Source organism: Comamonas sp. 4034 (genome assembly GCF_050434545.1).
Classification (GTDB): domain Bacteria; phylum Pseudomonadota; class Gammaproteobacteria; order Burkholderiales; family Burkholderiaceae_C; genus Comamonas; species Comamonas odontotermitis.
On record NZ_JBNDIT010000017.1, the window covers coordinates 1 to 56,191 of the forward strand.

Annotated in this window: 51 protein-coding genes (1 of these 51 cut by a window edge); 28 read left to right on the forward strand and 23 right to left on the reverse strand. The window is 62.3% G+C overall.

What is annotated here, in order from left to right:
• Window positions 1–592: 592 nt before the first annotated feature.
• The gene (locus tag ABIE32_RS16790; RefSeq protein WP_429017819.1) at window positions 593–1,114 is read right to left on the reverse strand and encodes a hypothetical protein; all 522 of its coding nucleotides are present in this window, start codon (window positions 1,112–1,114) and stop codon (window positions 593–595) included.
• Window positions 1,115–1,954: 840 nt separating this feature from the next.
• The gene (locus ABIE32_RS16795; RefSeq protein WP_224149061.1) at window positions 1,955–2,116 is read right to left on the reverse strand and encodes a hypothetical protein; all 162 of its coding nucleotides are present in this window, start codon (window positions 2,114–2,116) and stop codon (window positions 1,955–1,957) included.
• 388 nt (window positions 2,117–2,504) lie between these two features.
• Between ABIE32_RS16795 and ABIE32_RS16800 the strand changes: the two genes are divergently transcribed.
• The 5 genes from ABIE32_RS16800 (at window position 2,505) to ABIE32_RS16820 (ending at window position 7,390) form a co-directional block, all read left to right on the forward strand.
• Window positions 2,505–3,629 carry a branched-chain amino acid ABC transporter substrate-binding protein gene (locus ABIE32_RS16800; RefSeq protein ID WP_429017821.1) on the forward strand — a complete coding sequence of 375 codons (1,125 nt, stop codon included), beginning with the start codon at window positions 2,505–2,507 and terminating at the stop codon, window positions 3,627–3,629.
• A 96-nt stretch (window positions 3,630–3,725) separates the two neighbouring features.
• Entirely contained in the window at window positions 3,726–4,652 is a 927-nt protein-coding gene (livH, locus tag ABIE32_RS16805; RefSeq protein WP_429017823.1) for a high-affinity branched-chain amino acid ABC transporter permease LivH, read from the forward strand.
• Window positions 4,652–5,875, forward strand: a complete 1,224-nt coding sequence (locus ABIE32_RS16810; RefSeq protein ID WP_429017825.1) for a high-affinity branched-chain amino acid ABC transporter permease LivM — start codon at window positions 4,652–4,654, stop codon at window positions 5,873–5,875. The genes livH and ABIE32_RS16810 overlap by 1 nt, the downstream gene beginning before the upstream one ends.
• 37 nt (window positions 5,876–5,912) lie before the next feature.
• Window positions 5,913–6,680 carry a high-affinity branched-chain amino acid ABC transporter ATP-binding protein LivG gene (livG, locus tag ABIE32_RS16815; protein WP_224149058.1) on the forward strand — a complete coding sequence of 256 codons (768 nt, stop codon included), beginning with the start codon at window positions 5,913–5,915 and terminating at the stop codon, window positions 6,678–6,680.
• A gap of 8 nt (window positions 6,681–6,688) precedes the next feature.
• Complete coding sequence (locus ABIE32_RS16820) at window positions 6,689–7,390, forward strand: ABC transporter ATP-binding protein (protein ID WP_224152656.1); 702 nt, start codon at window positions 6,689–6,691, stop codon at window positions 7,388–7,390.
• 57 nt (window positions 7,391–7,447) lie between these two features.
• On the opposite strand, the gene ABIE32_RS16825 is transcribed toward ABIE32_RS16820, so the two are convergent.
• The gene (locus ABIE32_RS16825) at window positions 7,448–8,062 is read right to left on the reverse strand and encodes a 2'-5' RNA ligase family protein (RefSeq protein ID WP_429017826.1); all 615 of its coding nucleotides are present in this window, start codon (window positions 8,060–8,062) and stop codon (window positions 7,448–7,450) included.
• 507 nt (window positions 8,063–8,569) lie between these two features.
• Between ABIE32_RS16825 and dusA the strand changes: the two genes are divergently transcribed.
• The 3 genes from dusA to ABIE32_RS16840 all read left to right on the forward strand — a co-directional run bounded on the left by dusA (window position 8,570) and on the right by ABIE32_RS16840 (window position 12,077).
• A complete protein-coding gene (gene dusA, locus ABIE32_RS16830; RefSeq protein WP_429017827.1) occupies window positions 8,570–9,586 on the forward strand; it encodes a tRNA dihydrouridine(20/20a) synthase DusA in 1,017 nt (338 codons plus the stop codon).
• 506 nt (window positions 9,587–10,092) lie between these two features.
• The gene (locus tag ABIE32_RS16835) at window positions 10,093–11,646 is read left to right on the forward strand and encodes an NINE protein (RefSeq protein ID WP_429017828.1); all 1,554 of its coding nucleotides are present in this window, start codon (window positions 10,093–10,095) and stop codon (window positions 11,644–11,646) included.
• Entirely contained in the window at window positions 11,643–12,077 is a 435-nt protein-coding gene (locus ABIE32_RS16840; protein ID WP_224149054.1) for a hypothetical protein, read from the forward strand. Before ABIE32_RS16835 ends, ABIE32_RS16840 begins: the two co-directional genes overlap by 4 nt.
• Here ABIE32_RS16840 and ABIE32_RS16845 read toward each other — a convergent pair.
• The 4 genes from ABIE32_RS16845 to ABIE32_RS16860 all read right to left on the reverse strand — a co-directional run bounded on the left by ABIE32_RS16845 (window position 12,065) and on the right by ABIE32_RS16860 (window position 15,334).
• Complete coding sequence (locus ABIE32_RS16845) at window positions 12,065–12,982, reverse strand: thiamine phosphate synthase (protein ID WP_429017830.1); 918 nt, start codon at window positions 12,980–12,982, stop codon at window positions 12,065–12,067. The two genes, ABIE32_RS16840 and ABIE32_RS16845, sit on opposite strands and share 13 nt — an antisense overlap.
• 50 nt (window positions 12,983–13,032) lie before the next feature.
• Window positions 13,033–13,839, reverse strand: a complete 807-nt coding sequence (locus ABIE32_RS16850; RefSeq protein ID WP_429017831.1) for a thiazole synthase — start codon at window positions 13,837–13,839, stop codon at window positions 13,033–13,035.
• A gap of 147 nt (window positions 13,840–13,986) precedes the next feature.
• Window positions 13,987–14,184 carry a sulfur carrier protein ThiS gene (gene thiS, locus ABIE32_RS16855; protein WP_224149052.1) on the reverse strand — a complete coding sequence of 66 codons (198 nt, stop codon included), beginning with the start codon at window positions 14,182–14,184 and terminating at the stop codon, window positions 13,987–13,989.
• A 46-nt stretch (window positions 14,185–14,230) separates the two neighbouring features.
• Window positions 14,231–15,334: an FAD-dependent oxidoreductase gene (locus ABIE32_RS16860; RefSeq protein ID WP_429017833.1), complete on the reverse strand. Its 1,104-nt coding sequence runs from the start codon at window positions 15,332–15,334 to the stop codon at window positions 14,231–14,233.
• A 300-nt stretch (window positions 15,335–15,634) separates the two neighbouring features.
• Between ABIE32_RS16860 and thiD the strand changes: the two genes are divergently transcribed.
• Window positions 15,635–16,501: a bifunctional hydroxymethylpyrimidine kinase/phosphomethylpyrimidine kinase gene (thiD, locus tag ABIE32_RS16865; protein ID WP_429017835.1), complete on the forward strand. Its 867-nt coding sequence runs from the start codon at window positions 15,635–15,637 to the stop codon at window positions 16,499–16,501.
• A 662-nt stretch (window positions 16,502–17,163) separates the two neighbouring features.
• Here the strand turns inward: thiD and ABIE32_RS16870 are convergent.
• Window positions 17,164–17,730: a gamma-glutamylcyclotransferase gene (locus tag ABIE32_RS16870; RefSeq protein WP_429017836.1), complete on the reverse strand. Its 567-nt coding sequence runs from the start codon at window positions 17,728–17,730 to the stop codon at window positions 17,164–17,166.
• Between the two features lie 489 nt (window positions 17,731–18,219).
• Between ABIE32_RS16870 and ABIE32_RS16875 the strand changes: the two genes are divergently transcribed.
• Window positions 18,220–19,227, forward strand: a complete 1,008-nt coding sequence (locus ABIE32_RS16875; protein ID WP_184710877.1) for a D-2-hydroxyacid dehydrogenase family protein — start codon at window positions 18,220–18,222, stop codon at window positions 19,225–19,227.
• Window positions 19,228–19,353: 126 nt separating this feature from the next.
• On the opposite strand, the gene ABIE32_RS16880 is transcribed toward ABIE32_RS16875, so the two are convergent.
• Complete coding sequence (locus tag ABIE32_RS16880) at window positions 19,354–20,346, reverse strand: Bug family tripartite tricarboxylate transporter substrate binding protein (protein ID WP_429017838.1); 993 nt, start codon at window positions 20,344–20,346, stop codon at window positions 19,354–19,356.
• A 342-nt stretch (window positions 20,347–20,688) separates the two neighbouring features.
• On the opposite strand from ABIE32_RS16880, the gene ABIE32_RS16885 reads away from it, so the two are divergent.
• Window positions 20,689–21,408: a retropepsin-like aspartic protease family protein gene (locus ABIE32_RS16885; protein ID WP_429017839.1), complete on the forward strand. Its 720-nt coding sequence runs from the start codon at window positions 20,689–20,691 to the stop codon at window positions 21,406–21,408.
• A gap of 198 nt (window positions 21,409–21,606) precedes the next feature.
• On the opposite strand, the gene upp is transcribed toward ABIE32_RS16885, so the two are convergent.
• Window positions 21,607–22,251, reverse strand: a complete 645-nt coding sequence (gene upp, locus ABIE32_RS16890; RefSeq protein ID WP_377779892.1) for a uracil phosphoribosyltransferase — start codon at window positions 22,249–22,251, stop codon at window positions 21,607–21,609.
• A gap of 209 nt (window positions 22,252–22,460) precedes the next feature.
• Here upp and ABIE32_RS16895 point away from each other — a divergent pair, with 209 nt between their 5' ends.
• From ABIE32_RS16895 to ABIE32_RS16905, 3 genes are all read left to right on the forward strand, one after another.
• Window positions 22,461–23,321, forward strand: coding sequence for a MurR/RpiR family transcriptional regulator (locus ABIE32_RS16895; RefSeq protein WP_224149047.1), 861 nt, complete (start codon window positions 22,461–22,463; stop codon window positions 23,319–23,321).
• 165 nt (window positions 23,322–23,486) lie between these two features.
• Window positions 23,487–24,947 (forward strand): MFS transporter, encoded by a 1,461-nt coding sequence (locus ABIE32_RS16900; protein WP_429017841.1) that lies wholly within the window; start codon window positions 23,487–23,489, stop codon window positions 24,945–24,947.
• A gap of 31 nt (window positions 24,948–24,978) precedes the next feature.
• On the forward strand, window positions 24,979–25,659 hold the full coding sequence (locus ABIE32_RS16905) for an aspartate/glutamate racemase family protein (protein WP_429017842.1): 681 nt from the start codon (window positions 24,979–24,981) through the stop codon (window positions 25,657–25,659).
• 16 nt (window positions 25,660–25,675) lie between these two features.
• Here the strand turns inward: ABIE32_RS16905 and ABIE32_RS16910 are convergent, their stop codons facing one another.
• Complete coding sequence (locus ABIE32_RS16910) at window positions 25,676–26,656, reverse strand: threo-3-hydroxy-L-aspartate ammonia-lyase (RefSeq protein WP_429017844.1); 981 nt, start codon at window positions 26,654–26,656, stop codon at window positions 25,676–25,678.
• A 206-nt stretch (window positions 26,657–26,862) separates the two neighbouring features.
• Here ABIE32_RS16910 and ABIE32_RS16915 point away from each other — a divergent pair, with 206 nt between their 5' ends.
• Complete coding sequence (locus ABIE32_RS16915) at window positions 26,863–27,627, forward strand: basic amino acid ABC transporter substrate-binding protein (protein ID WP_224149043.1); 765 nt, start codon at window positions 26,863–26,865, stop codon at window positions 27,625–27,627.
• A 137-nt stretch (window positions 27,628–27,764) separates the two neighbouring features.
• The gene (locus tag ABIE32_RS16920; RefSeq protein WP_224149042.1) at window positions 27,765–28,541 is read left to right on the forward strand and encodes an amino acid ABC transporter permease; all 777 of its coding nucleotides are present in this window, start codon (window positions 27,765–27,767) and stop codon (window positions 28,539–28,541) included.
• Window positions 28,542–28,648: 107 nt separating this feature from the next.
• On the opposite strand, the gene ABIE32_RS16925 is transcribed toward ABIE32_RS16920, so the two are convergent.
• On the reverse strand, window positions 28,649–30,172 hold the full coding sequence (locus ABIE32_RS16925; protein WP_429017845.1) for a helicase HerA-like domain-containing protein: 1,524 nt from the start codon (window positions 30,170–30,172) through the stop codon (window positions 28,649–28,651).
• A 76-nt stretch (window positions 30,173–30,248) separates the two neighbouring features.
• Here ABIE32_RS16925 and ABIE32_RS16930 point away from each other — a divergent pair, with 76 nt between their 5' ends.
• From ABIE32_RS16930 to ABIE32_RS16965, 8 genes are all read left to right on the forward strand, one after another.
• A complete protein-coding gene (locus tag ABIE32_RS16930; RefSeq protein ID WP_377779890.1) occupies window positions 30,249–30,968 on the forward strand; it encodes a YebC/PmpR family DNA-binding transcriptional regulator in 720 nt (239 codons plus the stop codon).
• Complete coding sequence (gene purD / locus ABIE32_RS16935) at window positions 30,965–32,242, forward strand: phosphoribosylamine--glycine ligase (protein WP_224149038.1); 1,278 nt, start codon at window positions 30,965–30,967, stop codon at window positions 32,240–32,242. The genes ABIE32_RS16930 and purD overlap by 4 nt, the downstream gene beginning before the upstream one ends.
• 137 nt (window positions 32,243–32,379) lie before the next feature.
• The gene (gene hemF, locus ABIE32_RS16940; protein WP_429017846.1) at window positions 32,380–33,327 is read left to right on the forward strand and encodes an oxygen-dependent coproporphyrinogen oxidase; all 948 of its coding nucleotides are present in this window, start codon (window positions 32,380–32,382) and stop codon (window positions 33,325–33,327) included.
• 249 nt (window positions 33,328–33,576) lie between these two features.
• Window positions 33,577–34,305 (forward strand): ribosome silencing factor, encoded by a 729-nt coding sequence (rsfS, locus tag ABIE32_RS16945; protein ID WP_224149036.1) that lies wholly within the window; start codon window positions 33,577–33,579, stop codon window positions 34,303–34,305.
• A gap of 153 nt (window positions 34,306–34,458) precedes the next feature.
• Entirely contained in the window at window positions 34,459–34,926 is a 468-nt protein-coding gene (gene rlmH, locus ABIE32_RS16950) for a 23S rRNA (pseudouridine(1915)-N(3))-methyltransferase RlmH (RefSeq protein ID WP_224149035.1), read from the forward strand.
• A gap of 171 nt (window positions 34,927–35,097) precedes the next feature.
• Window positions 35,098–35,709 carry a Maf family protein gene (locus ABIE32_RS16955; RefSeq protein ID WP_224149034.1) on the forward strand — a complete coding sequence of 204 codons (612 nt, stop codon included), beginning with the start codon at window positions 35,098–35,100 and terminating at the stop codon, window positions 35,707–35,709.
• Between the two features lie 9 nt (window positions 35,710–35,718).
• Entirely contained in the window at window positions 35,719–37,206 is a 1,488-nt protein-coding gene (rng, locus tag ABIE32_RS16960; RefSeq protein WP_429017848.1) for a ribonuclease G, read from the forward strand.
• Between the two features lie 164 nt (window positions 37,207–37,370).
• On the forward strand, window positions 37,371–38,480 hold the full coding sequence (locus ABIE32_RS16965; RefSeq protein WP_429017849.1) for a porin: 1,110 nt from the start codon (window positions 37,371–37,373) through the stop codon (window positions 38,478–38,480).
• Between the two features lie 451 nt (window positions 38,481–38,931).
• On the opposite strand, the gene ABIE32_RS16970 is transcribed toward ABIE32_RS16965, so the two are convergent.
• From ABIE32_RS16970 to ABIE32_RS16980, 3 genes are all read right to left on the reverse strand, one after another.
• Entirely contained in the window at window positions 38,932–40,095 is a 1,164-nt protein-coding gene (locus ABIE32_RS16970; protein ID WP_429017851.1) for a pyridoxal phosphate-dependent aminotransferase, read from the reverse strand.
• Between the two features lie 82 nt (window positions 40,096–40,177).
• Entirely contained in the window at window positions 40,178–41,119 is a 942-nt protein-coding gene (locus ABIE32_RS16975) for a CysB family HTH-type transcriptional regulator (RefSeq protein ID WP_429017853.1), read from the reverse strand.
• A 238-nt stretch (window positions 41,120–41,357) separates the two neighbouring features.
• On the reverse strand, window positions 41,358–41,750 hold the full coding sequence (locus ABIE32_RS16980; protein WP_429017854.1) for a sirohydrochlorin chelatase: 393 nt from the start codon (window positions 41,748–41,750) through the stop codon (window positions 41,358–41,360).
• 310 nt (window positions 41,751–42,060) lie between these two features.
• Here ABIE32_RS16980 and ABIE32_RS16985 point away from each other — a divergent pair, with 310 nt between their 5' ends.
• From ABIE32_RS16985 to ABIE32_RS17000, 4 genes are all read left to right on the forward strand, one after another.
• A complete protein-coding gene (locus ABIE32_RS16985; RefSeq protein WP_429017855.1) occupies window positions 42,061–43,362 on the forward strand; it encodes an efflux RND transporter periplasmic adaptor subunit in 1,302 nt (433 codons plus the stop codon).
• A gap of 26 nt (window positions 43,363–43,388) precedes the next feature.
• Entirely contained in the window at window positions 43,389–46,574 is a 3,186-nt protein-coding gene (locus tag ABIE32_RS16990; RefSeq protein ID WP_429017857.1) for an efflux RND transporter permease subunit, read from the forward strand.
• Between the two features lie 8 nt (window positions 46,575–46,582).
• On the forward strand, window positions 46,583–48,115 hold the full coding sequence (locus tag ABIE32_RS16995; protein WP_429017858.1) for an efflux transporter outer membrane subunit: 1,533 nt from the start codon (window positions 46,583–46,585) through the stop codon (window positions 48,113–48,115).
• Between the two features lie 181 nt (window positions 48,116–48,296).
• Entirely contained in the window at window positions 48,297–49,502 is a 1,206-nt protein-coding gene (locus ABIE32_RS17000) for an NAD(P)/FAD-dependent oxidoreductase (RefSeq protein WP_429017860.1), read from the forward strand.
• An 80-nt stretch (window positions 49,503–49,582) separates the two neighbouring features.
• On the opposite strand, the gene ABIE32_RS17005 is transcribed toward ABIE32_RS17000, so the two are convergent.
• The 8 genes from ABIE32_RS17005 to mnmC form a co-directional block, all read right to left on the reverse strand.
• Window positions 49,583–49,969, reverse strand: a complete 387-nt coding sequence (locus tag ABIE32_RS17005; protein ID WP_429017862.1) for an antibiotic biosynthesis monooxygenase family protein — start codon at window positions 49,967–49,969, stop codon at window positions 49,583–49,585.
• Window positions 49,970–50,056: 87 nt separating this feature from the next.
• Window positions 50,057–50,386 (reverse strand): ferredoxin FdxA, encoded by a 330-nt coding sequence (fdxA, locus tag ABIE32_RS17010; RefSeq protein ID WP_184710995.1) that lies wholly within the window; start codon window positions 50,384–50,386, stop codon window positions 50,057–50,059.
• A 116-nt stretch (window positions 50,387–50,502) separates the two neighbouring features.
• Window positions 50,503–51,885, reverse strand: coding sequence for a sulfate adenylyltransferase subunit 1 (locus ABIE32_RS17015; RefSeq protein ID WP_429017864.1), 1,383 nt, complete (start codon window positions 51,883–51,885; stop codon window positions 50,503–50,505).
• Window positions 51,886–51,981: 96 nt separating this feature from the next.
• Window positions 51,982–52,914, reverse strand: coding sequence for a sulfate adenylyltransferase subunit CysD (gene cysD / locus ABIE32_RS17020; protein ID WP_429017865.1), 933 nt, complete (start codon window positions 52,912–52,914; stop codon window positions 51,982–51,984).
• 139 nt (window positions 52,915–53,053) lie between these two features.
• Window positions 53,054–53,680, reverse strand: coding sequence for a phosphoadenosine phosphosulfate reductase family protein (locus ABIE32_RS17025; protein ID WP_429017867.1), 627 nt, complete (start codon window positions 53,678–53,680; stop codon window positions 53,054–53,056).
• Complete coding sequence (locus ABIE32_RS17030) at window positions 53,677–54,114, reverse strand: DUF934 domain-containing protein (RefSeq protein WP_429017869.1); 438 nt, start codon at window positions 54,112–54,114, stop codon at window positions 53,677–53,679. The genes ABIE32_RS17025 and ABIE32_RS17030 overlap by 4 nt, the downstream gene beginning before the upstream one ends.
• 21 nt (window positions 54,115–54,135) lie before the next feature.
• Window positions 54,136–55,923 (reverse strand): nitrite/sulfite reductase, encoded by a 1,788-nt coding sequence (locus ABIE32_RS17035; RefSeq protein ID WP_429017870.1) that lies wholly within the window; start codon window positions 55,921–55,923, stop codon window positions 54,136–54,138.
• 205 nt (window positions 55,924–56,128) lie between these two features.
• Window positions 56,129–56,191, reverse strand: partial view of an FAD-dependent 5-carboxymethylaminomethyl-2-thiouridine(34) oxidoreductase MnmC gene (mnmC, locus tag ABIE32_RS17040; RefSeq protein ID WP_429017872.1) — the 3' end only. Its footprint extends 2,022 nt past the window's final position; the window shows 63 of its 2,085 coding nt (coding positions 2,023–2,085); its start codon lies off the right edge, out of view; its stop codon occupies window positions 56,129–56,131.

The window sequence follows — 56,191 nt, forward strand, 5'->3', positions numbered from 1 at the left end:
CGAGCTGGGCACGCCCCAAACGGTGGCCGTGGCATAACTACGTCTGGGGTTTGGGGAGACTCAGTCCCAAACCGATTTATGCAACAAGGCCCCTGCTTGGCGAGCGCCGTGGTGAGGTGTCGACGATGGAAGGTATCTTGTTCGCCTTGGTAGGTTGATGTTTGCTGGTACCAAGCTGTTGCTGTGGCTGCCTCTACCCCTGCCGAAGAGCTTTTTTTGACCGAGGGTTTGAGTACCTCTGCATGACATGCCAAGCACTGTTGATCGCTGGCTTTGTCAATGGCAGGCTTGAAGTGAATAGGGTCGTACTTTGCGGCATGGTAGCTCGCGGCAACTCCCGATGAAGACGCAACTGATGACTCTGTTTCGCTGCCTTTGGTGACTGAGGGCGCAGTGGAAGAGTTCTCCTTGCAACCAGCGATTGCGAGGACTATTGTGAAGCTGGCTAAAACAATTTGCCACCGCCTTGGCCACAAGGCACTCATAGGTGTACTCCTGGGAAACAAAATTGCGATTTCCGCCCATATTGATCGGGGCTGGTTTGTGAGATTGACCGCTCTTCAAGCGATCAATCTCAATGCTTGGCAGGGCGCTATTTGTTATTGCCGGACATGCCGCTCATACCTTGCTGTCCTTGGGGCTTTTGTTTTTTGGCCTTTGGGGCTTTTGCCTTGTTGCCCGACATGCCACTCATTCCTTGTTGACCGGACATCCCAGACATGCCGCTCATGCCTTGTTGACCGGACATGCCGCTCATACCAGACATCCCCGACATGCCACTCATGCCTTGCTGGCCGGACATGCCGCTCATGCCGGACATCCCCGACATGCCACTCATGCCTTGTTGGCCGGACATGCCGCTCATACCAGACATCCCCGACATGCCACTCATGCCTTGTTGGCCGGACTTGCCGCTCATGCCGGACATCCCCGACATGCCACTCATGCCTTGCTGGCCGGACATGCCGCTCATGCCGGACATCCCCGACATGCCACTCATGCCTTGTTGGCCGGACATACCGCTCATGCCGGACTGTTGAGCCGTCACCGGCAAGGCTGTCACTAATGCAGCGACCGTAACCGAAAGACCGAGGACTTTGCGAACAACTTTCATAGCTTTTTTCCTTACGTACTTAGAGAGGAACTCACAATTTTTGGGGCGCACCGCCCCCTGCCTGTCGGCAGGACCGCAGCCACCCTAAAAGGGTGTCGACGATTCCGATATAACGCCTCCATTTCCTGTTTCTGGAGGGCGGTAAAAACGTGGTATTGAATTCGAGAGAGCGCTCAGCGCGCAGATGCTGAGCCAGGAACGCCTGCGGCTGTGATGCTGTGCCACCCGCGTAGGTCATACGGTCCCGTCATGCCAGGGCCCCGAAGTGGAACCCACCAACTGCCTGTGGTGGCAATGGATTCCACATTTCCGGGTATTGGACGTTCTATGCCTCGCAGAACTTGATCTCGTTTCTCTGGAGTCAAGGTGGCTTGTGCCAATTGGGGTGCGCCGTCCGGCCTGCGATCTGGCTGCAGCCCGGCCACAGGGCCTGTCGCTTGCGCCCATGCGCCACTGGACAATGCCAGGATGCATAGCGCGAAAGACTGTCGATTCATCATGGTGTTCATTCATGTCATTGCTTGTGCTCGCAAGGCTTAAAGCAAAATGCTTGCCATGCACTCATGAATTACTAACTTATTGAATCAGAATATATTTTTTTGTACCTGTGAACGACGTATGTCGAATTGACAAATTATGAAAAGTTAATTTGACAGGTTGTCATGTCACCTTGGCAGGCGGTTCAAGGATGCTGGGGGCAGGTCATTTCGCAAAAGGCGGTGCGTGCCTGATCGCGCTGTCTACCGTGGTTTTCCTGGTGGCCGGATGTGATGCCTTGTCTTGAAAACGAGAAAACCGCCCTGGGAGGCGGTTTTGGGTCAGAGGTATCGGCTGAAAGCCTCATTTCTTTTCCTGCTGCGCCATCAAGCGCCTGTATTTGTCGAAGGTCTTGCGGATGTCAGTCGCCACAGCGGGGACATATCGACTTTGTTTCTCTCCTCGTTGGGCGACGAGAGGGCGCGATGGCATGGTGAGCATGGGGAAGGTCGGTGCTTGCTGCATATCGGACTCCTTTCATGGTGTCCTCTATGCTCTCCGAAAGCACGGCTGTCTTCTGTAGGGCGCGTCTGAGTAATGTTAAAAAGCATTAGCTGTGCTGCATAATTCCTATGGAAATACGCATCCAGATGCGGTTCACGGCATTGGATCATTGGGCGGCGCTGAAGGCCACCAGCGCGGAAGAAATGGCGTAGAAAAAGTGGCGCCGACCCTGAAAAAACCGTCAAATCGAATATTCTAATTACGCTAGCACAAAAGTGACAGTTTTGCCAATCCTTGGCATCCCTGTTGCAGGATTTGCCTGTAACGATATGCTCCCCGGATCGCCCGTGATCGTTGTTGCCGAAACAATGTGAGGCGACCAATATTTTGACTACAAAGGATCTGAGATATGAAGGTACCGTTTCGCCTGAACACCTTGGCGGTTGCGTTTGGTCTGGCTGGTTCCCTGTTGGCTGGCGCTGCTCAGGCAGAGAACATCAAGATTGGTGTGGTGATTCCTGCCACCGGTCCTCTGACCCAGTACGGCGACATGGTCAAGGAAGGGGTGGACACCGCTCTTGAGCAGATCAATGCCGCTGGCGGCATCAATGGCAACAAGCTCGAAGCCGTGGTGGTGGACGATGCCTGCGAGCCCAAGCAAGGCCCCGTGGCTGCCAACCGCGTAGTCAACGCCAAGATTCATTATGTGGTGGGCCCTGTGTGCTCGGGTGCAGCCATTGCAGCTGCACCGATCTACAACAACGAAGGCGTGGTGGTGGTGACCCCATCTGCCACGTCGCCAGCGCTGACCGAAGGCAAGAACTTCACCTCGGTCTTCCGCACCATTGGACGCGATGACCAGCAAGGTCCTTTCGCTGCCAAGTTCATTGCGCAAACCATCAAGCCCAAGAAGGTCGCTGTGCTGCACGACAAGCAGTCGTACGGCCAGGGCATTGCAACCGCTGTGCGTGACACCCTCAAGGCCGATGGCGTGAATGTCGCGCTGTTCGAAGGCATCAACGCCGGCGACAGCGACTACTCTGCCGTCATCACCAAGCTCAAGAGTGCCGGTGTGGATTTCGTCTACTACGGTGGCTACCACCCAGAAATGGGCCTGCTGCTGCGCCAGGCCGCCGAGCAAGGCCTGAAGGTCCGCATCATGGGGCCAGAAGGCGTGGGCAACCCTGAGATCAACGCCATTGCAGGCCCCGCCGTCGAAGGCATGCTGGTGACGCTGCCTGCAGACTTTGCTTCCAACCCAAAGAATGCGGCCTTGGTCAAGGCATTCAAGGACAAGAAGCGCGATCCTTCCGGCTCGTTCCAGATGGGCTCGTACACCGCAGTCAAGGTGATCGCCGATTCGATCAAGGCCGTGGGCAACGACGCTGGCAAGGTGGCCAAGCACTTGCACACTGCAACCTTTGAAACCCCGCTGGGCAACCTGGCATGGGATGCCAAGGGCGACCTGAAGGCATATGACTTCCAGGTGTTCAACTGGCATAAGGATGGCAGCAAGACCCCTGCTACGAAGTAATCCGGGTTGGTGAGATGAAGGGCATGGTTCTAAAACATAGAACCATGCCTTCTTGTTTTGGCCGTCACAGCGGCCAGGGAATTGAGGCGGTAAGGTATGAGTGATTTTTTGCCCCAATTCATACAGCAGTTGTTCAATGGCCTGTCACTGGGTGCGATCTACGCGCTGGTGGCCATTGGATACACGATGGTGTATGGAATTATCGGAATGATCAATTTCGCCCACGGCGAAATCTACATGATTGGCGCCTACATAGGTATGGTGACCTTGTCGGCAATTGGTACGCAAAGCGGCATTCCGGTGTTTGTCGTGATCGGGGCCATGCTCCTGGTATCGGTGGTATTGACGGGTGTGTACGGCTATGTGGTCGAGCAGGTGGCGTACAAGCCGCTGCGCAGCAGCCCGCGTCTGGTGGCGCTGATCTCGGCCATCGGTATGTCGATCTTTTTGCAGAACTGGGTGGCCCTGGGTCAGGGCGCGCGCGACATGGCCGTGCCTTCGCTGCTGCCCGGCGCATTCAACTTCCATATGGGTGATGGTTTCGAGGTGTTTGTTCCGTATACGCGCATCTTGATCATCGTCGTGGCCGTGGTGCTGATGATTGCGCTCACGCTCTATATCCGGCATTCGCGCATGGGCCGTGCATCACGCGCCTGCGCGCAGGACATGCAGATGGCCAATCTGCTGGGCATCGACACCAACAAGGTGGTGTCCTTCACCTTCATCCTGGGCGCCGTGCTGGCGGCAGTGGGCGGTGTGCTGATTGCCTTGGCCATCGGCAAGCTCAACCCCTACATTGGCTTCGTGGCAGGCATCAAGGCCTTCACGGCTGCTGTGCTGGGCGGCATCGGCAGCATTCCCGGCGCGATGCTGGGTGGCGTGCTGCTGGGCGTGGCAGAGACTTTTGCCGCAGCCTACATTTCGTCGGAATACAAGGACATCGTGGCCTTTGGCCTTCTGGTGCTGATCCTGTTGTTCCGTCCCACAGGTCTTCTCGGCAAGCCCGAAGTGGAGAAGGTCTGATGAAAGCGAATTTCAAGAATGCACTGATTTCCGCCGTACTGGCGGCGCTGGTGGTGCTGCCCATCTTCGGCCTGCACCTGGAGCGCAAAGGCACGCGCAATTACATCGAGCCGCACTGGAACCTGGTGATCTGGGGCTTTGTGATCGTGCTGGTGCTGCAGCTCATCAAGCCGTTTCTGGCCAAGCAGATGGCGCATATCAAGGCGCCAAGCCTACCTGCGATGAAGCACGGCACCCGCACCACCTTGTTGTGGCTGGTGATTGTGGCAGCCATCGTCTGGCCCTTCTTCAGTGGCCGCAATGCGGTCGATATTGCTACCCTGGCGCTCATCTACGTGATGCTGGGCCTGGGCCTGAACATCGTGGTGGGCTTTGCGGGCCTGCTGGATCTGGGCTTTGTCGGCTTCTACGCCGTGGGCGCCTATACCTATGCCTTGCTGTTCCACTGGGCGGGGTGGTCGTTCTGGGAAGCGCTGCCGTTCTCGGGCGCCGCTGCCGCGCTGTTCGGCTTTGTACTCGGCTTTCCCGTATTGCGGCTGCGTGGCGATTACCTCGCCATTGTGACCTTGGGCTTTGGCGAGATCATCCGGCTGCTGCTGGTCAATCTGGTGGGTTTTACCGGCGGGCCCGATGGCATCTCCAACATCCCCAAGCCAACGCTGCTGGGCTTTGAGCTGACGCGCACGGCCTCAAAGGAAGGTGCGCAGACCTTGCAGCAGTTCCTGGGCTTCGAGTTCAACACCATGCACATGGTGATCTTCCTGTATCTGCTGGCGCTGATTCTGGCCTTGGTCACTTTGTGGATCAGCAACCGCCTCATCCGCATGCCGATAGGCCGTGCCTGGGAGGCATTGCGGGAGGACGAGGTGGCTTGCAAATCGCTGGGCATGAACCCCACGAAGATCAAGCTGTCGGCCTTTACCTTGGGCGCCATGTTTGCGGGCTTTGGAGGTGCGTTTTTTGCCGCACGCCAGGGCATCGTCAGCCCCGAATCGTTCAGCTTCATCGAGTCTGCGCTGATCCTGGCGATTGTGGTGCTGGGTGGCATGGGTTCGCAGCTGGGCGTGATTGTTGCGGCGATTCTGATCACGGTATTGCCCGAGTTTGCGCGCGAGTTCTCCGAGTACCGCATGCTGATCTTCGGCCTGGTGATGATTCTGATGATGGTGTGGCGTCCGCAGGGCCTGTTCCCGATGAAGCGCCACCACGAAGAGTTGAAGTGACCGTAAACACGGATAACGCAAACAGGGAGAAGTGTTTATGAGTCAAACCATGTTGAAAGTGGACGGTCTGTGCATGCGCTTCGGCGGCCTGCTGGCTGTCGACCATGTGGCGCTGGACGTCAAGCAGCAAGAGATATTCGCCATCATCGGCCCCAACGGCGCGGGCAAGACCACGGTGTTCAACTGCATCAGCGGTTTCTACAAACCGACCGAAGGGGCCATCACGCTCAACGGGCAGTCCATCGCGGGCCTGCCCAGCCACGCTGTGGCCAACCATGGCGTGGTGCGCACCTTTCAGAACGTGCGCCTGTTCAAGGGCATGACGGTGATGGAGAACCTGCTGGTGGCACAACACCAGCAGGTCAAGCGCAATCTGCTCTCGGGGCTGTTCAAGACCAAGGCCTACCGCGCGGCGGAAGAGGGAGCCAAGGCCAATGCCGCGCACTGGCTGGACGTGATGGGCCTGCGGGCCTTTGCCAACCGGGAGGCGGGCAATCTGGCCTATGGCCACCAGCGCCGGCTGGAGATTGCGCGCTGCATGATTACCAACCCCAAGCTCTTGATGCTGGACGAGCCTGCCGCGGGCCTGAACCCGCAGGAGAAGGTGGAATTGCAGCACCTGATCGACCAGCTGCGCAAGGAGTATGGTGTCACTGTGCTGCTGATTGAGCATGACATGAGTCTGGTGATGGGGGTGTCCGAGCGCATCCTGGTGATGGAATATGGCAAGCCGATTGCACTGGGTGTGCCGGAGGCGATCCGCAATGACGAACGCGTGATCAAGGCGTACCTGGGAGAGTCGTGATGCAGCCGATGTTGGAAATCAAGAATATCAGCACGCATTACGGTGCGATCTGTGCAGTCAACGATGTGAGTCTGCATGTCAACCAGGGCGAGATCGTTTCGCTGATCGGCAGCAACGGCGCGGGCAAGACCACCTTGCTGATGACCGTGTGCGGCAATCCACGCGCGACGAGCGGTTCCATCAAGTTCGAGGGCGAGGAGTTGGTAGGCCAGTCGTCGCACCTGATCATGCGCAAGGGCATTGCCGTCTCGCCGGAAGGCCGCCGGGTCTTCAAGGACCTGACGGTGGTGGAGAACCTGCAGATGGGCGCTTTCTTTCTGAGCAAGGACGAGATTGCACAGGGAATCGACTATGTGTATGGCCTGTTCCCGCGCCTCAAGGAGCGGGCCGAGCAGCGCGCCGGCACCATGTCGGGCGGGGAGCAGCAGATGCTGGCCATTGGCCGTGCGCTGATGAGCAAGCCGCGCCTGCTGCTGCTGGATGAGCCCACGCTCGGGCTGGCACCGCTCATCATTGCGCAGATTTTCGAGATTATCAAGGCCGTGCGCGAGCAAGGGGTGACAGTGTTTCTGGTGGAGCAGAACGCCAACCAGGCATTGCAGATCGCCGACCGGGGCTATGTATTGGAGACCGGCAGGGTCACGCTGGAGGACAGCGGCGTCAATCTGCTGCGCAACCAGGATATCCGCAAGGCCTACCTGGGCGGTTGATCTCAGAAGGGTGTTACGCCAAAAGCCGCTGTAGTGCCAGGCACTGCGGCGGCTTTTTCATGGGCTGGGTGGGTCCACTGCCGTGCGCACCGGTGCAAACAGCTCGAGCTGGCGCTCGTTGGCAGGCATGACGGGCAATTCCCAGCTTTGCAGCACCTCGTAGCGCCAGCCATTGCCTGTGCCTTGCCGTACCACCAGCAAAATCTGCTGGATCAGCCAATCAATGGGCTGAATGCGTAGCGTATCCAAGGGGGCAGGCGCCCGGTAGCTGATGGTGACATGGGGCGTATGCCCTGCGTCCGGAGGCAGGTCTGGTTGTACCTCGGTCTGCAAGCATCGGAGCAAATCATCAAACTCGCTGGGCCGCCCCTGACACAGGAAGGACCAGTGCGTGCGCTCTCCAGCAGGCCTGTGCTCGCCGCGAATGCGGTTCAGCCGCAACCGAAAAGCCCGCATCGGCATGGCCAGCGCCGCATCGCATGCGCGCGCCAGTGTCCGCTCTGTGGCAAGGCAGGCGGGGTAGGGGCCGCACAGCGTCTGGTGCCAATTGCACTCGGGGAACATGCGCGCTCCCAGAAACTCGCGCAAACCTCGCTGGTCGATGGCGTTGCTCATACGGCTGAGCACCGGGTCAGACGGTTGGCACATGACCATCATGCGTGAGGTGTCCATGGTTTTCCTCCTATAGCGCTCGCTGCAGTGTATGCCGGGGCAGGTGGTGCCGTGTAAGAACGTGTTTACGATCTCCTCGCGCCGCGACAGCGGCTTTGCGGGGCGCCCGGCTAGGGATGGGATGCGAGGGGCGCGCCTAGCGGCGCAGTGCGCAGCCAATAGCCTGCTATTGGCAAGCGCTGCAACGACGCAAACCGCCCGCAAGGCCACTGTCCCTACGGGTTGGAGTGAAATCGGGCGATTTCTTCGCGCTCGCCCTTGCTTGCACCCCGGTGCAAGCTGCGTCCCATCGCTTCGAACTCATCCCGATTGCACTCCAACGCGGCTGCGTAGAGATCGTAAACACGTTCTAAGCGGTCATTACGGCGCTGTTGTGGCTTCAGAGCCCGTCTAAATTAAAATGGCGCATTACCAATCATTCGCCAATGCATGCTGCCGAGACCGGCTTTCAGGCATGCAAAGGCTTTGCGCCCGGGTAGAAGATCTGCGCCCGGGCTGCCTGACACCATGACCGAATCCCCAAAACACAGCCCCTGGCGCATGAGTGTGGCGCCGATGATGGACTGGACTGACCGCCATTGCCGCTACCTGCACCGCCTGCTCACGCGCCACACCTTGCTCTATACCGAGATGGTGACGACCGGCGCCCTGATCCATGGCGATGTGGCCCGGCACCTGCGCTTCAATGATGAAGAGCACCCTGTTGCTTTGCAGTTGGGGGGGAGCGAACCTGCCGATCTGGCCCAGTGCGCCAGGCTGGCGCAGGAATGGGGCTACGACGAGGTCAACCTCAACTGCGGCTGCCCCAGCGAGCGGGTGCAGCGCGGTGCGTTCGGCGCCTGCCTGATGAACGAGAAGGACCTGGTCGCCGATTGCGTGAAGGCGATGCGCGATGCGGTGGATATGCCGGTTACCGTCAAGCACCGCATTGGTATTGACAAGGTGGAGAGTTACGATTTTGTGCGCGACTTTGTCGGAACCGTGGCCGACGCGGGCTGTGAGGTGTTCATCGTTCACGCACGCAACGCCTGGCTCAAGGGGTTGTCTCCCAAGGAAAACCGCGAGATACCTCCGCTGCGCTATGACGTGGTGGCGCAGCTCAAGCGTGACTTCCCCGAGCTCACGATTGCCATCAACGGCGGCATTGCCGATGACGAAACCGCTGTCGCGCAGCTGGCGCAGGTAGATGGCGTGATGGTGGGCCGTGAGGCTTACCACAACCCCTGGTGGCTTGCCTGCTGGGACGCGCTGTACTACGGCGACCCAGCCAGCGACGCCACGCGCGAATCGGTGGAAGAAGAAATGGTGCGCTACATGGAGCGTGAAGCCGTTGCCCATGGCACGCACTGGTACAGCATCGCCCGCCACATGCTGGGCCTGCGCCAGGGCATGCCGGGCGCACGCCGCTGGCGCCAGGTGTGGAGCGACCATCGCCTCAAAACCTTGCCTCCGCACGAAGTGATGCAACTGGCGCGCACCAAGCCTGGCCGCTCGGTGGAAGCAATCGAATTGGCCGGTGCGTAACTGATTGCTATATATTTTATAGCTTTCAGCGTCCGCCAGTGGTGTGCTGGAGTTGTTTTTTCTCAAAAATAGAACTGCGAGCGGGCCGCAGCCGGGCTGTACCCGGCCGCCGTCCCGGAAGACGGGATGGCTCCATGGAGCGCACCCGTGAAGGCTCGTGCGGATGAGGGCGGTTGAGCGCAGATGGGCACGCATCAGCGCACGCATTCGGGGCCGCTGCATGTTCCTTGGAGCCTTTGCAACCGAAAATCGCCTGTTTGCGCAGAATCGCGCATGGCTGTTGTGTGCCAAACACGATCAAAATTGCTACGAACTTGATAGCTGTCGCTGCGCGTGCACAGTTGCGCGATCGGATGCGGTCCATGGATGGGCAATTGCTATACTTCCTATAGTGGCAATCGCCTGTCGGCGCGCAGCACCAGTGCGCCTCACCCAGGAATGCTGCCGATAAGAATCCAGAAATCCGCCCATTGGCTCCGGCCGGGGTGAAGAGAGGGGATGCAGGGATGGGGGAAAAACAAGCGCGTCTGGCCTATGGCTTGCTGATCGGGGCAGGCTGGGCGGGCGCGCACCGCTTTTATCTGCAGCGCTATGCAAGCGCCACGGTGCAGCTCCTGCTGACGGTGCTGATGGTGGGGCTGTGGATCTGGGGCGGCAGTTGGGCGTCCTACGCCCCCTATCTGCTGGGCCCCATTCTCCTGTGGCTGGGCCATGATGGCTTCTGGCTGCATGACTACTTCAGGGTAGAAGAGGAGATGGATACCCAGCTGGCCGGGTTTGTGGATTCCGGCGGCGAGCCACTTGTGCGAGCCGCACCGCTGGCAGCCGCCGTGAAGGAGGCTGCACCTTCCCGTGATGAAGCCGATGCACACAAGAAAACCCGTGCCATCCAACTGACCAAGAAGCAGATTGCCCAGACGCTGCAGGACAACCATCCCAAAGGGGCGCATACAGCGGCAGAGCGCCTCGTCCAGTACCTGCAGCAGCGCAGCCGCCGTCCGCAGCACGATCCGCACCTCGCCGAAGCCTATCTGCTGCATGGCATGGTGCTCTACCAGACCCAGTACCTGGAGGGAGCACGCAAGAAACTGCAGATGGGCGTGCACCTGGCAGCTCCGTTTGCGCACCTGTCGGTGCAAGCCCAGCAGGCCCAGGGCTGGCTCGACCGCTTGCGCAACCCGCCGCTGCAAAGCCAGCCGGGCGCTCCAGCCATGCAGGTGCAGCCCGGTCAGTATGAAGCGCTGATGCGCTCAGGCGACTGGCAGCAGGCCGCCACGCTGTGCGCGCAGATCATTGCGCTGCGCCAGTCCGCCAAGGCAGTGGATGCGCCCGATCTGGCTGCACACCTGCTCAATGCCATGGAAATTGCGCACAACCTGGGCCAGACCGCGCAGGTGCAGGCCCACGGCCAGCTGCTGCTGCAACTGGCCGGTCAGGTCGATGGCAAGTCCTCTGGCCATGGCCCTGTGCCGGAGCCGCTGCAACGCCAGGCGATGGAAAAGCTGGGCGATCTGGCCTTTGCCCAGGGCGATACGGCTGAGGCCACGCGCTACTACCGCCAGGCGCTGGCGCTGGTCACGCGGAGCGCAGGCAGCGGCCCCCAGGTCTGTGGTTTGCTGCAGCGGCTGGCGCTCAATTTCGAGCGCGCAGGCGATGTCTCCGGCGCGTCGGAATGCTGGGCCAGTGCCCACGAGCACATCATCGTGATGGGAGATGTGATGGAAGACAGCGAGGCCGTCTCCGATGTACTGACTCGCTATGCCGCGTTCTCGGTGCGCCACCAGCCTGCCAGGGTCAAGGCACTGATCGAACAATCGCTGCGCATTCAGCACCGCAGCTACCGAGGCTATTCGCTGGCAGCCGCACGTGCCTATGAGGTTTTTGCTGGCTTCATGGCCGAGGTGGGTCAACCGGCAGCGCGCCTTGCGCATCTGCAAACAGCCTTGCTGCTCTACCAGGTGTGTGATCCTGACAATGTTTCCCAAATTGCCGCCATGAAAAAATCCATTGCTGCGGCCCAACAGGCGGTGCAGTCCGTGGCTGGCGAGGTGCCCGCATGACGGATGAAGGCCTGCTGTATGCCGTGAGCCGCTATGACCTGCGCGGCTTCCTGATCGAGCCCGCCAGCATCGATCCCTACCTTCAGCGCAGCGCGATCCAGGCAGGCCCCAATGCCTTGATGCAGATGGGCCCGCTGTGGCAGCAGCTGATGGAGGTATTGCCCGAACTGGCAGATGGCGTGCCTGTGGAAGGCACGCCCGCCTTGCATTGCTGGGTGTGGCCGGCCGACAGGGTGGAAGATGGCGTACAGCGCCTGCGGGCGCTGGATGCGGGCGTGTTCTCGCAGCGTGTGCAGGCACTTGTGGCGCGCGGTGCTGCAGGCAATCAGCTGGAAACGCTGCGCCAGCTGGTGCGCCTGCAGGCCGAGCTGCGTGCGTTTTTGCAGGCAGCTGCCGGGCGGCGCGATGCTGCGCTGCTTTACGTGGTGTAGCGCTGCGGCATCAAGGCCATCAACTCGGCTGCAGCCTTCTCTGGATTGTCCGCATTGACGATGGCGCGCACCACCGCGACGGAGCCAACGCCGCTCTCCAGCACCTGTGCAAACTGCGCAGCGCCAATGCCGCCAATCGCCACCTGCGGGTAGCCGCGCGTCAGGGCGGCATAACGCATCAGGCGCGCCAGGCCTTGCGGGACGGTGGCCATTTTCTTGAGCGTGGTGGGAAATACAGCCCCCATGGCGATATAGCTGGGCTGCGCCTGGCTAGCGCGCACCATCTCGGCGTAGCCGTGGGTGCTGACGCCCAGGCGCACACCGCTGGCGCGCAGGGCGGTCAGATCGGCGCTGCTGAGTGCATCGAGGTCTTCCTGACCCAGGTGAACACCGTAGCTACCCGCTGCGATGGCCTGGCGCCAATGGTCGTTGATGAAGAGCAGGGCGGGCGTGCCCTTGACGGCCTCCACCGCTGCCTGGACTTCGCGCTCCACCGCTGCGGCATCTTCCGATTTGAAACGCAGTTGCACGGTGGGCACGCCGGCATGCGCCATGCGGCCGACCCATTGGGCAGTGGGCAGCACGGCGTACAGGCCCAGTTGCTCGGGGCAGGCAACAAAGGCTTCTGACTCTGTACGCAGCTGCAGGCCAAAATCTGCAGCGGCTGTGGGCCAGGCGTGGGCGTCGAACACACCGAGCCGCTGGCTTTGCGCGGACCAAGCCTTGGCAATGCAATCTGCATCAATGGCGATGAAGCCCAACTGGCTGCAGGCCGCAACTGCACCTGCATATACGGTGTCCTGCTGCTGCGCGTGCGTCAGTGCTGGTGCGGGCTGCGGTGGAAAGTCCGCAAAGTCTGCTTGATGAACATCAAGAATGGCTTGGGCGATGGGGCTGGCGGTCATGGTGATTGGGGTGTTTCTCGCTGATCTGGCAGGCGCTCTCAGCCATCCATTCAGGCGTTGTGCCAGAAAGGCGTGCCCAGCACCGGCGTGCTGGGTTGGGCCGTGTCCTGCGCTTGCATGGCGCCTGCCCGGAAGGCGGCGTGGCCCGCTGCCGTAGCGTCGGCAAAGGCACCAGCCATGGCGACGGGGTCTTGCGACAGCGCCACGGCGGTGTTGAGCAGCACGCCGTCAAAGCCCCATTCCATCACCTGGCAGGCGTGGCTGGGCAGGCCCAGGCCGGCATCGCAGATCAGCGGTACGTCGAGGCGCTCGCGCAAGGCCTGCATCGCGTACGGGTTGACGGGGCCACGGCCCGTGCCGATGGGCGCTGCCCAGGGCATGACGGCCTGGCAGCCAACGTCGACGAGGCGCTGGCATAGCACCAGGTCTTCGGTGCAGTAGGGCAGCACCTGAAAGCCGTCCTTGATCAGGATGGAGGCCGCTTCGACGAGGTTGAGCGTATCGGGCTGCAAGGTGTAGTCGTCACCGATCAGCTCCAGCTTGATCCACGGCGTCTCGAACACCTCGCGCGCCATCTGCGCGGTGGTGATCGCCTCCTGCACGCGCATGCAGCCTGCGGTGTTGGGCAGCACAGGCACCTGAAGGCGCTTGAGCAGGGCCCAGAAGTCGCTGCCGGTTTCTGCCGCATTGCTGCCCTGGCGGCGCAGCGATGCAGTCACCATGGCTGGCCTGGCGCGGGCGACTGCGGCCTCCAGCACTGCGGGCGATGGGTAGCGCGAGGTGCCCAGCAGCAGCCGGCTTTGAAAGCGCTGGCCATACAGAACCAGGGCGTCGTCAGAGGAGGGAATGGCAGTCATGGCTAGAAATTGGTAGAAAAATGGCCATCAGCGCTCAACTGGAGCGCGCAGATTGCTATCAAAAGTAGAGCAAATCTGCAGGAAGGTGCTGACACGCGGAATCCTGGGCGTGTTTTTACAGCACAGCGGGCGCCGTTCATGCGGTTGTCAGCCGCCAGTGACCGGCGAGATCACCTCGACCTTGTCATTGGCCTGGAGTACCCGGCTCTCGTAAAGCGCCTTGGGCACGAACTCGGTGTTCACCGCCACGGCAAAGGGTGGTTGCGGCTGCAATTGGGCCAGCGCCTGGGCTACGGTGGCATGGGCGGGCAGCTCGGTGGCCTGGTTGTTCAAAAGGATTTGCATCGTCATATCGGTTGAAGTGCCCATCATAGAGGGTGAAAACAGGTTTTCAGAGGAGGCTGACGGCCAGACCGAACTGTGCCGCCATCGGCGAGCCACCGGTTTCCACCACCTGCACGGCACAGTCGAGCACTGCAGGAGAGATCATGAAGCCGTGGCGGTACAGGCCATTGACTTCCAGTACACGCGGCTGGGTCTGCCGTATGGCGGGCAGGTTGTCGGGCAGGGCGGGGCGGCACTGCACGCCGATCTCCAGAATGCGCGCCTCGGCAAAACCGCTATGCACGGTGTAGGCCGCAGAGAGCAACTCCATCGCCGAGCGGACGCTTGCGGGCGACATATCGTCCGATTCAATCTCAGTCGCGCCGATCACGAACAGATGGTTCTGCTTGGGGGCGATGTAGATTGGGTAGCGCGGGTGCATCAGGCGCGTAGGGCGGCTCAGGCTCACCTCGGGGGCGTGCACGCGCACCACTTCGCCGCGTACGCCGCGCAGCGTGCTCCACTGTGGTTTGGCGCCAAGGCCCCGGGTGTCGATCAGCCAATCAGGCTGGCCGGCCTCGCCCGGGGCAAAGTCGCTCACCTCGCGGGGCGTATGCCAATGCAGGCGCACGCCGCCCGCCTGCAACGCGGGCACCAGGGCAGCCAGCAACTGGCGATTGTCCAGCTGGCCTTCGCCAGGCAGGTAATAGCCTTGCTGAAAATGCGAGGCCAGTGCCGGTTCGAGCGCCTGCAGGGCGGAGCGATCCAGCGCCTGCAAAGGGGGCAGCTCCGCAATGGCCGCCTGGGTGCGCTCCAGAATGCGGCGAAAGCGCTGGGCCTCGACCGCATCCTGCCGGTGCCAGACCACCATGGTTCCGGCTTGCTGAATGAACACAGGATCGGCCAACTGGGCAATCAACTGCGGCCAGCGCGCAAGGCCGTACTGGCCCATGCGCACGACACCGTGCTCGGTAACTGCTGACTCGGCCAGCGGGGCGAGCATGGCAGCGGCCACATGTGCGGCTGCATGCTCGGCCTGCGGGCCGCCACGGTCATACAGATCGATGGAATAGCCCTTGCCCGAGAGCACAAGCGCCAACAGGCGCCCGAGCAGGCCACCGCCAAGGATGGCAAGGCGGGCAGGAGCGGGAATGAGTGCGTGAGAAGTCATGTTTGCCTATAGGCGCCCGGGCCGGAGAAAGCGCCCAGCACGCAACAGACAAAACAGCGGATGCAGCCGTGTCGAAAACTCCCCACGCCAGCATGGTCTGGATCGGGTGAAAGGGTCTGATCTCAGCCGCACTGCACATGCGAGGATGCATGCACAGGGACACCCCTGTTTCGTCTCAAGCGGATATTAGAGCACAGCGCCTGGGGCAGCGGCCCGCACAGCATCAAGCCGCACCTGCAATCGTGGATAATTTCCGCGCGCCGGGCCTGTGTTGCCCGGCCTTTGTTTTGGATACCTGCCATGACCCGTTCGAACCTCAACGCTTCCGCCACCTTGCCGCGCTACGCCCGGGTGCTGTCGATTGCCGGCTCCGACAGCGGTGGTGGTGCAGGCATCCAGGCCGATCTGAAAACCATGAGCGCCTTGGGCTGTTACGGCATGACGGCGATCACGGCGTTGACGGCCCAGAACACCCAGGGCGTGCGCGGCATTCACGGAGTGCCACCCCAGTTCCTGCAGGATCAGCTTGACGCCGTGCTGCAGGATATCGGCACCGACGCCGTCAAGATCGGCATGTTGCATGCGCCGGAGGTGGTTCAGGTGGTCGCTGCTGCCATTGACCGGTATGCGCTGCGCAATGTGGTGCTGGACCCGGTGATGGTGGCCACCAGTGGCGACCGCCTGATTGCCGAGGCGACGGTGGGCGAACTGGTGAACCAGCTTTTTCCTCGCGCTGCGGTGATCACCCCCAACCTGGATGAGGCAGGCTTGCTGCTGGGTCGCACCATCCAGGGGGCAGACGAGCTGGAGCGCGCCGCCCAGGATCTGCTGGCCATGGGTGCCAAGGCGGTGCTGGTCAAAGGAGGGCACCTTCCCGGCGAGGAAGTGGTGGACTTGCTGGCTATGGCCGATGGCACGCGCCTGCGCCTGGCTTCACCCCGCATCCACACCCATAATGGCCATGGCACGGGTTGCACCCTGTCATCCGCCATTGCCTGCCAGCTGGCCCTGGGCCATACGCTGCCGGATGCCGTACAGCGTGGCCGCCAGTACATCCTGGGTGCCATTGCAGCCGGCGCCGACGTGCATACCGGCCAGGGCCACGGCCCGCTCAATCATGGCTGGCAGCCCCAGGCACAAGTGGTCGTTCGAAGTGGGGTAGTATGAAGATGTGATTGTCGAAACGATCATTGATTTGGTTATTTGGATCACTAATCTGAAAATTTCTCGTCTAATTGACTGAAAATTTGGTGATTTTTCATCAATTTGGAGGCTTTGGCGGCTTGATAGCCTCTGATTTGATGGATTAAGTTACTTTTTAAGTTTTTTGAATAAGACCCTGATATGGAAGAATAATTTTGGAAATTTCTCTCCGTTCCAGTAACGGATTGTTGATCAATTGTCCAAATTAAATACTGGTAAAAACATAAAATGTAAACATTTTGTAAATATCAATTTGCGTGCAAGTCACTGTCAACCTGCTTCGTGTGCGGCCCGTTGTAGTTTCATCTTTAGGAGATTTCTGACATGACCCCCACCACTGTTTTCAGCATCTGGCCAGAAGACGAACGTGATCGCAAGCGCGCACCGGCATCGCTGTAAACCCATTATTCCTGTTATGGCCCAAGGGCTGTAACCTCGGCAAACGGCTCCTCCAGGGAGCCGTTGCTTACGTCAGGGCTCCAACCCTTTGACTTGGAACCTGGACACCCCATGACCACCCTGTGGCCTGGCACTGCAAGCATTGCAGTCAGGCGCAGGGTGTTTGTTTTGGGGAGTAAAAAAGCCTGCCAGGGCGGCAGGCTGGGGAAAGTGGGTGTATTGGGCGCTCAGGTGTGGGGTGCAGCAGCTTCCGCCGAGAGTTGAAGCAAGCGCTCCAGGGCCCGGTCATGGATGCCTTGCTGCAGCAGCGCAGTGAAGGTGGACTGGGCATAGTCGAGGGTGGTGCCGTAGATGCCGCACGATTGGGCAAAGATGCGCCGGTAGTCATCCTCGCACAGGGTACCCGTGCAACGCGGGCTGGTTTTTGACAGGGTAAAAGCCAGCGCCTTCACATTGCCGTTCTCGGTCTGGCAATCGAGCCACTTGGGATCGTAGGCATCGGCAGCCATTTCGCGCTGCCACAGGCGCGGCATCATTTCCGGTACATGGTGGCGCGCGATGCGAAAGGCCATACCCCGGCAGCTGCCTCCCGAGAACATGCCGAACACGAGGCCAGGGCACTCTGGCGTGCCGCGATTGATGTGGCTCCACATCTTGAGCGCGCGATGCCAGCCGTACACGCGCGCGTGGCGACATTCCAGAAACTCGAATTCTGGACGCCAGATCAGTGAGCCATAGGCAAATACCCATAGATCCTGTTCGCCTCCCCATTCCTCCATGGTTCTTTCGAACATATGTTTGGAGCAACAGTTGCGGGAGCGGACAGCCGGTTTCGTCATGATGGTATCAACCAACAAAGCAGATGTGGAGCAATAGTTATAGCGCCAAGTACATGCAGTTGCTAGCGTTGCACCATGTAAAGCGGTAGGCTTTGGTGGCGAAAGCAACAGCTGCGCAGGACAGGTGCGTGTTTCGCTACAACGCGGCAGCATGACGGCGCGATGACGGAATTGTCGAACAATCGACGATTCTTTCTCAAGTGCATGGTTGATACGCGATGGGTATTTATCCGCCGCCCAAAGCCACGGTGGCTTTTTTGCATGGATAGATGCTATGATGTTCATAGCTTATGAGGTCGCAGGCGCTGTGCAAAGAATTGTTTTTGCCATGAAGCCAAATGGCCAGGGTGCCCAGTCATGGCGTCGGCAGATGGGTGCATCACAGTTCGCAGCCCAAGGGCCTGCTTTGACTGGATGTAGCGTTCGAGGAAAAATGGTCTTCGTATGAATATTGTGATCTTGGACGATTATCAGGATGCAGTGCGCAAGCTGCAGTGCGCATCGCGCCTGGATGACTATTCAGCCAAGGTCTACACCAATACCGTCAAGGGCCTGGGCCAGCTGTCGGTGCGGCTGCGTGATGCCGACATCATCGTGTTGATCCGCGAGCGCACCCACATCAACCGCCTGCTGCTGGAAAAGCTTCCTCGCCTCAAGATGATTGCGCAGACCGGCCGGGTCGGTTCGCACATTGACCTGACAGCCTGCACCGAGCGCGGTGTGGCTGTGGCTGAAGGTGTGGGCTCTCCCGTTGCTCCTGCGGAATTGACCTGGGCGCTCATTATGTCGGCTGCGCGCAGGTTGCCGCAGTACATAGCCAACCTCAAGCATGGTGCCTGGCAGCAGTCGGGCTTCAAGGCGGCCAACATGCCGCCCAATTTTGGCCTGGGCACGGTGTTGCGCGGCCGCACCCTGGGTATCTGGGGCTACGGCAAGATCGGCCAGATGGTGGCTGGTTATGGCAAGGCCTTCGGCATGGAGGTGCTGGTCTGGGGCAGTGACAATTCGCGTGCGCGCGCCCTGTCTGACGGGCACAAGGTCGCCCCCAGCAAACAGGCTTTTTTTGCTGCCAGCGATGTGCTCTCGGTCCACCTGCGGCTCAACGACCAGACACGCGGCTGCATCAGCTTTGACGACCTGTCGATGATGAAGCCGACTGCCACCTTCGTGAACACCTCGCGGGCCGAACTGGTGCAGCCCGATGCCTTGATCGCGGGGCTCAACCGGGGCCGCCCGGGTATTGCAGCCGTGGACGTATTCGAGAGCGAGCCCACCTTGCAGGGTCATGCCCTGCTGCGGCTGGAGAATTGCATCTGCACGCCCCACATCGGCTATGTGGAGCTGGACAGCTACGAGATGTACTTTGGCGCAGCGTTTGACAACGTGATCAACTACATCAAGGGCCGGCCGACGAATATCGTCAACCCGGGCGCGCTGCAGGTGCGGCGCTGACAGACACTGCTGCCGCTGTATTGCCGCCACGCATTGCGGCCACTATTGACCACCCCAGCGCCTGAATCTTTAGGCGGCAGCCAATGTCTGCCAGACCACAGGGTGTATTGACCCAGGACAAGTAACTCACTCAAGCTGCAGTTTCTTGCGAGCAATCAGCTCGTTGTACATCTTGCGGTCGGCGGCAATGCGCTGCGAAAGCCGAACGGGCGAGGGATCGTCCAGGGTCCAGGCCTGGCGCAACAGCTGCTCCTTGATTTCCGCGCTGCTCAGCACCTTGACCAGCGCGTCGCTCAACGGGCCTTGCACCGCCGCGTGCATGCCTGCGGGGGCCATCAGCGCGTTCCACACCTCGATGTTCACATCCTTGGCGCCGATCTCGCGCATGGAAGGCGTGTCCGGCATCAGGCTGGTGCGCTGGGCCGATGTCACGGCCAGCGCCGTGAGCTTGCCGTTCTGCACCAGGGGCAGGACGGACGAGATGGGCAGCAGCGCGCAATCGAGCTGACCGCCAAGCAGGGCGGACACCACGCCCGGCGCGCCAGTAAAGGGCACATGCAGCGCTTCAAAGTGCAGGGCATCCTTGAGTAGTTCCATGCCCAGGTGGCCGCCTGACCCCAGGCCGGTGGAGCCATAGCTGGCGGCCTTGCCTTTTTTGCGCAAGCTCGCCAGCGCCTTGTCGGCAGAAGTGCCTGCCGCAGCAGGCACCACCCAGGCCAGCGGTGATACGCCAACCAGCGCCAGCGGTGCAAAATCCTTGGCCGGGTTGTAGGGCAGCCTGGAGTACAGCGCTTGTGATGATGTCAGCGGGCCGTTGCCGATGATGCCGAAGGTATGGTCATCGGTGGCGCGGGCCACCTGGTCTGCTCCGATATTGCCGCTGGCGCCGGGCTTGTTGTCGACCACAACTGGCTGGCCCAGGATCTGCGCCAGCGGCTGGGCGATCATGCGCGCCTGCATGTCGGGTGAGGAGCCCGCCGGGTAGCCCACCACAAAGCGCAGCGGTCTGCTGGGCCAGACGGTATCGGCAGCATGTGCGCGGGTCAGGGACAGGGGCAGTGCACAGGCGCTGGCCAGGCTGGCAAGTCCTTGGAGCAGGTGGCGGCGGGTAGGGGTCATGGGGCAGCAGGGCGGTTGACGGCAAGACCGTGTGATCGCAATGGACGCGACAAATGCAAAGGCGGCCATCCTAACGCAGCGAACGGTATGCTGGCGCAAGGAGGCTGTCACCTGTGGTGGCGTCTGCCAGGGGGCAAACACTCCCGATTTGGGCCGCCGCACACCAGGGCGCTGCGCATGCCTGTGGTACCGGTATGATTCAAGCTCTGTCACCGGCTGGCGCATCCTCTGTGTGCGTTGGCAAAAAACCGCGACTTACGCAAACCGGGCGCAGGCGAATGCGCTGGCCCCGTGGAGGTGCATCTGCTGCATTTCTGTTTGGGTAGGTTCTGAAGCTGATCCATGAGCCGACTTCGCACCCAAAACCCCGACCCCGCTCCTGCCACGCCGGATGCCAACCTGTCCGCCGAGCCGCCCGCAACCGCTTCGCCGCCGTCAGCACCATGGCAGGCGCCTTCGCCTGCCTCACAATCTTCTGCGCCCCCAACACCACCACCAGCGTGGCCGCCCGCATACCCGCCTGCAGCCCCACCGGGCGCGCCACGCAAATCTTCACCGAATGGCGGCCCGCCAGCGCCCACGCGCCGCACCACCTGGCTGCTGCTGGGCGGCTGGGCGGCGGTGACGCTGGTGATCTATCTGGCGACCGATGCGTACCGCAAGCCCGCCGAAGGCAAGGTGTTGGCCCACGGTGTGCTGGAGATCCCACGTGACAGGGACGGGCACTTCCGTGTGGGCGGTGCCGTCAACGGCGTGCCGGTGCAGTTCATGGTCGATACCGGGGCGAGCATCATCAGCATCACCGACAAGGTGGCCGAACGCGCCCAGTTGCCCGAAGGCGTACCCATGCAGTTCCAGACGGCCAATGGTGTGCGCGAAGGCACCATGCGCAGGGCCGAGCGCATTGAAGTCGGCCCGTTTGCCGTCAACAACCTGCGGGTTGGCACCGGCTACACGGGTGAGAGCGACAAGGATGCGCTGCTGGGCCAGAACTTTCTGCGCTACTTCGATGTCAGCATGGCAGGCAACACCATGGTGCTGCGGGCGCGGGAAACCGATTGATCAGTGGTGCGCTGGCAAAAACGCATTGCAGCGCTTTACTGGCATGTGCCATTTGCTATCTATTAAATAGCAAATAAATCACCGCAAAATAGCAACCGAGTAGAATTCGAGGGCCTGACAGCCGGATTTGGGCCGGGTGGATGCAAAAAAAGCGCCCGGGCTTCCAGCGCGGACGCGGCCTGCCGGGGCAGCTTTTCGTTACTTGGTGCCGAAAATGCGGTCGCCAGCGTCGCCCAGGCCAGGAAGGATGTAGCCGTGGTCGTTGAGCTCGCGGTCCACAGCAGCCGTGAAGATGGGCACATCGGGGTGCGCCTTCTGCAGGGTGGCAATGCCTTCGGGTGCCGCCAGCAGGCACATGAACTTGATGGACTTGGGCTGGCACTTGTCCTTGAGTTGCTGCACGGCTGCAGCGGCCGAATTACCCGTTGCCAGCATCGGGTCCACCACGATCACATCGCGCTCGCCCATGTTGTCGGGCATCTTGAAGTAGTACTCGACCGGCTGCAGCGTCTGCGGGTCGCGGTACAGGCCGATGTGGCCGATGCGCGCGCCCGGCACCACGTTCAGCATGCCGTCCAGAAAACCATTGCCTGCGCGCAGGATGGACACCAGGGCCAACTTCTTGCCGTCGATTACTTTGCCGACCATCTTCTCCATGGGCGTCTCGATTTCCAGATCCTGCAGCGGAAAGTCGCGCGTGATCTCATAGGCCATCAGCGTCGACAACTCGCCCAGCATGCGGCGAAAGCTGTTGGTGCTGGCTTCCTTGCGGCGCATCAAGGTCAGTTTGTGCTGAACCAGGGGGTGGTCGATGATGGTGACTTTGGCGATGTTGGTAGTCATGGATGTTTTTGTTTTTCAGGGTGAAAACTGGGCACCAAGTTTGCCAGAAACCGATGCCTGCCCTGCCTGCGGGGTGGAAATGACCTGCTTGCGCACTCCAATGCAATGGCAATGATCGCAATACCATCATGGACTGAGAATCGTGGGGCAGACGCATCTACTTTAGGATAGGGTGTTCTCCCTCAGCAGACATCAGACATATCCGGTCAATGCACCATTCCAAACCTCACGCCAATTCCTTTGTTCGCCGCGTTCGCAGCCAGCTTGACGCGCTTTCCACTGCAGAGCGCAGGCTGGCCGATTTCATGCTGGAGTTTCCTGGCGAGCTCGCTAGCTATGCCGCCAGCGAGCTGGCGACGCTTGCTGGCGTGTCCAACGCAACCGTGAGCCGATTCATACGGCGCCTGGGCTATGCGAGCTACGAAGAGGCAAAGCGTGATGTGCGGCGCGAAAAGGAGTCGGGCTCGCCCTTGTTTCAGGCCGCCAAGAGTGCGGCGGGCCAGACACCGCTTGCCAGCCGGATTGCCACCAACCTCGAACAATCGCAGTCGAACCTGGCGCGCACCTTTGCGCAGCTGAACGACATGCAGATGCAGGACATCGTCACCGCGCTCGTCAAGGCGCCGCGGCTCCTGATTTTTGGCACGCGGGGCAGCCATGGCTTTGCGCGCTACCTGCGCTGGCAGTTGCTGCAGGTGATTCCTTGCGTGGTGGCGGTTCCCGATGCGGGGGAGTCACTGGGCGAGCATCTGGCTGGGCTCGCGCCACAGGATTGCCTGGTGGTGTTTGGCATGCGGCGCCAGACGCGGCAGATGTCGGGCCTTTTGGAGGCGGCCAGCAAGATGGGCTGCAAAATCCTTTTCATCAGCGATGCCATGTCGCCCGACCGCCGCGAGGCGACCTGGTCGATCCAGTGCCAGTGCATGGGCCCGGGGCCGCTGGACAACCATGTAGCGGTCATGGCGCTGTGCGACCTGATCTCCACCATGGTTGTCGAGAGCGCGGGCGCGGCCGGTCGCAAGCGCCTCGCGGCCATCGAGCTCCTGCACGAAGACCTGGACGAGTTGTGACGACACTGCTCATCTGACAGCGGGATTTCAAAAAACGTTTGTCAAACGCTCCATCAAGGGTTTGTCCTTGGAACGGATTCTTCTTTCGTGATTGAAAATTGATTTTCAGATTTATTTATTTTAGAAATCAATTTTCCATATCGTAGCACGCAACTGGAGTCTCATATGGCAGGCGGACCTCAACTCTCATCGCTTCCCAACTCTCCCAAGGTGGCCCAACTCGACCAGGCGCTGGACCAGATCGGAGTCACGCGGTCGCACCACACCATCATCTTTCTGATTCTGATCGGTTGTCTGTTCGATGCGTTTGAGCAGAACGCGGTCGGCATCGTCGGCCCCATGCTGCGCGAGCAGTGGGGCCTGGACGCTGCGCACATCGGCATGCTCAATACCGTCACCTTTGCGGCAGCGGCCATCGGCCGTGTCGTATCCGGCTACGTGGCAGACCGGTATGGGCGCCGGGTCATGCTCAGCATCGACCTGTTGCTTTTCACATTGGGGGCAGGCATCTGCGCCATGGCACCGAACCTGACTGTGATGGCGATTGGCCGTGCGGTGGTGGGTTTTGGCCTGGGAGGCGAAATCGCCATTGCCGTGACGATGCTGGCTGAGTTCTGCTCGACCAAGGCACGTGGCGTGGCGATCGGTACGGTTAACGTCGCAGCTGGCGGCCTGGGCAACTTTCTGGCGCCGGGCTTCGGCCTTCTGGTGTTCTGGCTGTTTCCGGGCGACAACAACTGGCGCTGGTTGTTTGTATGCCTGATGGTGCCGGCCATCCTGGGCGCGTTCTACCGCCGCTACATTCCCGAGACGCCACGCTTTCTGCTCTCGCAAGGCAAGGTAAAGGAGACCAATGCCGTGCTCTCCAAGCTGGCAGCAGGCCGCCTCTCGGGCAAGGACATTCCGCAACGCGAATTCATCACCGATGACGGTGTGGCTCCGCCGGAATCGAAGATCAAGGTCCGTGTCACCGAAATCTTCCGGGGTGCCCTGGCGCGCCGTACCATCCCGTTGTGCATCACGATATGGATGACCTATGGCGCGCAGATCTCCGTGCTCACCCTGATGCCGACGATTCTGGTGACGCTGGGCTACTCCATCTCCAAGAGCCTCATGTTCACCATGGTGATGCAGTGCGGCAGCCTGCTGGGCGCCATTGCCGCATCGGCTCTGGGCTTTCACTTCCCGCGCAAGCGCGTCCTGACCATCGGCGCCGTCTGTGCCTGCATTGCCGCGCTGTCCATTGGCTTTCTGGCCAAGAACATCGTCATGCTGCTGGCGGCAGGTGCGGTGTTCCAGTTCTTTGTGCTGTTGCTCAACACCACCATCTGGATCTTTGCCCCCGAACTCTATCCCACCCGGGTGCGTGCCTTCGGCACCGCCTTCATTCTGGCCACCGGCACGGCCGGTGGCGCCTTCATGCCGCTGGTGGCAGGCAAGCTGCTCGATTCAGTGGGCCTTGCAGGCGTGTTCTCGATGGTGGCTGCGATGTATGCGATCTTCGTCATCAGCATCCAGAGCGTGCCCGAGACCTACGGAACCTCGCCGGACGCCACGCCCATCGATGGCGGCAGCGAAGGGCAGCCAGCCGGGGCAGCGGCACCGATCCAGGCACGCGCGCGCTGAGCGGAGCGTCTCGATTTCAGGAAGAATTTGAATGCGGAACATTCTGGTCATCAACCCGAACTCATCCAGGGCCACCACGTCGATGATGGTCAATATCGCGGCAGACGAAGCACCCGCCGGTGTAGCCGTCAGCGGCCTGACTGCGCAACGTGCGCCTTTGATGATCGTGAACCAGCAGGAGTTGGATGCGGCGGCGCTGGAGGTGGAGACCACATGGCGCTCGGCGCAGGCCGAGGGCTGGTCGGGCGTCATCATCAGTGCATTTGGCGACCCGGGCGTGCACCTGGTCAGGCGCACGACCGATCTTCCCGTGGTCGGCATCTGCGAGTCGTCGATGCTGGAGGCGGCAGAGGGCGGCCGGCGGTTTGGCATTGCCACCGTGACACCTGATCTGGCCGATGCGATCAATGGTAAAGCCCGTGAGCTGGGGCTCGCAGAGCTGTTCACAGGCATTCGCCTGACCTCGGGCGACCCACGCGCCCTGACGGCGGACCCCCAGGCGCTGGATGCTGCGCTGGCGCAGGCGGTGCGCCAGTGCATCGAGCAGGACCAGGCTGAGGCCGTGATCATTGGCGGCGGGCCGCTGGGGCAGGCTGCGCTGCAGCTGGCGCCGCGATTTCAGGTTCCGGTCATTGCGCCCATCTCGGCCGCAGTGCGGCGGCTTCTGCGCCTGATGGCGCCTGCGCCCGCATCGGCCATGGCGCAGGGCTGAGCGAGTGTGGCGCCCTTCAACTGGCGAGCAACTGCCCGTAGCTGGCCAGGTCAACGTTGCCGCCGCTGATAAGAACGCCTACGCGCTTGCCCTTCAGGTCCAGGCCGCCATGGCGGGCGCCTGCGAGCGAGAGTGCGCCGGTGGGTTCGACCACGATCTTCATGCGTTCCGCATAGAAACGCATGCTCTCAACCAGCTGCGCATCGCTGGCGGTGAGAATGTCGGTCACCTCGCGGCGGATGATGGCGAAGGTGAGATCGCCCAGCGCCTGCGTCTGCGCGCCGTCAGCCAGCGTCTTGGGTGTGGCGATCTTCACGATTTCGCCCTTGCGCAGCGACTGCTGCGCGTCGTTGCCAGCTTCGGGCTCCACGCCGTAAACCTTGCAGGCAGGCGCCATGGCCTTGGCCGACAGCAACGTTCCCGACAGCAGGCCGCCGCCGCCCAGTGGCGTGAAGAGGTAGTCAAGATCGGGCACATCCTGCAGCAGCTCCATCGCGGCGGTGCCCTGGCCGGCAATCACGTCGCGGTGGTTGTAGGGCGGCACCAGCGTCATGCCACGCTCCTGCGCAATGCGGGTGCTGATGGCTTCGCGGTCTTCGGTGAACCGGTCGAAGGTGACGACCTCGGCCCCGTAGCCGCGTGTGGCCGCCAGCTTGGCCGCTGGCGCGTCCTGCGGCATCACGATCACGGCAGGCATGCCCAGGATGCGGGCCGACAAGGCAATCGCCTGTGCGTGGTTGCCTGACGAGAACGCCAGCGCGCCGCGCCTGGCCTGCTCAGGGCTGAACTGTGCGAGCGCGTTGTAGCCACCACGGAACTTGAACGCGCCCATGCGCTGGAGGTTCTCGCATTTGAAGAAGAACTCGGCGCCCGTCATTTTGTTGAGCGTGGTCGAATGCAGCACTGGCGTGCGGTGGGCGACGCCTTTGAGTCGCTCCGAGGCGGCTTGCACATCGGCGAAGGTGGGCAGGGTGGTCGGCGAGATGGAGTCGTTCATCGGTCTGGCGGGTGAATGGGAAAGGTCTTGCCATATTAGAGGAAAACCAGGAGCGGGTTGATGCCGCAAGCCGCCAATGCGGGCGTCCGCAAAGTGTTGCTGTATTGAAAATTGGTACCGCTGGCGAGCGCCTGCGCAGCGATTGCGAACATGTGCTTACGTATAATCCAACGTTTGTACTGGTTTTTGCTGCAAAGGGTTTGCATATGTGGAACAAGAAGTTTGCGCTGGTAGCGGGCGCATTGGCTGTCTCGGCGTTGACTGCATCGGGCGTGCAGGCGCAGAGCCGTGAACTGGTCGTGGCCTCGAGCGCAACCTATGCGCCTTTTGCGTTTGAGAACAAGGACAAGCAGATCGTTGGCTTTGACATCGATATCGTCAACGCCATTGCCAAGCAGCAAGGCATGAAGCTGCGTATCGTCAATACGCCGTTCACCAGCATCTTTGCGTCGCTCAACAATGGCGACGTGGATTTCGTGATCTCGGGCGTGACGATCAACGAAAAGCGCAAGCAGAGCTTTGATTTCTCGGAGCCATACTTCGATGCACGCCAGTTGATCGCCGTGCCCAAGGACAGCAAGGTCGCGTCGCTCAAGGATCTGAAGGACAAGAAGGTGTCCGTGGTCAGCGGCTCGACCGGTGACGACGTGATGAGCCGCGAAGTCGGCAAGACCAGCACCAACATCCGCCGTTTCGAGAGCACGCCGCTGATCATCTCCGAGCTGGCCAGCGGCGGCGTGGATGCCGCCATCGGCGACAACGGCGTGATTGCCTACCGCGTGTCGCAATACCCGGCGCTCAAGACCGTCGATGACGCAAGCTTCCCCAAGGAGCATTTCGGCATCGTCGTGCGCAAGGGCGACAAGGCCCTGCAGGACAAGATCAACGCGGGTCTGGCCGCCATCCGCGCCGATGGCAGCTACAACGTGATCTACAAGAAGTGGTTCAACCAGGACTACAAGGCGCAATAAGACAGGATGTGTATCGGCAGGCTGCACGGGGCGCAAGCCAGTGGCATTGAGGCCTGCCATGTAAGACTACAATATTGATAGCTATTACCGCACGCAGGACGGCCACCAGGCCGTCTTTTTGCTGGAAAGAATGATGTATGGATAACAACACGCCCGTCGAATGGTTCGGCTGGTTCCGCCCCGATATCCTGGTGGAATACAAGCAGCTGTTCTGGCAAGGTGCCGCAGTCACGGTCGGCATGACGATTGCGTGCATCCTGATGGGGTGCGCATTTGGGCTGATGCTGGCGCTTGCGCGCCTGGCCGATGCTCGCCACCAGCCCTGGAAGGCTGTGTGCAAGTATCTGTTGCGCTGGCCGTCCACCGTGTATGTGAGCTTCTTTCGCGGCACGCCGCTTTTCGTGCAGATTCTTTTGATGCACTTTGCCGTGATGCCGCTGTTCATCCATCCGGTGAACGGCTGGCTGATCAGCGGTGATTTGGCGCGCACCCTGAAGCAGGACCATGGCGCGCTCATCTCGGGCGTGGTGGCGCTGACGCTGAACTCATCGGCTTACATCTCGGAGGTGTTCCGCGCCGGTATCCAGTCGATCTCGGCGGGCCAGAAGATGGCGGGTTTGTCGCTGGGCATGACGCACGGGCAGATGATGCGCTATGTGGTGATTCCACAGGCTTTCCGGCGCATGCTGCCGCCTCTGGGCAACAACATGATTTCGCTGCTCAAAGACACATCGCTGGTCTCGGCCATTGGCCTGGCGGAAATGGCCTACGCGGCCCGCACGGTGGCAGGCGCCTATGGGCGCTACTGGGAGCCGTACCTGGCCGTGGCACTGGCATACTGGCTGATGACCTTCCTGCTGACCGTGGGGCTGCGCAAGCTGGAAGACCACCTGGCACGCAGCGACAGAACCTGATGGTGCGCAGGGCATTTGAGGCGCCCGGCGCCCCAGCCGCTGCGCTCTCTGAAAAAAACAAAGCCGGCTGCTGCCGGCTTTGTTTTTTGGGGCGCAGCCGCTAGGCGTTACTTCTTGCCACCCATGATGCTGCCCAGCACGCCGCGCAGAATCTGGTTGCCCAGCTTGGTGCCCAGCGAGCGAGCGGTGGATTTGGCCATGGTCTGCACAATGCCGTCCTTTTTGCCACCGCGCGGGCCGGTGGTGCCAAACAGAATGTCGTTGAGGCTACCCATCAGGCCGCTGTCACCTGCATTGGCTGCTGCTGCGCCGCCCGAGCCGGCTGTCGCCTTGCCGCCCTCGGCTGCAGTGGTTTCCCCGGCGCGGGCCTTGAGGATTTCGTAGGCGGATTCGCGGTCCACGGCCGTGTCATACACGCCTGCAACCAAAGAGCCCTGCAGCAGAGCCTTGCGCTGCTCGGGCGTGATGGGCCCCAATTGGCTGCCGGGCGGCACGATGAATGCGCGCTCGGTCACGCTGGGGCGGCCTTTTTCATCGAGAAAGCTCACCAGCGCCTCGCCCACGGCCAGTTCGGTGATGGCTGCTTCCATGTCGATGGACGGGTTGGCGCGCATCGTGGTGGCCGTGGCCTTCACCGCCTTCTGATCGCGGGGCGTGAAAGCCCGCAGCGCGTGCTGCACGCGGTTGCCCAGCTGTGCAAGAACGCTGTCTGGAATGTCCAGCGGGTTCTGTGTGGCAAAGTACACGCCCACGCCCTTGGAGCGCACCAGGCGCACCACCAGCTCAATGCGTTCGAGCAGCACCTTGGGCGCCTCGTTGAAGAGCAGGTGGGCCTCGTCGAAGAAGAACACCAGCTTGGGCTTTTCCGGATCGCCGATTTCAGGCAGCTTTTCGTACAGATCCGACAGCATCCACAGCAGGAAGGTGGAGTACAGGCGCGGCGACTGCATCAGCTTGTCGGCAGCGAGGATGTTGACCACCCCCTTGTTGCCCACGGTCTGCATCATGTCGTCGATATTGAGCATGGGCTCGCCAAAGAACTTGTCGCCGCCTTGCTGATCGACTTGCAGCAGGCCGCGCTGGATGGCGCCAATGCTGGCCGAGCTGACGTTGCCGTACTCGGTGGTGAACTGCTTGGCGTTGTCGCCCACGTAAGTGAGCATGGTGCGCAGGTCCTTCAGGTCGAGCAGCAGCAGGCCGTTGTCGTCCGCAATCTTGAACACCAGGTTGAGCACGCCCATCTGCGTGTCGTTCAGGTCCAGCATCCGGCCCAGCAGCAGCGGGCCCATGTCGGAGACCGTGGCGCGCACGGGGTGGCCTTGCTCGCCAAAGACATCCCACAAGGTGGTGGGGCATGCGATGGGCTCAGGCGCATCGATGCCGCGCTCCTTGAGCGTGGCGGCCATTTTTTCGCCCACCTTGCCGGTCTGGCTGATGCCGGTCAGATCGCCCTTGATGTCGGCCATGAAGACCGGCACGCCAATGCGAGAGAAACCCTCGGCTAATGTCTGAAGGGTTACAGTCTTGCCGGTGCCGGTTGCGCCGGTGATCAGGCCGTGCCGATTGGCAAAACCCGGCAGCAAAAAGCATTCCACCGATCCATGTTTGGCAACCAATAGGGGTTCAGCCATAGGTTTTCCTCAAAAGCGTCAAAGTCAAAAGTAAAATCGCAGTCTAGCTAGATTAAACGATAGCAAAGGAAATTCTGTGGCAGGACACAGCAAATGGGCCAATATTCAACACCGCAAGGGCCGGCAGGACGAAAAACGCGGCAAGATCTGGACCCGCATCATCCGTGAAATCATGGTGGCCGCACGGCAAGGCGGCGGCGATCTGACCGCCAACCCGCGCCTGCGACTGGCCGTGGACAAGGCCAAGGCCGCCAACATGCCGGCCGACAACATCAAGCGCAACATCGACAAGGCCACTGGCAATCTCGAAGGGGTGACCTACGAGGAAATCCGTTACGAAGGCTATGGTATCGGAGGCGCCGCTGTCATTGTCGACACGATGACCGACAATCGCGTTCGCACCGTGGCCGATGTGCGCCATGCATTCAGCAAGCACGGCGGCAACATGGGCACCGAAGGCTCGGTGGCCTTTCAGTTCAAAAACGTCGGTCAGCTGATTTTTGCACCTGGCGCTGACGAGGAAAAGATCATGGAAGTGGCGCTTGAAGCGGGCGCCGACGACGTGATCACCGACGAGGACGGCGCCGTCGAGGTATTGACGCCGCCTGCGGATTTCGAAACGGTGCGCAACGCCCTGGAGGCAGCCGGCTTCAAGCCCGAGGTTGCAGAGGTGACGATGCGTCCCGAAAACACGATCGATCTGGATGAGGAAAGTGCTGCCAGGATGCAAAAGCTCCTGGATGTGCTGGAAGATCTGGACGATGTTCAAGAGGTTTACCACAACGCTGCGCTATGAAGGTTCTTGTGATTGGTGGCGGCGGCCGTGAACACGCAATGGCCTGGAAGTTGGCGCAATCGCCCAAGGTCACCAAAGTCTATGTTGCCCCTGGCAACGCAGGTACCGAGCGCGACAAGCACCTGGAAAACCTGCCGATTACCGATGTGGTGCAACTGCGCGAATGGGCGCAGCAAAACCATGTGCTGCTGACCGTGGTGGGGCCGGAGGCGCCCCTGGCCGCCGGTGTGGTCGATGAGTTCCGCGCCCATGGCCTCAAGATCTTCGGGCCGACCAAGGCTGCTGCGCAGCTCGAAAGCTCCAAGGCGTTTTCCAAGGATTTCATGGCGCGCCATGGCATCCCCACGGCGCAATATGAGACGTTCAGCGACCCCGTCAAGGCGCACGCCTACATCGACAAGCTCGGCGCGCCCATCGTGGTCAAGGCCGACGGCCTGGCGGCGGGCAAGGGCGTGGTGGTGGCTACCACGGCGCAGGAGGCACACGATGCCGTGGACTTCATGCTCGTGGACAACAAGTACGGTGTCACCCACAACGACGGCGGCGCCCGCGTGGTGATCGAAGAGTTTCTGGATGGCGAAGAGGCCAGCTTCATCGTGCTGTGCGACGGCAAGAACGTGGCTGCCATGGCCACCAGCCAGGACCACAAGCGCCTCAAGGACGGCGACCAGGGCCCGAACACCGGCGGCATGGGCGCGTATTCGCCCGCGCCCGTGGTGACGGCAGATGTGCACGCCCGCGCCATGCGCGAGATCATCCTGCCGACCATCCGAGGCATGGAAAAGGACGGTATTCCCTATACCGGCTTCCTGTACGCGGGCCTGATGATCGACAAGGCCGGGCATCCCAAGACGCTGGAGTTCAACTGCCGCATGGGAGACCCGGAGACGCAGCCGATCATGATGCGCCTCAAGAGCGATCTCGTGGACGTGATGCAGGCGGCCACTGAAGGCAGGCTCGACCAGATCGACCTGCAGTGGGACCGCCGCACCGCGCTGGGCGTGGTGATGGCTGCTGCCGGCTATCCGGAAGACCCGCGCAAGGGCGACCTGATCACCGGGCTGCCCGAAGATGCGGAGGACTCCATGGTGTTCCACGCAGGCACCGCCATGCAGAATGGCGAGCCGGTCACCAGCGGTGGCCGCGTACTGTGCGTCACAGCATTGGCCGACAACGTCAAGCAGGCGCAGACGCGGGTGTATGCGGTAGCCAGCCAGGTGCATTTCGACGGCGCGCAGTATCGGCGTGACATCGGCTATCGAGCGGTCAAGTAGAGCGCTCCTGCGCAGCGTGGCTGCATCCCCTGCCGCTGCCGCGTGCAGGAGAAGGGGGTGCAACAGCTACTGGTGCTGCTGCGAGAAAGGGACGACAGAACGCTTCCGCGCATGGGCAAGGTATTGGACAGATCACAATGGCTGAAATCAATCTCGATGGCGACCACGAGCAGGCGGTCTCGGGCTATCTGCAAGGCCTGCAGGCCTCGATCACGCAGGCGCTGGAGCGCGTGGAAGCCCAGGCTGGCGGCAGTGCCCGCTTTCTGACAGACGCCTGGGAGAAGGCGGCCGGCGAAAAGCTGCAAGGGCAGGGCATCACCAGGATCATGGAAGGCGGTGCGGTGTTCGAGCGTGCCGGCGTGGGCTTCTCGCAGGTTCGGGGCCCGCAACTGCCCCCATCGGCCACACAGCATCGGCCCGAGCTGGCAGGCGCTCCGTTCTCGGCCATGGGTGTGTCGCTGGTATTCCACCCCCGCAACCCCTGGGTGCCCACGGTGCACATGAATGTGCGCATGATCTCGGCGGGTCACGCGGGCAAACCGGCAGCGTTCTGGTTCGGCGGTGGCATGGACCTGACGCCGTTCTATCCGTTCGAGGAAGACGCGGTGCATTTTCACCAGACCTGCCACGCTGCCGTTGCCCCTTACGGCCCCGATCTGTACCCGCGCTTCAAGAAATGGTGCGACGAGTACTTCTATCTGAAACACCGTGACGAGCAGCGCGGCATCGGCGGCATATTCTTCGACGATTTCTCGGAGCTCGGCTTTGAAGGCGGCTTTGCCATGCTGCAATCGGTAGGCGATGCCTTCCTGAAAGCCTATCTGCCCATCGTGGAGCGGCGCAAGGATGTGACCTATGGCGAGCGTGAGCGGGATTTTCAGCTCTACCGCCGGGGCCGCTATGTGGAGTTCAACCTGGTGTGGGACCGTGGTACCCACTTTGGCCTGCAGTCAGGCGGGCGCACCGAATCCATATTGCTGTCGATGCCGCCGCTGGCAAGCTGGAGCTACCAGCGCCAGGACCCGGAGGGCACGCGTGAAGCGGCGTTGCTGCGCGAGTTTCTGGTGCGCAGGGACTGGCTGTAGAACCCTGTTGCAAACTGCCGTGCAGCGGCCGTGGAGTGCCATCGGGATGTGTTTCCAGCGCTTCTCGATCCACTCTCGTATAATCGACCCCTTCGCTTGCCGATATGCGTCCACTCTGCACGCACCGCCTGGCAACGTGAACCATGCACATTTGGCGCTGCGCCAAATCCCTTGATACTGCGTGTTGACACGATCAACAATAACTGCAACACGCGCTATAGTAGAACCACCTTCATCCATCAACGACTGATGACCACCGCCAAAAAATCCGAATCCTCTGCGAAAAAATCCGTGCAATTGCTCCAGCGTGCCGTCGTTGATGGCCTGGAAGATGTGAAAGCACAGGATATCCAGGTGTTCAACACCGAGCACCTGTCGCCGCTCTTCGAGCGCGTGATCGTGGCCTCCGGTACCTCCAACCGCCAGACCAAGGCGCTGGCCTCCAGCGTGAAGGATGCGGTCAAGGAAGCGGGTTTCCCCAAACCACGCACCGAAGGCGAAGACAACGGCGAATGGATCATTGTGGACTGCGGCTCCGTGGTGGCCCACATCATGCAGCCCATGATTCGCCAGTATTACCGTCTCGAAGAGATGTGGGGCGAAATGCCTGTGCGTCTGAAGCTCGGCGGCGCCAAGCCCAAGGCAGCCAAGCCCAAGGCGGATGCCGATGAAGCAGCGCCGGCCAAGAAAAAGCCAGCAGCACGCAAATCCGCTGCTGCTGTGGACGACGACGCCGCGCCCGCCAAAAAGGCCGTGAAAAAGCCTGCCGTCCGGAAGATCACCGGAACGGTTGCCGCCAAACCTGCTGCCAAGCGCGCCACCAAGACGGCGGCAAAGCCTGCCGCAGCGGTGAAGAAGGTGGTGGTGAACAAGCCCAAGCCTGCAGCGAAATCCTCCGCCAAGCCCGCAGTCAAGTCGACTGCCAAGCCTGCCGCCAAGAAGCCCGCAGCCAAGCGCGCGCCTGCCAAGGCCAAGTAAGCCACACGGGCTGGACCAAAGAGCTGTACTGCCAGGGCAGGCCAGCTCTTTTTTCATTGCCGCAGCGCCCGGAATGAAAAGCCTTGTGAAGAGGCTGCAGCCTCAGGCAAAGGGGTTGCGTGGAGGCGCCGTTTTTCGTTGGAGCCATTCGATATGAGAATTTTCATCGTCGCGGTCGGCCAGCATGTGCCCGATTGGGCGCAGACGGCATACGACGACTATGCCAAGCGTTTTCCGCCGGAGCTGAAGGTGGAGCTCAAGGCTGTCAAGACCGAGCCACGCGGCTCCAAGACCGTCGAGACCCTGTACGCCGCCGAGCGCAAGCGCATCGAGGCGGCGATTCCTCGTGGCACCCGCATCGTGGTGCTGGACGAGCGCGGCACCAGCCTGCGCACCACGGCGCTGGCAGAGCGCCTCAAGAGCTGGCAGCTCGAAGGCGATGACGTGGCACTGGTCATTGGCGGCCCCGACGGGCTGGAGCCTGCCTTCAAGGCTGCGGCGCATGAACGCATTCGCCTCTCCGACCTGACCCTGCCGCACGCCATGGTGCGGGTGCTGCTGATCGAGCAGCTGTACCGTGCCTGGTCGGTGAATGCCGGCCACCCCTACCACCGCGAGTAGCGGGCCTGCCGGGCTCGGATGATGGGGGCAGGCGGGGGGTGCATCCGCAGTATTCTTCAAGCCGATCTTGCCAGCGCACCTCGGGATGCGGTATGCTGCAAAAACAATAGCTGCTTGCGCTTGATGGTTGGGCGCAGGCGCTTGTTTTTTAGAAAATACGGACCCCGCACCATGGAACCCTTTGTCTACCTGGCGTCGCAATCTCCGCGCCGCCGCCAACTGCTTGAGCAGATCGGGGTGCGCTATACCTTGCTGCTGGCCAACAGCGAAGACCATGAGCCAGACCCGGAGGCGCTGGAGGCCGTGCTGCCCCGCGAATCGGCAAGCGACTATGTGCAGCGCGTCACCGGCCTGAAGCTCGACGCGGCCCTGGCGCGGCTGGAACGCCGAGGGCTCGAAGGCGCGCCCGTGCTGTGCTCTGACACCACCGTGTCACTGGGGCGGCGTATTCTGGGCAAGCCCGAATCGGCCGAGGAGGCCGCCGAGATGCTGCAGGCCCTCAGCGGCAAGACCCACCGGGTCCTCACCGCCGTGGCGCTGCACACGGGCCGAAAGCGCCTGACCACGCTGTCGGTGTCTCAGGTACGGTTTGCAGACATGAGCGATGCGCAGATTGCTGCCTATGTCGCCAGCGGCGAGCCCATGGGCAAGGCTGGCGCCTATGGCGTGCAAGGCCATGCGGCGGCGTATATTGCCAACATCAATGGCAGCTACTCCGGAATCATGGGTCTGCCCGTATTTGAAACTGCCAACCTGCTGCGCGCAGCCGGCCTCGTTCTCTGAAGACTACCCATGCAAAACGATATTCTGATCAACTGGTCGCCACAGGAAACCCGCGTGGCCGTCATCGAAGGCGGCGCCGTGCAGGAGCTGCACCACGAGCGCACGCTGGAGCGCGGCCTGGTCGGCAATGTGTACCTGGGCAAGGTCTCGCGTGTGCTGCCGGGCATGCAGTCGGCGTTCATCGACATCGGCCTGGAGCGCGCGGCCTTCCTGCATGTGGCCGATGTGTGGCAGCGCCAGGAAGGCGGAGAGGCGCCGATGTTTGCCCGCAAGGGCGAGCCGCAGGTGCCGATTGAAAAGCAGGTGTTCGAAGGCCAATCGATCATGGTGCAGGTCATCAAGGACCCGATCGGCACCAAGGGTGCGCGCCTGTCTACGCAGATCAGTGTGGCGGGACGCCTGCTGGTGTTTCTGCCGCAGGACGACCATATCGGCGTGTCGCAGAAGATTCCGCAGAACGAGCGCGATGCCTTGCGCGCGCGCCTGCAGGCGCTGGTGGGCACGCCCGAAACGGGTGGTGGCGGCGGATTCATCCTGCGCACCAACGGCGAAGACTCCACCGACGAAGAGCTGGCCGAAGACATTGCCTACCTGCGCAAGGTGTGGAAGCGGATCAAGGAATCATCGACCAAACTGCCGCCCAAGACCTTGCTGCACCAGGATTTGAACCTGATGCAGCGCGTGCTGCGCGACATGGTGACGGAGAACACGCAGTCGATTCGCATCGATTCGCGCGAGCAGTTTGCGCTGCTCAAGACCTTTGGTCAGGAATTCATGCCCGCCGCAGTGCCCAAGCTGCAGCTGTACAAGGGCGAGCGGCCGATTTTCGACCTGTACGCGGTGGACGAGGAGATCGCCCGTGCGCTGGGCCGTCGGGTCGATCTGAAATCGGGTGGCTACCTGATCGTGGACCAGACCGAGGCGCTGACCACTGTAGATGTGAACACCGGCGGCTACGTCGGCGCGCGCAATTTCGACGACACCATCTTCAAGACCAACCTGGAGGCGGCGCACGCCATTGCCCGCCAGCTGCGCCTGCGCAACCTGGGGGGCATCATCATTGTCGATTTCATCGACATGGTGCATGAAGACCACCAGAAGCAGGTGCTGCAGGAGCTGCGCAAGCAGTTGCAGCGCGATCGCGTCAAGACCATGTGCGGCGAGTTCTCGCAGCTGGGCCTGGTGGAGATGACGCGCAAGCGCACGCGTGAATCGCTGGCCCATATGCTGTGCATGCCGTGCCCGGTGTGCAATGGCGTGGGCGAGGTCAAGACCGTGCGCACGGTGTGCTACGACATCCTGCGTGAGATCCTGCGCGAGGCGCGGCAGTTCAACCCCAAGGAATTCCGGGTGCTGGCGGCGCCCCCTGTCATCGAGATGCTGCTGGACGAGGAGAGCCAGCACCTTGCAGGCCTGTCCGATTTCATCGGCAAGCCCATCTCGCTGCAGGCAGAAGGGCGCGACGGCTCGGACCAGTACGACATCATTTTGCTCTGATGGCGAGCGCCCCCGGCTGCGCAGGGTGGCGCGTCTCGTTCAAAGCGCAACGGCTGGCAATCCCGAGTTTTCCCTGAAGATTCAAGGCCCGCATGACAGCTGAATGACAGCTTCTCCTTCGATGATGCCCTTGGCTTTCATCAACCATAGAAGGAGACAGCACCATGAAACTTGAACCATCGACCCTGCCACAGCCCCCGCATGTGCGGCGCAAAGCGGCAGCTGCAGCCCTCGGGCTGGCGCTGGTGTGCGCCGGTGGCGCAGCGCAGGCGCAATCCCGGGTGCAGCTGTTTGGCGTGATCGACTCGGGCATCACGCACCTGTCGAGCAGCGGCAGCGGCTCGCTCAACCAACTGGGCGCCGATGGCAATACCTCCAGCCGCCTGGGCTTTCGCGGCACGGAAGACCTGGGTGGTGGCCTCAAGGCCAGCTTCTGGCTGGAGGCTGCATACGAGGCCGATACGGGCGCAGGCGGCTCCACCAGCGTGGACAACATGAAGAACCAGAGCGGGGGCTTGACCTTTGGCCGCCGCTCCACCGTCAGCCTGTCGGGCGATTTCGGTGAAGTGCGACTGGGCCGCGATTTCGTGCCAGGCTTCAGCAACCTCGCGGTGTCGGGTGGCGGCTACCATGCCTTTGGTACCAACGGCGTGGGCTCGTCGGCGGCGTTGTTCTACCCGCCAGCGGGTGCGCGGGGCGTGACCCACGTGCGTGCGTCCAACTCCATCGCCTACCACATGCCCAAGATGGGCGGCTTCTTCGGTACCGTCATGTATGGCTTCAGCGAGAGCATGGCCAACAACGATGGCCGCGTGATCGGTGCCCGCGTAGGTTACGCGAGCGGGCCGCTCAGCCTGGCTGTGGCGACGACCAAGACAACGCACAGCGTGCTGGGTGACCTCAAGCAGTCCAACATTGGCGCAAGCTACGATTTCGGCGTGGTCAAGCCCATGGTGCTGCTGGGCGAAAACAAGGCGGGCGACGACAAGAAGACGCGCGTCTGGGCGCTGGGCGCACATGTGCCGGTGGGCTCGGCTGGTCAGTTCCGTGTGAGCTACGGCGCTGTCAAGGCAACCAATGTGGCCAACGATGCCAACCACATCGCACTGGGCTATGTGCACAACCTGTCCAAGCGCACTGCGCTGTACGGCAATGTGGCCCGCGTCAAGAACAAGGATGGTGGCAAGGCCTATACGGTGGGCGATGGCCTGGCGGTGGCCGACGGAAATGGTTCGGGCACCGGCTACCAGGTCGGTATCCGCCATTCGTTCTGATGAGGCGGGGCGCTGTGCAGTCCTGTGCTGCATGCGCCTCGGGCACCAGAATGTGATTGCGATAGTGTTTTGTTACTCCTAGTTTGATAGCTGCTTGCGCCCTGCATCAGGGCTCAAGCAGTTTTTTTCTTAGAGCCGCTAACACAACCCAGCAAATCGCAGATTTGCGTTTGAGACGAGGCGCCGGGCCGCGTTAGGCGAAGCCGCAGGCAGTACAGACGTACGACAAGGCTGGGCGCCCCCGGCGAAGCAACGACGTATCAAGGGTTGTGTTAGCGGCTCTTAGAGAAGATAACGGGAGGGCTTCGCATGAGCCGTTACCGGCTGATGTACCGACATTGAGCCGCTGTGCTGGCCGAATTCGTACTGCGTTCGTACCGGGTCCGTGCCGCGCGTTCCGGCCGGAGCGCGGCATCCAGCCCTTGGTGGGGCGAAGCAGCCTGTTGCTCGCCTACAGCTTGCGCAGTCGCTCCAGGGCTGCCAGCAGTGTCTCGTCCTTCTTGGCAAAACAGAAGCGCACCACCTGCTGGTCGAAGCCATCGCCATAGAAGGCGGACAGCGGGATGGCGGCAACGCCCAGGTCCTTGACCAGTTGCTGGCAGAAATCGGCTTCGCTGGCATCCGTCACGGCAGAGATATCGACACACTGAAAATAGGTGCCCGGGCAGGGCAGCAATTGCAGGCGCGAGCCTTCGAGGCCTGCGCGGAAGAGGTCGCGCTTCTTCTGGTAGAACGCGGGCAGGTCGAGGTAGGGGGCCGGGTTTTTCAAATAGTCGGCCAGTCCCACCTGCATGGGCGTGTTGACGGTGAACACGTTGAACTGGTGCACCTTGCGGAATTCGGCAGTCAGCGCGGCAGGCGCTGCGACGGTGGCGACCTTCCAGCCGGTCACGTGGAAGGTCTTGCCAAAGCTGCTGACCACATAGGTGCGCGCCGCCAGGGCCGGGTAGCGCGATGCGCTTTCGTGGCGCGCGCCGTCATACACCATGTGTTCATACACCTCGTCGGACAGCAGCAGGATGTTGGTGGGGGCCAGCAGGTCTTCGAGCTGCTGCATCTCCTGCGCCGTCCAGGTGGTGCCGCTGGGGTTGTGCGGGGTATTGATCAGCATCAAGCGGGTTTTGGGCGTGATGGCCGCAGCGATCTTGCCGAAATCGGGGCGGAAGGTCTTGGGCGTGAGCGGTACGCGCACCGGCACGCCACCGGCCAGCTCGATGTTGGGCACATAGCTGTCGTAGCAGGGGTCGAGCACGATCACTTCGTCGCCCGGGCTCACGCAGCTCAGGATGATGGTCAGGATGGCCTGGGTGGCGCCAGCGGTGACGGTGATCTCGCTCGTGGCGTCATAGCGTCTGCCATACAGGGCCTCGATTTTCTGCGAGACCACCTCGCGCAGTGCAGGCACGCCAGTCATCGGCGGGTATTGGTTGTGGCCCGCCTGCATGGCCCGCGTCACGCCTTCGATCAGCGCCGGGTCGCAGCCAAAATCCGGAAAACCCTGGCCCAGGTTGACCGCCTTGTGCTCTGCAGCCAGTGCCGACATGACGGTGAAAATGGTGGTGCCCACCTGGGGCAGGCGGCTGGGGAAGCTGGGAGTAGGGGCGGTTGCAGTCATGGGTTGGCAGTGTTTTACGTAACCAGCGCCCATTGGGCGGGCGCTGGCAGCTATCAATTCATGAGTATTTTAGGTGGCAACTTTACAGTTCGTAGTCCGCCACGTGACCGACCATGGCGCGGTCGATCAGGTCATGGCTCAGGCGGTCGCTCAGCAGTTCGGCAAACTTGTAGACGAAATTACGCATGTAGGCGCCGCGCTTGAAGGCCACGCGCGCCACGCTCTGGCCGAACAGGTAGCCCATGGGGCGTACGGCCAGATCCTTGATCGGGTCGTCGCGCATGGCCATCTCGGCCACGATGCCGATCCCCAGGCCCAGGCGCACATAGGTCTTGATCACGTCGGAGTCGATGGCCTCCAGCACGATACGGGGCTTGAGCTGGCGCGCCGCCATGGCCGCATCGATCTTGCCGCGCCCGGTAAAGCTCGGGTGGTAGGTGATCAACGGCTCACCCGCAATGTCTTCCAGCGTGATGCGTTCTTTCTGCGCCAGCGGATGCTGGTGCGGCATGACCAGCACGTGCTGCCATTCGTAGCAGGGCAGGGTGACGAGGTCGGGGTAGTCGGCCAGCGATTCGGTGGCCATGCCGATATCGGCCTGTTCGTCGATCACCATGCGGGCCACTTCGGCGGGCGTGGCCTGGTGCAGGCTGACGGTGACCTTGGGGTAGTGTTCGCGCAGTTTGGCTACAGGCGTGGGCAGCACATAGCGGGCCTGCGTGTGGGTGGTGGCAATCGAGAGCGTACCGCTGTCCTGCGTGCTGAACTGGTCGCCGATACGCTTCAGGTTACCCACTTCGCGCATGATGATCTCAATGCTCTTGAGCACCTGCTGGCCGGGTTCGGTAATGCGCTTCAAGCGCTTGCCGTGGCGGGCGAAGATGTCGATGCCCAACTCTTCCTCCAGCTCGATGATGGCCTTGGAGACGCCGGGTTGCGAGGTGTGCAGCGCCTTGGCAGCCTCGGTCAGGTTGAGGTTGCGGCGCGCGGCCTCTTGCACGAAGCGGAACTGATGCAGGTTCATAAAAGATTCGGCCTGCGCCCAGCGGCTGGGTGCGCGCGTCACACAGGTCCTACAAGATTATGGAATATTGATCTGCATCATTATGCTTCATTGGAATATAAACGCCAGTGATATCGATAGAACACCGAAACTCTGCCGGGGTTAGGCAGGCCGATGCCGCAGGTGGCGCCTTGAGCGCAGGCGCAGCGGCGCACCGGCGCAGCGGCATCGCAAAGCCACAAGACCGCGGCGCGGGGTTTCAGCTTTGCAGATAGCCGGCGGCCATGCTCGCCAGCAACTGCATCACGCGGTCGTCTTCACCCATGGCGGGCACGATGGTCAGGGCCATCTGCGGAAATTGCGGTGCCGTGCGCTGCACCAGGGCGGGAATGTCGTCACGCGCATGTTTGCCCACGCCAAACAGCAGCGGCCAGATGGTGACTTGGGTCAATCGAGGGTGCTGCAGCACCAGGTGTTCCAAGGCGGCGCCCAGCGCGGGCTCGCACCAGTCCAGATAGGCACAGGCGACCGCCGCCTGCGGCCTGTCCCGCTTTACCAGGGCCAGCAGCCGTTCGGCATTGCCGCGCCAGACGGGGTCCTTGGAGCCATGCGAGAGCAGAATCAGTCCGGATGCGGGGGCAGAAATGGGCATGGAGCGCTCCTTGGGGCAAAAGGGGGCAGCCCGGTGAAACAGGCTGGCCGTATGGAAAGCGGGGTAACTCTGTGGTGAAAAAAGAAACCGGTGTCAGCAAGGTGACTTGAAGGGAACCTTTGCGCATTATCGCTTTCCCATAGAGCGTTGCAGTGCCTGTATCGCAGGGATACAGGCTGTAGCAGAATGTGTGATTCGCCGGGGCGCCGCATTGCAGCATGCGCAAGCCAATCCGCTGGCGGGCTTTACATTTCCTACATATTAAGCTGCAAAAATAGTAGTTTGCTCTCTACCAAAATCACCACCGATGATGCTGGATGCCCATTCTCCCTCACGCCACACCATGGTTGCTTCTGCCCCTCAGCATCCAGCCCTTCCGCTTTCATCTTCCGGCTGGCGCAGTGTTGCCGCTGTAGCAGCCATCGCCTTGCTGGCGGCATGTTCCGAGAAGAAGGCGGTCGAGGCGCCTGCAGCCAAGGCGACCGAGGTGGGCATCATTACCGTGCAGCCAACTGCGCAGAGCCTGATGGCCGAGTTGCCGGGCCGCACCAGCGCCTTCATGATGGCCGACATTCGGCCCCAGGCCAACGGCATCGTCGAAAAGCGCCTGTTCACCGAGGGCGCGCAGGTCAAGGCCGGGCAGGTGCTCTACCAGTTGGATGACCGCTCGGCCACCGCCGCCGTCAACAGCGCCCAGGCAGCCGTTGCCAAAGCCAAGGCCACTGCGCAGACTGCGCGCAGCAATGCAGCGCGCAATGCCGAGTTGGTGAAGATCGACGCGATCAGCCGCCAGGTATACGACGACAGCCAGGCCGCAGTCGCGCAGACTGCATCCGATGTCGCCGTGGCACAGGCCGCGCTCGACAACGCCAAGGTCAACCTGCAGTACACCCGCATCACATCGCCCATCAGTGGCCGGGTCAGCACCTCTTCGGTAACGCCGGGCGCGCTGGTCACGGCCAACCAGACGGCGCCGCTCACCACCGTGGTGCAGCTCGATCCGATGTATGTGGATTTCACGCAGTCGAGTACCGAGATGCTGCAGCTGCAGCGCGATCTGGCGGCCGGGCGCTTCCAGAAGGTGGATGGCGACCAGATTCCGGTGCGCATCCGCCTTGATGACGGCACCCAGTACCCCCACACCGCCAAGCTCAAGTTTGCGGGCGTCATCGTCAACGCTACCACCGGCACCGTCACCCTGCGCGCGCAGGTGCCCAACCCCGATGGCATGCTGATGCCCAATATGTATGTGCAGGCCCTGCTGCCCACGGCAGTGGCGCCTGATGCGCTGCTGGTGCCGCAGCAGTCGGTGACCCGCGATCTGACCGGCCGCGCCAGTGTGATGGTGGTGAGCCAGGACGACAAGATCGAGAAGCGTCCCCTGGAGATTGACCGTGCCATCGGCAACCAGTGGTTGGTGGGCAGCGGCCTCAAGGCGGGCGAGCGTGTGGTGGTGGATGGTTTTCAGCGTGTGAAGGTCGGCGACAAGGTGAACCCCACCGTGATTGACCTCCAGGCCAAGGCTGACAAGCCACGCAGCCCGGGAAGAGCGCCTGGTGAGGCGGCCGCACCTGCCACGCCCGCTGCTTCTGCGCCTGCAGCTGGCAAATAAGAAGCAAGAAGAAAAAGGCTGCACCCATGGCACAGTTCTTTATCCAGCGCCCCATCTTTGCATGGGTGATCGCTATCGTCATCATGCTGGGCGGCGCCTTGTCCATTTTCAAGCTGCCGCTTGAGCAATACCCCGAGATCGCGCCACCACGCGTGACGATTGGCGCCCAGTACACCGGTGCCTCGGCTGAAACGGTGGAAAACTCCGTCACCCAGATCATCGAGCAGCAGATCAAGGGCATCGACAACATGCTCTACATGAGCTCGTCGAGCAGCGCGTCCGGCCAGGCGCGGATCACGCTCACCTTTGCGCCCGGCACCAATGTGGACGTTGCCCAGGTGCAGGTGCAGAACAAGATCCAGGGCGCCCTGAACCGCCTGCCCGATGCGGTCAAGAGCCGGGGCGTCTTCATCAACAAGGGCGGCCAGGATTTTCTGGTCACCTACAGCTTCTACTCCAAGGATCCCTCGATCACCGAGGTGGACATTGGCGACTACATCAACTCCAACCTAGTCGATGTGATCGGCCGCATCGAAGGGGTGGGGGACGTCAACGTCTTCGGCACCTTCTACGCCATGCGGGTGTGGATGGACCCTGCCAAGCTGGAAAAGTACGGTCTCGTGCCCTCCGATCTGGTCAACGCGCTCAATGCGCAGAATGCCCAGGTCTCAGCGGGCCAGCTGGGGGCCTTGCCCGCCGTTCAGAACCAGCAGCTCAATGCCACCATCACGGCGCGCACCAAGCTCAAAACGGTGGACCAGTTCGAGAACATCGTGCTCAAGGCTGCCACCGACGGCTCGGTTGTCACCATCGCCGATGTGGCGCGGGTGGAGCTGGGCGCCGACAACCTCTCCATCCAGGCCAAGCTCAACGGCATGCGCGGCGCGGGCATGGGCATCATCCTGGCCGACGGCGCCAACGCCATGGCGGTATCGGATGCCGTGGCCGCCAAGCTGGCGGAGATGAAGCCGTTCTTCCCCAACCAGATCGAATACTTCGTCAGTTCGGACTCGACCCCCTTTGTGCGCGCCTCGATCCATGAGGTGGTGAGTGCGCTGGGCGAGGCCATGGTGCTGGTGGTGATCGTGATGTTCATCTTCCTGCAGAACCTGCGCGCCACCCTGATTCCTGCGATTGCCGTGCCAGTGGTGCTGCTGGGCACCTTCGGCGTGCTGTCCATCGCGGGTTATTCCATCAACACCCTGACCATGTTTGCCATGGTGCTGGCCATTGGCCTGTTGGTGGACGATGCCATCGTGGTGGTCGAGAACGTCGAGCGCGTGATGCATGAGACGGGCCTGTCCGCCAAGGAGGCCACCAAGCTCTCCATGCGCGAAATCACCCCGGCCCTGGTAGGCATTGGCGTCACACTGTCGGCGGTATTCGTGCCCATGGCGTTCTTTGGCGGCTCGACCGGAGTGATCTACCGCCAGTTCTCCATCACCATCGTCGCGGCCATGGCGCTGTCGGTGTTTGTGGCGCTGACGCTGACACCCGCGCTGTGCGCCACCATCCTCAAAGCCCCGCAAGAGGATGCGCACCACGAGCGCGCTGTGCGCCGGGGCCTGATGGGTGTGAGCGACCGGTTCTTCCGCTGGTTCAACCGCAGCTTTGACGCCACCGCCAGCCGCTACCAGAGCACGGTGGCCTACAGCCTGCGCCGCGCCAAGCGCATGATGCTGATTTTCGTGGCCGTGCTGGCCGCCATCTGGATCGTGGCACGCGTGCTGCCCACGTCCTTCCTGCCGGACGAAGACCAGGGCTTTCTGTACGTCAACGTCAACCTGCCCGCAGGCGCTGCCGACGCCCGATTGCAGGACGTGCTGGACGAGGTGCGCGACTACCTGCTGGACCAGCCCGACATCATCAGTTTCAACCAGGTATCGGGGCTGAACGGAGACCAGAGCTCGGCACGCGGCTTCATCCGCCTGAAACCGTGGGATGAGCGTCCCCTGGCCAGCCAGGCGGCCAATGCCATCGCCTTCAAGGCCAACAAGGATCTGGCGCGCATCCGCGATGCCCGCGTCTATGTGATGATGCCGCCCGCCGTGCGGGGCCTGGGGTCCAACGCGGGCTTCAACTTCATGATCAAGGACGTCAACGGCCTGGGGCACAGCGCCTTGCTGGCCGCCACCAACAAGGTTCTGGACGAAGCCCGCAAAAGCAACCTGCTGACAGCCGTGCGCACCACCAACCTCGACGACGCCAGCGAGCTGCGCGTGGAGGTGGACGACCGCAAGGCTGCGGCGCTGGGCCTGTCGTACAACGACATCAACAGCACGCTCTCCAGCGCCATGGGCGGCACCTATGTGAACGATTTCCTGAACAATGGCCGCGTCAAGCGCGTGTATGTGCAGGGCGACGCCAAGTACCGCATGCTGCCGCAGGACATTGGCCAGTGGACGGTGCGCAACAACAAGGGCGAAATGGTGCCTTTCAGCGCCTTTGCCAGCAGCCACTGGGCCTATGGCTCGCCGCAGCTGCTGCGCTACAACGGCGCTCCGGCCTATGAAATCATCGGTAGCTCCGCGCCCGGTGTGAGCTCGGGTGTGGCCATGCAGACCATCGAGGACATCCTCAAGCAGCTGCCGCCCGGCATTGGTTACGAATGGACGGGCGCCTCGCTGCAGGAGCGCCAGTCGGGTGCGCAGGCGCCCATGCTGTACGCCATCTCGATCCTGTTCGTCTTCCTGTGCCTGGCTGCGCTGTACGAAAGCTGGACGGTGCCGCTGTCGGTGATGCTGGCGGTGCCGCTGGGCGTCATCGGCGCACTGCTGGCCACCTATACGCGCGGGCTGACGAATGACGTGTACTTCCAGGTTGGTCTGCTCACCACGGTGGGGCTGGCCGCGAAGAACGCCATTCTGATCGTGGAATTTGCCGTGCAGCTGCAAGAGCAGGGCAAGAGCGTGTTCGATGCCGTGGTGGCCGCCGTGCGGCTGCGGCTGCGTCCCATTCTGATGACCTCACTGGCATTTGGCTTTGGCGTGATACCGCTGGCCATCGGCACCGGCGCCGGTGCAGCCGGCCGCGTGGCCATCGGCACGGCGGTGCTGGGCGGCATGGTGGCTTCCACCTTGCTGGGCATCTTCATGGTGCCGGTGTTCTTCCTGCTGATACGCAGCTGGTTCCGCTCGCGCAGCCGCCATGAGGAGGCTGCACCACCCGCAACCGCAACCGCTAACGCGCACCCGGTGGAGGGCGCGCAATGATTCCGAGCATGAAGACTGTCTGCCCCTCTGCCTTGCGCCTGCCGCTTGCCCTGCTGGCGGCCGGGTTGCTGAGCGCCTGCAACCTCGCGCCGATCTACCAGCGCCCTGATGCACCCGTGCCTGCCACGCTGGATGGCGCGCTGTCTGCCGTGCCCGACGAGTTTTCGGTGGAGCCCGTCTCTGCCAGCGAATGGCGCATGCTGCCCTGGCAGCAGTGGGTGGAAGACGCCCGGCTGCGCCAGTTGATGGAGACGGCGCTGCAGAACAACCGCGACCTGCGCGTTGCCATCGCCAATATCGAAAAGGCGCGTGCGCAGTACGGGGTGCAGCGGGCAGACCAGTTGCCTACCCTCAATGCCAGCGGCCAGGCCAGCCGTACGCGCACGGCAGACGACCTGCGCTCGGCCAGCGCGGGCTCCTCCACGGCGAACCAGTTCAATGTGCAACTGGGCCTGGCCAGCTACGAGCTGGATTTCTGGGGCCGCGTGCGCAACCTGAGCGAATCGGCGCTGCAGCAGTACCTGCAGATCGAAGAAAACCGCCGCAGCGTGCAACTGGGCCTGATCACCGACATCAGCAACGCCTGGATCACGCTGGCCAGCGACCAGCAGCGCCTGCAACTGGCGCGCGACACTCTGGCCACGCGCGAGCATGGCTACAGCCTCGTGCAGCGCATGCACCAGTTGGGCGCCACCAATGGACTGGTGCTGGCACAGAACCAGACGGCGGTGGAGACCGCGCGCAACGACGTGGCGGCCTATGAATCGCAGGTGCAGCGCGACCGCAATGCCCTGCAACTGCTGGTAGGTGGCCCGGTTTCTGCCGATATGCTGCCGCAGGCGCCTGCGGCGTCGCTCACGGCCCTGGATCTGAAAAAGGCGGGCTCCGGCCAACTGCTCGACGGCGCTACGCCCAAGGTGGCCACGCAGGCTGCCACCACGGCAATGACGCAGGTGCCCGCGCGCCTGTCATCCACCGTGCTGCTGGCGCGGCCCGACATTGCGGCTGCCGAACACAGCCTGCAGGCCCAGTACGCCAGCATTGGCGCGGCGCGTGCGGCCTTCTTCCCCACCATCAGCCTGACGGCCAACGTGGGCACGGGCAGCAACGAACTCAGCGGCCTGTTTGAAGGCGGCAACCGCGCCTGGAGCTTTGTGCCGCAGATCCGCCTGCCCATTTTTGACAACGGCCGTAACCAGGCGAATCTTGATATTGCGCAAGCCAACCGCGATGTGGCGCTTGCGCAGTACGAAAAGGCCATCCAGACCGCTTTCCGCGAAGTGAACGATGCCCTGGCCGACCGCATCACCATGCAGCGCAGGCTGGACTCTCAGACTGCCCTGGTGGCATCGGCCAGCCGCGTGCTGGAGCTGTCGCAGGCGCGCTTCAAGGCGGGGGCGGACGACTTCCTCACCGTGCTGGATGCGCAACGCAGCCTGTATGCCGCGCAGCAGACGCAGATCACCTTGCTGCAGGCCGAGCAGGTCAACCGCATTGCGCTGTACAAGGCGCTAGGCGGCGGGGTCGATCCCGTACAGTAAGATAAAAAAGTGAGCTGCCCACGCATGCAGGTATTGGTTTTGAAGGGAATTATTGCCAGACAATCAATAACGGCAAGCGCGGGTAGCTCTGCTTTTTGAAAAACTGCTTCGGGTAGCGCAGCTCGGCACATGCATATGCGCAAAGCCATCAAGGCCAAGGCAGCTGCACTACCATCGGGCTATGACCGATACACAGCGCCCCGAAACCGTTCCCGATGCCCCGATTGCCGCCACTGAAGCCACGTCAGCCGTTTCCGGTGTTGATGCACCGGCTGCGCAGGAGGTGGATGCGCTCATCATCGGTGCCGGGCCGGTAGGGCTCTTCACCGCTTTCCAGCTCGGGTTGCAGGGCGTGCAGGCGCATATCTGCGACACCTTGCCCGTCATGGGAGGGCAGTGCATCGAACTGTATGCCGACAAGCCCATCTACGACATCCCTGGCATTCCGCTGTGCACCGGCCGCGAACTGGCCACCAGGCTGCAGCAGCAGATTGCACCTTTTGCCCCCGTCTTCCACCCCCGCACCCAGGTGGCCCAGATACAGGCCCAGGGCGATGGCCGCTGGCGCGTGCAATTGCAGGGCCAGGAGCCTGCGCCGGATGGCGGCGATGGAACCACGTGGCTGCTGGCCAGAGCCATTTTTGTGACAGCCGGGGTGGGCGCCTTTGTGCCCAAGCAGCTGCGTCTGCCCGGCATTGACGCGCTGGTAGGGCGGCAGGTGTTCTACCACCCGGATCTGGGCGAAGCCTGGGTGTCGCAGCAGGCGGCGGCGCTGGCTGCATCCAAGGCGCCAAAGATCGTGGTGCATGGCGGAGACGAGGCCGCCGTGCAGGCGGCCGTCACCGCTGCGCAGCACCCGTTGCTTGCCTCGGTGTCGGTTGTCTTGCTGCACCGGCGCGACCAGTTCAGCGCGCCGCAGGCCCTGCTGGATGCTCTGGCGGCCTTGCGCGCCAGCGGCCGCGTGGAGGTGGTAGTTGGCATGCCGCAGAGTCTGGAGGTGGCTGAAGACGGCGCGGCTGCGCGCCTGCAGGCCATGGCGTACATCGATGCGGACGGCCAGGACCAGCGCCTGCCTTGCGACCAGCTATGGGTATGCCAGGGCATCTCGCCCAAGCTCGGGCCGCTGCTGGAATGGGGTCTGGCGATCGAGAAAAAGCAGCTGCAGGTGGCGACCGACAGCTTTGCCACCAGCGCCGCGGGCATCTACGCGGCTGGCGATATCGTCAGCTACCCCGGCAAGCGCAAGCTGATCCTGAGCGGGTTCTACGAGGCCACGATGGCGGCCATGGCAGCCATCGAATACCTGCGCGGCGAAAAGCTGCTGCTCGAATACACCACGACGAGCAAGCGCCTGCATGAGCGGCTGGGGGTGTCGCACCCGGATTGATGGCGCCGCTCCGGCAGCGCCTGCTGCTTTAGAACGTGTTTACGATCTCCTCGCGCCGCGTAGAGATCGTAAACACGTTCTCAGCGCTTTCCGTAAGCGCGTTCTACCTTGGCTACCCGCACCTCGTAGTGCTCGTACCAGCGCTCTGCGCCTGCGCGCTGGGCGGCCAGGTGGTCGGCGTTGGCTTTCCAGGCGGCGATGTCGGCTTCGGTTTCCCAGTAGGCAACGGTAATGCCCAGGCCATCGGCGCCACGTGTGCTTTCTGCGCCTAAAAAGCCGGGCTGTTGCTGGGCGAGGGCCTCCATCTGATCGGCCATGTTGCCGTAGGCGTCGTTTTCAGTCGCGGTGCGCTGCGAGGTAAAAATGACTGCGTAATAAGGGGGCTGAGGCGTTTTTGCGAATCGGGAGTTGCTCACGGTACACCTGTTGGCAAGAGCGGGCGGGGCGGGAACCCCGTGCGCGCCCATGGCACGAGGTGGAGAAACTTATGGCCTTGACGGGGCAGGCCCAATAAAAAAGCCAGCTGGCAGGCTGGCTTGTCGAGGTGCTGGCGATCAGCGGATCAGATCCTTGATCTTGCCGGGCTGGCCGTTGGCTTCATCGGCGCCTTCAAGCGGCGTCTTGCGCTTGGTGATGCTCTTCCAGCCGTCCGCCAGGGCCAGCTCGGCGTTCAGCTTGATGAAGGCGATCTGGTCGGCTGGCACATCTTCTTCTGCGTAGATGGCGTTGGCCGGGCACTCGGGAATGCAGACGGCGCAGTCGATGCATTCGTCCGGATCGATGGTGAGGAAGTTCGGGCCTTCGCGGAAGCAGTCAACAGGGCAGACGTCTACACAGTCGGTGTATTTGCACTTGATGCAGTTTTCGGTGACGACGTGGGTCATGGAATTTATTTACGCCAGTGGTTCAGACAAACAGCGGGAATTTTACGATTTTTGTGCAAGAGCACATAGAGCGTACTTGAATACCGTGGTTTTCGGGTACGGGATGGGGGACATGTTCATTCCACGAGCACGGCCGCAGCCGTGCTGTTGGAGGCCGGGTCCACCAGAATCAGCGAACCCAGTTCGCGCGAGCGGGCAAAGGGCGCTGCCGGAATCGCCTCCTGCAGCGTGATCTCGACGCGACCGATGGCATTGGGCTCCAGTTGCTCGGCGGCCTGGCGCTCCAGCGTGTTGATGTCCAGCCGGTGCAGCACCTTGCGCACCTTGGCCTTGATCCAGCGGCGGCCATGCAGGGCCTGGTACACGCGGCCTGGCACCAGGGGCTCGTTGTCCATCCAGGCCACGGTGGCGGTGATCTCGCGGGTGGCGGGCCAGGCGGCCTGCTCGGCAGGGGCGTCAAAGTCGTCGTCGGTGGCCGCAGCGGCCAGGGGCGCGGCAATCAACCAGTCGCCGCGCGATACGTCCACCTCGCGGTCGAGCGCGATGCCCGCGCTCTGGCCTGCGCCGCGGCTTTTGGCCTGGCGGGTGTGGTCGAGCACCTGGGCCACGGTGGCGCGCTGGCCGCTGGGCAGGATCTGCACGGCGGTGCCCACGGCGACGTCGCCGGTGGCGACCTTGCCCCAGAACACGCGGCGCCCCTGGCTGGTGTCGGCAGAAGACGAGAACTTTTCCACCCACTGCACGGCAAAGGCAAAGGGCTGGCCGGTATCGGCAGGCGTTGCGGGGAGCTTTTCCAGCAGTTGCAGCAGGCTGGGGCCCTGGTAGCCGGCCCAGTCGGCATGGGGCGTCACCACATTCCAGCCCTTGAGCGCCGACACGGGCACGGTGGCCGCCACGGTGATGCCCGCTGCCTGCGCAAAGGTGGCAAGCGCATTGCGGATGTTGGCAAAGGCGAGGGCCGGGTCGTCCACGGCGTCGAGCTTGTTGACGGCAAACACCAGGGCATTGACGCGCAGCAGGTGCACCAGCAGGCTGTGGCAGCGGGTCTGGGCCAGCAGCGGCAGCTGGGGGTTTTTCCAGTCGAGCTTGGTGGCATCGACCAGCACCACGGCGGCATCGGCGCTGGAGGCGGCGGTGACCATGTTGCGGGTGTATTGCTCGTGGCCGGGCGCATCGCCAATGATGAACTTGCGCGCTTCGGTGGCAAAGTAGCGGTAGGCCACGTCGATGGTGATGCCTTGCTCGCGCTCGGCGGACAGGCCATCGGTCAGCAGCGCCAGATCGGTTTCGCCGCCACGCTGTACGCCAGCGAGGTGATCCTGCAGCACCGATTTGCTGTCAACCAGCAGGCGGCCGATCAGCGTGGATTTGCCATCATCGACCGAGCCGCAGGTAATGAAGCGCAGCGCAGAGGCATTGCCTGCCGGTTTTGCATCATTTGGGCTGCCGGCGCCCGATGGTTGGGCGGTGGCTGCTATTGAAGTAATGGTTTCTGTCATCGCATTCATCTCAGTGATTCAGGCATTGGGCGTGGCGCATCGATGCAGCACTGCCGAGGGCAGAACCGCCCAGCAGCGCCTCAGAAGGGCATGCTCCTAAAAATATCCGTCTTTCTTGCGCTTTTCCATCGAGGCGTCGCTGGTCTTGTCGTCCATGCGGGTGGCACCGCGCTCGCTCACTTCGGCCGTCAGGGTTTCGAGCACGATGTCGGCGGCCGTTGCTGCGTCGCTCTCCACCGGGCAGGTGCAGGTGATGTCGCCCACGGTGCGAAAGCGCACGGTGCGCTGTTCCACCGATTCGCCGTCCCTGGGCGGTGTGAGCGCGGTCACGGGCACCAGCAGGCCCTTGCGCTCGACCACATCGCGCTCATGGGCGTAGTACAGGCTGGGCAGGGCGATTTTTTCGCGGTCAATGTACTGCCACACGTCCAGCTCGGTCCAGTTGCTGATCGGGAAGACGCGGAAATGCTCGCCGGGCGCCAGGCGCGTGTTGAACAGCGTCCACAGCTCGGGGCGCTGCGCCTTGGGCTGCCACTGGCCAAAGCTGTCGCGGTGGGAGAAGATGCGCTCCTTGGCGCGGGCCTTTTCCTCGTCGCGGCGCGCACCGCCAATCAGCGCGTCGAAGCGGAACTCCTCAATGGCTTCGAGCAGCGTGACCGACTGGTGCACATTGCGCGATTCACCGGGGTGCGACAGGCGCACCGTGCCGCGTGCCATGGAGTCTTCGACACTGCGCACAATCAGCTCGGCGCCCAGCTCCTGGGCGCGAAAATCGCGGAAATCGGTCACCTCGGGGAAGTTGTGGCCGGTGTCGATCATCAGCAGTGGGTAGGGGATGCGGCCCGCGCCGAACGCTTTTTCCGCGCACTTGAGCATGACCAGCGAATCCTTGCCGCCGGAGAACAGCAGGGCGGGGCGCTCGAAGGCGGCCGCCACCTCGCGCAGGATGAAGATGGTTTCCTCTTCCAGCGCATCCAGATGCTGGTTGCTCAGGTGGCTGAGCACATCGGTTTCAACACGGGCATTCATTTGTTTTTCCAATACTTTCAAAACTGGCGCGCTCTAAGCGAGGGCAGCTGCGCAAGGGTCGCCCCGCCGCGCTGGCTGCGTCCCCCTCCCGCGTAGCGAGAGAGGGGGAAGACGCGAAGTGGCTCAGGGGGTGTCATGTTCAATGCGCCAAGTGCAGGCCGCATTCGCGCTGCGCTTCGCCCTTGGTCGGGTCCACATAGTCGAAGTTGTTGGGCAGACCGTGCTTTTCGCAGTAGTCATACAGATCCTTGGACGACCAGTGCAGCAGCGGCGCTACCTTGATGAGGCCATCGGGGTTGATGCTGACCGGCTCCATCTGGGCGCGCACGGCGCTGTCAGTGGCGCGCAGTGCGGTGAACCAGACCTGGGGCGCCGTCTCGCGCAGGGCCCGGGCAAAGGGTTCGAGCTTGACTTCTTCAGTGAAGGCTGCGTGGCGCGGGTCATCGAGCGCGGGCGTGGGGCCCTCGACCGCTTCGCGGTGCGCACGAGAGCGCAGCGGCAGGTAGGTGCGCAGGTTGAGCCCCAACTGCCGCGTCACCTCGTCGGCAAAGCGGTAGGTGGCTTCGGTGTTGTAGCCGTTGTCCATCCAGATGACGGGCACATCAGGCTGCACCTGCGCCACCATGTGCAGGATCACTGCCTCGAACGGACGGAAGTTGGTGGTGACGATGGCGCTTTTGCCCAGGCCCAGGGCCCACTGCACGAGGCCGGGTGCATTGTGGCCGAGTTCGGTGTTGACCTGGGAGAGGTTCAGGCTGCTGCTCATGCGGCCTCCCCGGTGATAGCAGCGGTAGTGGCTGCAGTAGCGGCAGCGTCGCGGGCAAAGTGCGGACGCGGCTGCAGTGCATCGCCCTGGTAGAAGCCGCTGAAGCGGGCAAACTGGCGCTCTGCGGCGGCGGGGTCGATGCCTTCGGCCAGCACGGCGCTGGTGAAGCCGCTGCGGGCCATCTGTACCAACTGGTCAATCAACACGTCGCCGGTGGCGCGGATGTCGCCAGCAAAGCCGTAGCGGCGGCGCAGCAGCACGGCCTGGCTGAACGCGCGGCCATCGGTGAACTTGGGAAAGTTCAGCTCGACCCGCTCCACGCCTTGCAATGCGCCGCTCGCTGCGATCTCGGCGAGTTCGGCGTCGTTGGCAATGACCAGGGTCTTTTCAACATCGGCGCTTGTAGTGACTGCGCTGGCAGCAATGATTTTCATAGTGTTTTCTCGGTGACAGCGTTATTCGGCAATGGCTTCTTCGGCCTTGGGGTGGCGTGCGGCATTGGCGGCGGCCTTGAACGGGTCGTGGCCGATGCGGCGCAGCGCGTCGATGAAGAATTCACCCGGCTTGCGCAGTTCGCGGAAGGTGGAGAGCATGGCTTCGATCACATCGGGCACTTCGGCCGCCGAGAACGAGGGGCCGACCACCTTGCCCGGGATGGCTGGGCCGGAGAGCGTGGTGCCGTCGGCGCCGCCCAGGGTGATCTGGTACCACTCCTTGCCGTCCTTGTCGACGCCCAGGATGCCAATGTGGCCGCTGTGGTGGTGGCCGCAACTGTTGATGCAGCCGCTCATGTGCAGGTCGATGGGGCCGAGGTCGAACACCTCGTCCAGATCCTGGTAGCGCTCGGTCAGTGCTGCCGCAATGGGCAGCGAGCGGGCGTTGGCCAGCGCGCAGTAGTCGCCGCCGGGGCAGGCGATCATGTCGGTCAGCAGGCCGATGTTGGGCTGGGCCAGGCCCAGATTGCGTGCCGCTTCATACAGCGCGGGTAAGTCGCTTTCATGCACCCAGGGCAGCAGCAGGTTCTGCTCGTGCGTCAGGCGTGCTTCGCCCGCCGAGAACTGGTCGGCCAGCTGGGCCAGGGCGTCAATGGTGTCGGCGTCGGCATCGCCCGGGGCAAAGCCCACGCGCTTGAACGACAGCCCCACGGAGCGCAGGCCTGGCAGGCGATGGCCGCGCACGTTTTGCTGCAGCCAGCGCTGGTAGAGCTGGCCGTCCGTCTTGACGCTGGAAGGCAGGTTGGCGGGCTGAAGCGCAGGCACCACGAAATTGGCGCTCACGCGGTCCAGCTCGGCCTGGGTGATGGTGTGCGGCGCGCCGTCCTGCTCCACAATGGCGCGGTACTCGGCTTCCACCGCGTCGATGAACTTCTGGCCCTCGGCCTTGACCAGGATCTTGATGCGGGCCTTGTACTTGTTGTCGCGCCGTCCGTAGATGTTGTAGACGCGGATCACGGCCTCGATGTAGTTGAGCATCTGGTGCCAGGGCAGGAACTCGCGCACCACGGTGCCAATCACCGGGGTGCGGCCCATGCCGCCGCCCACCTTGACGATGAAGCCGACCTCGCCCGCATCGTTGCGCACGGTCTGCAGGCCGATGTCGTACCAGCCGGTGGCGGCGCGGTCTTCGGCAGAGCCGTTGAGCGACATCTTGAACTTGCGCGGCAGAAAGGCGAACTCGGGGTGCAGCGTACTCCACTGGCGCAGAATTTCGGCAAAGGGGCGTGCATCGGCCACGCTGTCTTGCGCAATGCCTTCGTACGCCTCGCAGTTGATGTTGCGCATGGCGTTGCCACTGGTCTGGATGCCGTGCATGCCCACGCTGGCCAGCAGGTCCATCACATCGGCAGCCTTGGTGATGGGAATCCAGTTGAACTGCACGTTGGTGCGCGTGGTGAAGTGGCCGTAACCGTACTTCAGCGGCGCAGCGGCCAGGGTGAGGCCGGGCTGGGCGGCCTGCAACTGGTCCTGCGTGGTCTGGGCATGGGCCAGCAGCTCGGGCGTGGGCTTGTCGTATTCGCGGGCAATGTGGGCCAGCATGCGCAGCTGGGCGCTGTTGATTTCGCCATAGGGCACGGCAATGCGGGCCATGGGCGCATAGCGCTGGATGTACCAGCCGTTTTGCAGGCGCAGCGGCAGCAATTGCTCGTCGGTCAGCTCACCGCGCTGCCAGCGTTCGAGCTGGTCGCGGAACTGCTGGGCGCGGAGTTGGACGAATTCGCGGTCGAAAGAGGTGTATTGGTACATCGTGGTGCAAGGTTTGCTAGGCCCGGACCGGAGAAGCTGCCCCGCAATGGCGACGGCTGTCCGGCTGTTTCGATGTACTGTAGAAAAGTTTTATATAAACTCAAACGACTTTTTTCTTGTGCATGTATGAAATTCAGTAATAAGAAAAGCAAGAAAGCTTGTGCAAATTTGGCATAAGCGCCCGCGCATTTGTCAGTTTCAGACGCTATGGTTGGGCGGAGCGTTCACTACGCGCAGGAAGCGTGCGGTCGGTGGACAAGGCTTTGGC

Excerpts from the sequence above, each read along its gene's own strand:
- thiS (WP_224149052.1), bottom strand. The coding sequence starts at position 14,184 with ATGCAAATCCTTTTGAACAACCAGGCCACCGAGCTGCCCGCCCATGCC.
- ABIE32_RS16895 (WP_224149047.1), top strand. The coding sequence starts at position 22,461 with ATGCACCATTCCAAACCTCACGCCAATTCCTTTGTTCGCCGCGTTCGC.
- ABIE32_RS16915 (WP_224149043.1), top strand. The coding sequence starts at position 26,863 with ATGTGGAACAAGAAGTTTGCGCTGGTAGCGGGCGCATTGGCTGTCTCG.
- ABIE32_RS16875 (WP_184710877.1), top strand. The coding sequence starts at position 18,220 with ATGAATATTGTGATCTTGGACGATTATCAGGATGCAGTGCGCAAGCTG.
- ABIE32_RS16965 (WP_429017849.1), top strand. The coding sequence starts at position 37,371 with ATGAAACTTGAACCATCGACCCTGCCACAGCCCCCGCATGTGCGGCGC.
- livG (WP_224149058.1), top strand. The coding sequence starts at position 5,913 with ATGAGTCAAACCATGTTGAAAGTGGACGGTCTGTGCATGCGCTTCGGC.
- livH (WP_429017823.1), top strand. The coding sequence starts at position 3,726 with ATGAGTGATTTTTTGCCCCAATTCATACAGCAGTTGTTCAATGGCCTG.
- ABIE32_RS16795 (WP_224149061.1), bottom strand. The coding sequence starts at position 2,116 with ATGCAGCAAGCACCGACCTTCCCCATGCTCACCATGCCATCGCGCCCT.
- ABIE32_RS16790 (WP_429017819.1), bottom strand. The coding sequence starts at position 1,114 with ATGAAAGTTGTTCGCAAAGTCCTCGGTCTTTCGGTTACGGTCGCTGCA.
- dusA (WP_429017827.1), top strand. The coding sequence starts at position 8,570 with ATGACCGAATCCCCAAAACACAGCCCCTGGCGCATGAGTGTGGCGCCG.
- ABIE32_RS16835 (WP_429017828.1), top strand. The coding sequence starts at position 10,093 with ATGGGGGAAAAACAAGCGCGTCTGGCCTATGGCTTGCTGATCGGGGCA.
- ABIE32_RS16990 (WP_429017857.1), top strand. The coding sequence starts at position 43,389 with ATGGCACAGTTCTTTATCCAGCGCCCCATCTTTGCATGGGTGATCGCT.
- ABIE32_RS16820 (WP_224152656.1), top strand. The coding sequence starts at position 6,689 with ATGTTGGAAATCAAGAATATCAGCACGCATTACGGTGCGATCTGTGCA.
- ABIE32_RS16970 (WP_429017851.1), bottom strand. The coding sequence starts at position 40,095 with ATGACTGCAACCGCCCCTACTCCCAGCTTCCCCAGCCGCCTGCCCCAG.
- ABIE32_RS16810 (WP_429017825.1), top strand. The coding sequence starts at position 4,652 with ATGAAAGCGAATTTCAAGAATGCACTGATTTCCGCCGTACTGGCGGCG.
- ABIE32_RS16975 (WP_429017853.1), bottom strand. The coding sequence starts at position 41,119 with ATGAACCTGCATCAGTTCCGCTTCGTGCAAGAGGCCGCGCGCCGCAAC.
- ABIE32_RS16840 (WP_224149054.1), top strand. The coding sequence starts at position 11,643 with ATGACGGATGAAGGCCTGCTGTATGCCGTGAGCCGCTATGACCTGCGC.
- ABIE32_RS16880 (WP_429017838.1), bottom strand. The coding sequence starts at position 20,346 with ATGACCCCTACCCGCCGCCACCTGCTCCAAGGACTTGCCAGCCTGGCC.
- ABIE32_RS16985 (WP_429017855.1), top strand. The coding sequence starts at position 42,061 with ATGCTGGATGCCCATTCTCCCTCACGCCACACCATGGTTGCTTCTGCC.
- ABIE32_RS17000 (WP_429017860.1), top strand. The coding sequence starts at position 48,297 with ATGACCGATACACAGCGCCCCGAAACCGTTCCCGATGCCCCGATTGCC.
- ABIE32_RS16870 (WP_429017836.1), bottom strand. The coding sequence starts at position 17,730 with ATGTTCGAAAGAACCATGGAGGAATGGGGAGGCGAACAGGATCTATGG.
- ABIE32_RS16995 (WP_429017858.1), top strand. The coding sequence starts at position 46,583 with ATGAAGACTGTCTGCCCCTCTGCCTTGCGCCTGCCGCTTGCCCTGCTG.
- ABIE32_RS16920 (WP_224149042.1), top strand. The coding sequence starts at position 27,765 with ATGGATAACAACACGCCCGTCGAATGGTTCGGCTGGTTCCGCCCCGAT.
- ABIE32_RS16925 (WP_429017845.1), bottom strand. The coding sequence starts at position 30,172 with ATGGCTGAACCCCTATTGGTTGCCAAACATGGATCGGTGGAATGCTTT.
- ABIE32_RS17015 (WP_429017864.1), bottom strand. The coding sequence starts at position 51,885 with ATGACAGAAACCATTACTTCAATAGCAGCCACCGCCCAACCATCGGGC.
- ABIE32_RS17005 (WP_429017862.1), bottom strand. The coding sequence starts at position 49,969 with ATGGGCGCGCACGGGGTTCCCGCCCCGCCCGCTCTTGCCAACAGGTGT.
- ABIE32_RS16845 (WP_429017830.1), bottom strand. The coding sequence starts at position 12,982 with ATGACCGCCAGCCCCATCGCCCAAGCCATTCTTGATGTTCATCAAGCA.
- ABIE32_RS16825 (WP_429017826.1), bottom strand. The coding sequence starts at position 8,062 with ATGGACACCTCACGCATGATGGTCATGTGCCAACCGTCTGACCCGGTG.
- ABIE32_RS16860 (WP_429017833.1), bottom strand. The coding sequence starts at position 15,334 with ATGACTTCTCACGCACTCATTCCCGCTCCTGCCCGCCTTGCCATCCTT.
- ABIE32_RS16905 (WP_429017842.1), top strand. The coding sequence starts at position 24,979 with ATGCGGAACATTCTGGTCATCAACCCGAACTCATCCAGGGCCACCACG.
- rsfS (WP_224149036.1), top strand. The coding sequence starts at position 33,577 with ATGACCACCGCCAAAAAATCCGAATCCTCTGCGAAAAAATCCGTGCAA.
- hemF (WP_429017846.1), top strand. The coding sequence starts at position 32,380 with ATGGCTGAAATCAATCTCGATGGCGACCACGAGCAGGCGGTCTCGGGC.
- thiD (WP_429017835.1), top strand. The coding sequence starts at position 15,635 with ATGACCCGTTCGAACCTCAACGCTTCCGCCACCTTGCCGCGCTACGCC.
- upp (WP_377779892.1), bottom strand. The coding sequence starts at position 22,251 with ATGACTACCAACATCGCCAAAGTCACCATCATCGACCACCCCCTGGTT.
- ABIE32_RS17030 (WP_429017869.1), bottom strand. The coding sequence starts at position 54,114 with ATGAAAATCATTGCTGCCAGCGCAGTCACTACAAGCGCCGATGTTGAA.
- ABIE32_RS17035 (WP_429017870.1), bottom strand. The coding sequence starts at position 55,923 with ATGTACCAATACACCTCTTTCGACCGCGAATTCGTCCAACTCCGCGCC.
- ABIE32_RS17025 (WP_429017867.1), bottom strand. The coding sequence starts at position 53,680 with ATGAGCAGCAGCCTGAACCTCTCCCAGGTCAACACCGAACTCGGCCAC.
- ABIE32_RS16955 (WP_224149034.1), top strand. The coding sequence starts at position 35,098 with ATGGAACCCTTTGTCTACCTGGCGTCGCAATCTCCGCGCCGCCGCCAA.
- rlmH (WP_224149035.1), top strand. The coding sequence starts at position 34,459 with ATGAGAATTTTCATCGTCGCGGTCGGCCAGCATGTGCCCGATTGGGCG.
- cysD (WP_429017865.1), bottom strand. The coding sequence starts at position 52,914 with ATGAATGCCCGTGTTGAAACCGATGTGCTCAGCCACCTGAGCAACCAG.
- ABIE32_RS16900 (WP_429017841.1), top strand. The coding sequence starts at position 23,487 with ATGGCAGGCGGACCTCAACTCTCATCGCTTCCCAACTCTCCCAAGGTG.
- rng (WP_429017848.1), top strand. The coding sequence starts at position 35,719 with ATGCAAAACGATATTCTGATCAACTGGTCGCCACAGGAAACCCGCGTG.
- ABIE32_RS16910 (WP_429017844.1), bottom strand. The coding sequence starts at position 26,656 with ATGAACGACTCCATCTCGCCGACCACCCTGCCCACCTTCGCCGATGTG.
- purD (WP_224149038.1), top strand. The coding sequence starts at position 30,965 with ATGAAGGTTCTTGTGATTGGTGGCGGCGGCCGTGAACACGCAATGGCC.
- fdxA (WP_184710995.1), bottom strand. The coding sequence starts at position 50,386 with ATGACCCACGTCGTCACCGAAAACTGCATCAAGTGCAAATACACCGAC.
- ABIE32_RS16885 (WP_429017839.1), top strand. The coding sequence starts at position 20,689 with ATGAGCCGACTTCGCACCCAAAACCCCGACCCCGCTCCTGCCACGCCG.
- ABIE32_RS16800 (WP_429017821.1), top strand. The coding sequence starts at position 2,505 with ATGAAGGTACCGTTTCGCCTGAACACCTTGGCGGTTGCGTTTGGTCTG.
- ABIE32_RS16850 (WP_429017831.1), bottom strand. The coding sequence starts at position 13,839 with ATGACTGCCATTCCCTCCTCTGACGACGCCCTGGTTCTGTATGGCCAG.
- ABIE32_RS16980 (WP_429017854.1), bottom strand. The coding sequence starts at position 41,750 with ATGCCCATTTCTGCCCCCGCATCCGGACTGATTCTGCTCTCGCATGGC.